Raw genomic sequence first — 54,803 nt, forward strand, 5'->3', positions numbered from 1 at the left:
GCTTTTCGCCCTTGGCAAAGGCCGCGATCAACTGGTTGCGGCTTTCGATGACGGGATCTTCACCCGCTGAGTCGGTTCTGGTGCTCATGCCCCGCCCTTAATGCTTCCCCTCGGCCGGTCAAACAGTGACCGGCGATGATCAGATAGGCTCTGTCTATAAACGGTTCAATCCAATGGCGAAATGAAACTTAGTGCCAGTCGCCGTTGAGGGTCATCCACGCCGCCGTCGCGGCGATGGCGGCGGTTTCGGCGCGCAGGATGCGGGGGCCGAGCGAAACCGGCACGGCGCGCGGATGGGCGCGGATCGTTTCGCGTTCGGCAGGGTCGAATCCGCCCTCCGGCCCGATCAGGAAAGCGGCGCCGCCGGGGTGGGCGGCAAAGGCGGTGGTCAGCGGCGCACCGCCGGTTTCGTCGGCGAAAAACAGGTGGCGATCCTGCGGCCAGTCTTTCAGCAGCGCGTCGAGCTTCACCATGGCAGCGAGGTCCGGCAGGGTAGTGCGGCCGCATTGTTCGGCGGCTTCGACCAAGTGAGCGTGCAACCGGTCGAGGTTGAGCTTGTCCACCACCGCGCGGCGGGTCAGGACCGGCTGAAGCTTCGCCACCCCCAATTCGCACGCTTTTTCGGCGATCAGGTCGATGCGGCCCTTCTTGATCGGGGCGCAGCATAGCCAGAAATCGGGGACGGATTCGGGCGCTTTGGTCTGGCTGACACATTCAAGGATCAGGTCGCGCTTGCGGATGTCGCGGGCGCGGGCGGCCCATTCGCCGGAGCGGCCATCGAACAACAGGACGATGTCGTCGGGCTTCACCCGCATGACGCTGATCAGATAATGGGCCGGATTGCCATCAACCGGCACCGACACGCCGTCCCCCAACTGGGTTTCGACATGCAGGCGCGGCGCGCTTTGCGGCGGCCAGGCGGGGGTTGCGGTCATCAACGTCACTCCATGCACGGTCAGGACGACTTGTCGAGTGCGCCTTTATCCTCTTTATAGCGCTATGTGCTCCCGCGAAAGCGGGAGTCCAGTCCAGACGGCGGAACTGGGCTCCCGCTTTCGCGGGAGCACGCATGTCCGGATTGGAGCATAGGGTTGAACCAGACGATCGTCCCCGACAGCCAGGCACGTGGGCTGCTGGCGCGGCTGCCGGACGCGCCGCGCGCGCTGGTGCAGATGGCGCGGTTCGACCGGCCGATCGGCTGGTGGCTGCTCTTCTGGCCCGGTGCCTGGGCGGTGGCGCTGGCGGGAGGCGGCTTTGCGCGCTGGTCGTTGATCTTGTGGCTGCTGCTGGGCAGCATCGTCATGCGCGGGGCTGGGTGCGTGTTCAACGATATTGTCGACCGCGATCTGGACCGCAAAGTGGCGCGCACGGCCGCGCGGCCGCTGGCGAGCGGGGCGATGCGGGTGCGCACGGCATGGCTGTGGCTCGTGGCGCTGTCTCTGGTCGGACTGATCGTGCTGCTGCAATTACGCCTCTATGCGCAGATCGTGGCGCTGGGCTCGCTGGCGCTGGTGGCGGCTTACCCCTTCATGAAGCGGATCACCGGCTGGCCGCAAATCTGGCTCGGCCTCGTCTTTTCCTGGGCGGCTTTGGTGGGGTGGAGCGAGGTGATGGGGGCGCTGACCCTGGCGGGAATTTCGCTCTACGTCGGAACCATTTTCTGGGTTGTGGGCTATGACACCATCTACGCGCTGCAGGATCGGGAGGACGACGCGCTGATCGGCATTGGTTCCAGCGCGCTCTCCATGGGGCGGCACGTCCGGGCGGGCGTGGCGTTTTGCTATCTGTGCGCGCTTGGCCTGTGGGCCGGGGCAATCTGGCAGGTGCGACCGCAAGCGCTGGCGCTGGCCGCGCTGCTGCCGGTGGCGGCGCATTTGCTGTGGCAGATTGCGACGCTGCGCGAGGATGGCGTTGATCCGCTGGCCAAATTCCGCTCCAACCGTTTTGCCGGATTGCTGATGTTCCTGGGATGCCTAGTGGTCGGCAGCGCATGAGCGCGGGACCGAAACCGGGCGAGGATTGCTGGCGGATCGCGCGGGCGACGCGGGCCAGCACGATCATCGACGCGGACGCCTATTTCCGCCATGCGCGCGCCGCGATGCTCAAGGCGACGCGGCGGATCATGCTGATCGGCTGGGATTTCGACGCCGCGATCACGCTGGTCCGTGAGGATGAGGCCGATGATGGCGCGCCAGTAGTGATCGGCGATTTCATCAGCTGGCTGGTGGAGCGGACGCCGGAGCTGGAGATATTCCTGCTGCGCTGGGACATTGGCGCGATGAAGTCGATGGTGCGACCGACCAACCTGTTCACGACGCTCAAATGGATGGCGCATCCGCGCGTGACGGTGAAGCTGGACAGCCATCATCCGCCCGCCGCGTCGCACCATCAAAAGATCGTGGTGATCGACGATTGTTTCGCCTTTTGCGGCGGCATCGACATGACGGGCGACCGGTGGGATACGCGGCATCATCGCGATGAGGAGCCGGGGCGGTTGCATCCCGACGGATCGCCTTATGGTCCCTGGCATGATGCGACCACGGCGCTGATGGGGCCGGTCGCGGCGGCGCTGGGTGAACATGCCCGCAATCGCTGGGTCGGTGCGGGTGGCGACGCGCTGCCGCCGATCGAGGGGGTGCAGGATTGTTGGCCGGACACTCTGCCGGTGCAATTTACCGATGTGGACGTGGCCATTGCCCGTACCGCGCCCAAAATGGATGATCAGGACGAACTGACCGAGATTGAGCGGCTCTATTGCCGCCAGATTGCGGCAGCCAGGCGCTGTATCTATGCCGAAAGCCAATATTTCGCGTCGCGCCGGATTGCCGAGGCGATCGCCAAACGGCTGATCGAAGCGGACGGGCCGGACATCGTCATCATCAATCCGACCCAGGCCGATGGCTGGCTGGAGCAGCAGGCGATGGACACGGCGCGCGCGCGCCTGTTCGAGGCGCTGAAGGCGCGCGACGCCCATGGCCGCCTGCGCATCTATCATCCCTTCACGATGCGCGGCGTGCCGATCTATGTCCATGCCAAGATCTTGATCGTCGATGATCGGCTGATTCGGATCGGGTCGTCCAACATGAACAACCGCTCGATGCGGCTGGACACCGAATGCGACGTGACGATCGACACGGCGCTGCCCGCCAATGCCGGGTGGGAGGACAAGATCCGCGCGATTCGCGACGATCTGATCGCCGAACATCTCGACCTGCCGGTGGAGCGGGTGGCAGCGGTGATCGCGCAGCGCGGGCTGGTCGCGGGGATCGAGGAGATGCGCCAGAAGCCGGGCCGGACGCTGCGCCCCTATGAGACGCCGGACCTGAACGATGTGCAGGCGTGGCTGGCCGATCATGAAGTGCTGGACCCCGAAGGCCCGGACGAAATGTTCGAGGCGGTCAGCGAACGCGGCCTGTTCCGCCGGATGAAGGGCTGGTTCGGGCGGGGGTGAAGGCTATTCCGCCGCCAGCAATGCCTCTGCGCTCTGGAGGTTGACCGAGACGAGGCGGCTGACGCCGCGTTCGACCATGGTGACGCCGAACAGGCGGTGCATCCGGGCCATGCTGACGGCATTGTGGGTGACGATGAGGTAGCGGGTCTGGGTCTGCGCGACCATGGCGTCGAGCAGGTCGCAGAATCGCTCGACATTGGCGTCGTCGAGCGGCGCATCGACCTCGTCCAGCACGCAGATCGGCGCGGGGTTGGTCAGGAACAGGCCGAAGATCAGCGCTACGGCGGTCAGCGCCTGTTCGCCGCCCGACAGGAGCGTGAGCGCCGCGAGTTTCTTGCCCGGCGGCTGGGCCATGATCTCCAGCCCCGCCTCCAGCGGATCGTCGCTGTCGATCAGCTCCAGATGCGCCTGCCCGCCGTTGAACAAGGTGGTGAAGAGGCGGCGGAAATGGCCGTCGACCGCCTCGAACGCGGCGAGGAGGCGTTGGCGCCCTTCGCGGTTCAGGCTGCCGATCGATCCGCGCAGACGGTGGATCGCCTGGGTCAGTTCCTCGCTTTCGGCGCGGCTGGTCGCCTGCACCTGTTCCAGTTCCTCCAGTTCCTGCGCCGCGACGAGATTGACCGGGCCAATCCGCTCACGATCGACACTGAAACGGTCATGATCGGCCTGTTCGGTCTGGGCGAGCCGGATCTCGGCGCTGGCGAAGCCCAGTTTTTCGGGCAGCAAGGGCGGCGGACATTCAAAGCGTTCGCCCGACAGTCGATTGGTTTCGATCCGCCGTTCGTCGGCGGATTCAGCGCGGGCAATAGCGGTGGCGCGGGCTTCGCGGGCGGCGGCAAAAGTTTCGCCAGCATGTGCGGCTCGCTGTTCGGCTTGGCGCAAGGCGGCTTCGGCCTCCTGCTCGGCGCGGCGGGCGGCATCGGCGGCGGCGATGAGGGTTGCGCCCTGATCGTCCAGCGATGCGATGGCCTGCGCCAGCGCGTCGGGCTGGCCTTCGATCGTCGCACGTTCGGTTGCGATCTCTTCGCCGCGCGCGACCATGGCGGCGATACGCCTGGCCGCTTCACCCGCGCGGGCGCGCCAGCCCTTGATCTCCACGTCGGCGGCACCCTGTCGTTCGCGGTCGCTCGACAAGGCGCGGTCGGCCAAGGCCTGATCGGCCTGCAACTGGCTGACGGCGGCGCGGGCCTTTTCGCTCGCCTGTGCCAGCGTGGTGACGAGGGTGCGCGTTTCGGCCCCGTCGGGCATGGCGGCGCGGGCGGATTGGGCACTGTCATGATCGGCGCGGGCAGCGTCAGCGTCGCGCCGCGCCTCTACCAGTCGTTCCTCTATTCCTTCGCGCCGCCCGGCCAGCCGTTCGAGCGCGGTGGTCGCCTCGTCGGCGGTGCGCAGCGCGGTGCGCAGGCTCTGGTCTGCCTGGGCGAGCTGGGTGCGGCCGTTGGCGAGGGCTTCGCTGGCAGCCTGCTCGCGGGCCTTGGCGTCCTGCTGCGCGGCGTTGGCAGCATCGACCTGCGCCTGGGCGGCTGGACGGGCGGCGGCGATCGCTTCCAGCCGGTTGAGCCGGATCAGCCGCTCCGCCGCTGCCGCGCCGCCTTCGATCGCCACATAGCCGTCCCATCGGCGCAACTGGCCATCGCGGGTGACGAGCCGCTGGCCGACGGCAAGGGGCTGGCCCTCGTCGCTGTCGGCGACAGCGATCTGAGCCAGACGGCGGACGAGTTCGGGCGGGGCGGTGACATGGGCGGCGAGCGGTGCGCAGCCATCGGGGAGCGCGGGATCGCTGGCCAGCGAGGGCGCGCCGGCCCAGCGGCGCTTGCCGTCCTGTGCGATCGGCGCTTCCAGATCGTCGCCCAGTGCTGCGGCCAGAGCGCGTTCATAGCCGGGCGCGGCCTTAAGCATGTCGAGCGCGCGGGTGCGGCCGCCGGGGCCGCTATCGACCGCGCGCTTGAGCGCGGCGGCTTCGCTGTCGAGCGCGGCCAGTGCAGCACGGGCGGCGGAGAGCGCGCCTTCGGCGGCGGCGCGCTGTTCGCTGGCGGACTGGCGCGCGGCTTCGGCGGCGTTGATTGTGGCTTCGGCAGTGTCGCGGGCGGCGCTGGCCTGTTCTTGCGCGGTGATGGCAGCGGAGCGCTGGGTTTCGAGCGGGCCGGGATCAGGAAGAGCGGCGGCTTCGTTCGTCAGCCGCTGAACCTCGCGTTCGCTGCGCTCCAGACGGCTGCGGGCGGCAACCAGTGCGGCCTCAGCGACCCGCAATTCGGCCTGTTCGCCCGCCTGCTTGGCCATTGCCTTGGCCAGATCCAGCTCGGCGTCGCGCGCGCCATCCTCGGCACTGGCGATGCGGCTGGCAAAATCGGGGCGCAGCTTTTCGGTGTCGGCGATCCGGGCTTTCAATGTCGCGATTTCGGCGGTGAGGCGCGCAATGGCGTCAGCGGCGTCATTGGCGAGCGTGCCTTCGCGGGCGCGATCCTCCTCCAGCCGGGCGGCCTGCTGGGCGAGGTCATGCAGCCGCCGGACCACGCCGTCGCGCTCTGTGCGCAGGGTGGCGAGGCGGTGGCCAGCCTCGCTCGCGTCATCGCGGGCGCGCTGGGCGGCGGCGCGGCGGTCGGCCAATGTGGCGAGAGCGGCCTGCGCATGGGCGGCGGCGGCGAGTTGCGCTTCTTGCGCGGCGGCGACGGCGGCGTCGGCGTCTTTCGCCTGCGCGCGGGCGGCTTCGGCGCTGGCATGGGCTTCGCGCCAGCGGGCAAAGAGGGTGCGGGCCTCGGCGATGCGAATCTGGTCGGACAGGCGGATATAGCGTTCGGCGGCGCGGGCCTGACGGCGCAGCGCATTGGCGCGGGCGTCCATGTCGAGCAGGATTTCAGCCAGCCGGGCGAGATTGGCTTCGGCGGCGCGGAGCTTCTGTTCGGCGTCCTTGCGCCGGACGTGCAGCCCGGCGATGCCCGCCGCTTCCTCCAGCATGGCGCGCCGTTCCTGCGGTCGGGCGGCGATGACGGCGGCAATGCGGCCCTGACTGACCAGCGCCGGGCTGTGCGGGCCGGTGGCGGCGTCGGCGAAGATCAGCGACACGTCCTTGGCGCGGACGTCGCGGCCATTGGCTCTGTAGGCGCTGCCCGCGCCCCGCTCTATCCGGCGGGTGACCTCCAGTTCGCCGTCCGCGCCGACATCCACGGCGGAGAAAAGCTCGCCCTGCTCCTGCACGGTGAGCAGCGAGACTTCGGCAAAGTCGCGCTGGGGCCGGGTGGCGGTGCCTGCAAAGATCACATCCTCCATGCCGCCGCCGCGCATGGATTTGGCGCTCGATTCGCCCATGACCCAGCGGATCGCTTCCAGCAGGTTGGATTTGCCGCAGCCATTGGGGCCGACGATGCCGGTCAAGCCGGGTTCGATGCGTAATTCGGTCGCATCGACGAAGCTTTTGAAGCCGGAAAGCTTGAGCCGCTTTATTTGCATTTTTGTTGGCTGCGCCAGGACCGCACCGGCCCACACCCCCACCCGGCCGCCCAATCAGGATACACTGTGGGAGGCCGGGTGGGGGTGTGGGCCGGTGCGGCGCAGCACAAAGACGCGCCGGGGTAGCGCATTGCCGCCCCGGCCTTCTCGCATTTATGCGCTGATGTTCGCCCCCCGACGCCCAATCAGATCCCTGCTTCCTTGAGCTTGGGCTGGAGCGTCGCCCAGTTGGCGACATTGTCGACCAGCACGCCGTTGATAAGGAAGCTGGGGGTGCCGGTGATCTGATACTGGCTGTTGGCCGCCTCGACGCCCTTGGCCAGCTTTTCCGCCGATGCGGTGTCGGCGAGGCATTGTTTCGCCTGATCTTCGGCAATGCCGCGCTGCTTGGCGAAATCGACCAAGCCCAGCGCGCCCGCCAGCTTGCCGAAACGCTCTGCCGGGGGGGCGCTCATCAGTGCCTGATAGGGCTGGTCGCCCAGTGCCTGCGCTTTCTCGAACATCGCATTCTGGTTGGCGAAAAACTGTTCGGACAGGGGATAGAAAATATCCTTGCCGCCGCAACGGGCCAGCAGCGCGGTCGAAATGTCGATCGGGTCGCGGACATAGGTGCGGAATTCAAAGCTCATCTTGCCGGTGTCGACCAGCTTCTTGATTTCCTCCGAGGCTTCGGCGGAAAAATCCTTGCAATGGCTGCAGGTGTAGGAACCGAACTCGACCAGCTTGAGCTTGGCCGCCGGATTGCCCATCAGATAATAGCCGTCGGCCGTTTCCGCGACGGTTTCCGACCAGGTGGCTCCCGCTGGCGGGGCGACGGCGGCGATGGCTTCGCCTTTGGGCGTGGCCCCCTCTTCGCTCTTGCCACAGGCAGCGAGGGTCAGGGACAGGGCGATAAGGGCAACACCGGACAAGGCTTTCACGACGGGCAAGGCTCCGATTATGGGCGGGTTGGCAGGTTTATTAGATCAGCTTAGATCAGCGTGCGGCAGGGGGCAATGCGGCCTGAAGCTTGCCCCAGTCCGATCCGGCGACCAGCGTGCCGTTGACGGTGAAGCCGGGGGTGCCGCTGATCTTCACCTTGTTCCACGCCTCGTCGGTCATCGCCATGATCTGCTTCATCGCCATGGGGCTGGCGATGCAGGCGTTAAGCTGGGCGGGGGTGTAACCGCGCTTGGCCATCAGCGTGTAGAGACCGGTTTTCTGGCCGATGTCGCGCAGCGCGGCGATCTGGTCGGTTGGCTTGGTGGCGTCGCGGTCATAGGCCTGGAGCTGTTCCATCCACGCATCCTGATTGGCGAACAAGGCCTCATGATTGCCCATGAAGCGCGCCGGGCCGCCGCAGCGGGCGAGCAGCGCGGCGGTCAGGTCATATTTGTCGCGCACGGCGTTGCGTACTTCGACGCTGACCTTGCCGCCCTTGACGTAGTTGGCCTTGAGCGGGGCGCTCGCCTCGCCAACGAAATGGGCGCAGTGGCTACAGGTGTAGCTGACATATTCGATCAGCTTGGTGGGCGCGGCGGGATTGCCCATGGCATGGCCGCCGATGGCCGAGATGGTGACGCGGCTGACCCAGTTGGCGGCAGGCGCGGCCAGGACGGCGACGGGAAGGGCGAAGAGAGCGAGGGGGAGCAGCTTTTTCATGAGTCACGTCCATTGAACGACTGGCCATGAACGCCAGCCGAATATTCAGCCGATTTTGGGCAGGCCGCTGCTGTTGGCAAGCCCCTGCGCCAGCGATTCCAGCACCGTGCGCAATTCCGGGTCGCCAATGTCGCGCAGCGAATCGCCCAGTTCCACCGGAATGGGTTTAAGGTTGCGCGGCGGCGGGCGGCGTTCGGCGGGGGTGGGCATGATCTCCCCCTGCCGCATCGCGACTTTCGCCACGGCGGCATAGCCGAAAAAGCGGTTCACCCTTTCGATGAGGTCAGGCAGCATATGCTGCACCATCGGCGCATGGCCGCTCATCACCGTCAGTTGCAGCGTACCGCCCGCCTTTTGCCCCACCGGGAAGCGGATCGATTCGGGGGCGGAAATGCTGGCATAATGGCTGCCGACGATTTCCGACCAGCGGGTGACGATGCTCGACTGGACGAAGCCGAATTTGCGGAAGGCGGCGCGGCCAATGTCGGGCATCAGGTCGGCGATTCGCCGCGATCCGCCGATGCGCGGGCGTTCTGCCGCAGGAATGGCGCGGCTTTTCACTTTAGGCGTCGGGGGGCGTTCCGTCATGGGCTGCACCATGGCATAGCGCCGCCATGCGCGTCGAGGGTGACATGACAAAGGACGGGGTAAAAATAGCAGCGGACCTGCTGGCCCATTATGATGTCCACGCCCGGCGCTTGGCTTGGCGCGCGCTGCCCGGTGCCAATGCCGCCGATCCCTACCGGGTGTGGCTGTCCGAAGTCATGCTGCAACAGACGACGGTGGCGGCAGTCGGCCCCTATTTCGCAAAGTTCACCGCGCGCTGGCCAAGCGTCGAGGCGCTGGCGGCGGCGGATGATGCAGACCTGATGGCGGCGTGGGCGGGGCTTGGCTATTATGCCCGCGCCCGCAATCTGCTCGCCTGCGCGCGCGCGGTGGTGCGCGACCATGGCGGGCTGTTCCCCGACACAGAGGAAGGGTTGCGCGCTTTGCCGGGGGTGGGAGCCTATACCGCCGCTGCGGTGGCCGCGATCGCCTTTGGCCGGCGCGCGGTGGTGGTGGACGCCAATGTCGAGCGGGTGGTGGCGCGGCTGTTTGCTATCGATACGCCGCTGCCTGCGGCCCGCCCGGCGATCCGCGCGGCGGCGGATGCGATCACGCCTGATGCGCGCGCGGGCGATTTTGCCCAGGCGATGATGGATCTGGGCGCGACCATCTGCACGTCGCGCAATCCGGCCTGCGGCATCTGCCCGCTGCGGAGCGATTGCGCGGCGGTGCGGACGGCTGATCCTGCGGCCTATCCGGTCAAGGCGGCGAAGAAGGTGCGGCCCCACCGGACTGGCCATGGCTGGTGGATCGAACGGGCGGACGGCCATGTCTGGCTGGTGCGCCGCTCGGACAAGGGGCTGCTGGGTGGGATGCGGGCGCTGCCCAGTTCCGACTGGAGCGCTGACCCTGATTCGACGCCGCCCTTTGCCGCTGACTGGCGGACGCTGGCCGAGCCGGTCGATCATGTTTTCACCCATTTCTCTCTGGCGCTGGCCGTCCACACGACCCATGTGGGGCAGGATCATGTTCCGCCCGATGCGGGCGAATGGTGGCCGGTCGCGCGCATTGCCGATGCGGGGCTGCCCACTTTATTTGCCCGCGCGGCGCAGGCGGTGTTGAAGGAGAAGGATGCGGATGCACGGCACTGACCCCCGGCTCGACGACCCGCCCGGCTTTGTCGGTGGCACGCTCGACCGCGTCGATCAAATCCGCACCAACCCTGTGCTGCTGGCCGAGACTTTCGCCGATCCGGCGGCGCGGCGGCTGGTGCTCGACGGGCTGGAGCCGGTGGAGGTTGATGGCGCGCTGGTGCTGGAGCCGATCGAGGCTGACGCGTGGGTCGAGGATCATGTGCTGTTGGGCGTTGATCCGACAGGGCGGCCTATATTTGCTGAACTGCTGGTCGAGTTGACAGGTGGTTCCGGTGCGACACCGCGTAGCCGGGGTTTGGCGGGTCAGGTGTCGGCGCAGGAACTGGCGCTCTATGGCACAGCGCGCAGTCTGCTGCATTGGCATGTGCGCCACCGTTTCTGTGCGGTGTGCGGAGGGAGGACTGCTCCGGTCAAGGCCGGCTGGGCGCGCAAGTGCGGGGCATGTCAGGCGGAACATTTCCCGCGGGTGGACCCGGTGTCGATCATGCTGGCGGAATATGAGGGCAAGGTGCTGCTGGGCCGCCAGCACGCCTGGCCACCGGGTCGCTATTCGGCGCTGGCGGGCTTTATCGAGCCGGGCGAGACGATCGAGGAAGCGGTCGCGCGCGAATTGTTCGAGGAAGCGGGCATCCGCGTCCATGATGTGCGCTATGTCATGAGCCAGCCCTGGCCTTTCCCATCCTCGCTGATGATCGCCTGCATAGCGCAGGCGACCGGCGATGCGCTGACGCTGGACGCGACCGAGATTGAGGACGCTTTCTGGTGCGATGCCGATGGCGTGCGCGCGGCGATGGCCGGGGAGCCGGAAGCGCCCTTCATCGCGCCGCCGCGCATGGCAGTGGCCTGGCACCTGCTCGACCGCTGGCTGGCGGGCGTTGCCCCGCGCGAACCAAGCGCGTAAGGCCGATCACTCCATTTGTCGTTTCGGGAATAGCTTGCCTCCATGCTCAGCCTAGAAGAAGCCCAGTCGCGCGCGCAGGATCTGGTGAGCGCCGCGCGCAAGGCGGGAGCGGATGCAGCCGACGCCATTTATGCCTGCAACGCCTCCACCAACGTATCGGTGCGGCTGGGGGCGCTGGAAGATGTGGAACGGTCCGAGGGCGAGGAAATCGGCCTGCGCGTGTTCATCGGCAACCGGTCGGCCAGCATTTCCGCGTCGGACATGAATCCCGCGACGCTCGGCACGCTGGTAGATCGTGCCGTGGCGATGGCGCGCGAGGCACCCGAAGACCCCTATGCCGGCCTCGCCCCGCAGGACCGGCTGATGAAGAAACGCCCGCCAGCGCTCGATCTGACCGATAGTGAGGAACCCGAACCCGCCGCGCTGCGCGAACGCGCGCTGGTGGCGGAGGAGGCGGCGCGCGCCGTGCCGGGCATCACCAACAGCGAAGGCGGCGGCGCGTCAAGCGGACGTAGCCAGGTGGCGCTGGCGACCAGCCATGGCTTTGCCGGTGCCTATGGCGCGACCAGCCATTCGACCTGGGCCAGCGTATTGGCTGGCGCGGGGTCCGACATGCAGCGCGACCATGCGAGCCACAGCGTGCGCCATCTGGAGGATCTGGACGATGCCGAGGCGATCGGCGTGCGGGCGGGCCAGCGGGCGGTGGCACGGCTGAACCCGGTCAAGGTCGATAGCGGCGTCATGCCGGTGATTTTCGATCCTCGCATCGGCTCCAGCCTGCTGGGGCATCTGATCGGTGGCATGGTTGGACCGGCGATTGCGCGGCGGTCGAGCTTTTTGCTCGAATCGCTGGGCGAGGCGCTGTTCGACGCGGGTGTCACCATCATAGACGATCCGCTGCTGGTGCGCGGCCTGAGATCGCGCCCGTTCGATGGCGAGGGGCTGCCGGTCGAGCGGCGCGCGCTGATCGACAAGGGGGTGCTGACCGGATGGCTGATGGACAGCGCGTCGGCGCGGCAATTGGGGCAGGAGCCGACCGGTCATGCCAGCCGGGGCGGCAGCGGCGCGCCGGGCGTCAGCATCACCAACGTCCATATGGAAGCGGGCAGCATATCGCCGGGCGACCTGATGGCGGACGTGAAGCGCGGCATCTATGTCACCGAACTGATCGGCATGGGCGTCAATGGCGTTACCGGCGATTATAGCCGGGGCGCGGCGGGCTTCCTGATCGAAAATGGCGCGGTCGCCCATGCCGTGTCGGAAATCACCATCGCCAGCAATCTGAAGGCGATGTTCAAATCGCTTGTCCCCGCCAATGACCTGCATTTCCGCTATGCGATGAACGTGCCGACGCTGCGCGTTGACGGGATGACCGTTGCCGGGGGCTGAACTGGATCTGCGCGCGATCGTGGCAGCCGTGTCGGACGCGGCTGATCATGCGCTGGCGCTATGGGCGGGCGGCGAGACGCGCGTGCGCCAGTGGGAAAAGGTGCCCGGCCACCCGGTGTGCGAGGCTGATCTGGAAGTGGACGGTCTGCTGCGCGCATCGCTGGGCGCGATTGATCCGGGCGCGGGATGGCTGTCGGAGGAGACCGCCGATACCGTGCATCGGCTGGGCGTATCGCGGGTTTGGGTGGTCGATCCGATCGACGGCACGCGCGATTATCTGCGCGGGCGACCCGGATGGGCAGTGTCGGTCGCTTTGGTCGAGGATGGCGCGGTGCGGTTGGGGATTCTCGCCGCGCCCGCTCGCAACGAATATTGGATCGCGCAGGCCGGGCAGGGGGCGACGCGCAACGGGCGGACTCTGCGTGCGGGATCGCGCGATGCTCTGGCAGGCGCGCGGGTGCCGGCCGAGCAATTGCCGCGCATCGACCGCGATCTGGTGACGGTGGCAAAGCCCAACAGCATCGCGCTGCGCATGGCGATGGTTGCCGCGGACGAGGCCGATCTGGTTGCCACGGTGCGCTGGGGCAATGAGTGGGACATCGCCGCCGCCGCGATCATCTGTCAGGAAGCGGGGGCGACGGTGACCGATGCGCTGGGCGATCCATTGCTGTTCAACCGGCCCCGGCCGACAGCCTTTGGCCTGCTCTGCGCAGCGCCAGGCATCCATGCCGCCGCCACGGAGCGACTGGCACCCCGCGCGCGGGAGATATTGGGCGGGGGCTAAATCGCCTTACAGCTTGCCATATTTGGCTTCGAACCCGGCAACATCGCCTGCCGCGAGATATTTGGCCTGGTCGATCCACTGGTCGCGGACCGGGCGGCCCTTGAAATTGCCGAGTTTCGCGTCGATCGCGGCGAGGTCCGTGTCGGTCCAGGCGGCGATCTGGGTGAAGCGGGTGACGCCGAGTTCGATCAGCAATGTCCTGAGTTTTGGACCCACGCCCTTCAGGCGGAGCAGGTCGTCCTCGCCATCCGGGGCAGCCGTGACGGCGGGGGACACAGGCACGGGTTCGGGTGCCGGTGTCGGTTCAACTGCGACGGGGGCAATCGGCGCGGCGATAGGCTCGACCGGCACGACGACGGGCGCAGCGGGCACCGGCTCCACAAAGGAAACAGGCGGGGTTTCGGCGGGCGGGGTTGGCGCGATGTCCTGCACAACGTCCTGCGCCTTGCCCCTGCCGGACAACAGAAAGACGAGGCCGATGATGACCAGCAGCCCGATCAGCAGCCACAGGCCATAGTCCATGAAAAATTCCTGCATCGCGCGTCGCCTTTCGTGAATATGCCGTGCCTATTTAGGGCTGTGTCGCCCCGCTCGGCAAGGCTTCATGCCTGTTCGCGGGCGACTTCGCGCCAGCCAATGTCGCGGCGGCAGAAGCCGGTGGGGAAGTCGATCGCATCGACCGCGGCATAGGCTGCCGCCTGCGCCGCGCCGACCGTATCGCCGGTCGCGGTCACATTGAGGACGCGGCCGCCATTGGCGACCAGCGTGCCGTCCTGATCGGCGGTTCCGGCATGGAACACCAGCGCGCCACCGGCCTGCGCCGCGTCGATGCCGCTGATCGCGCCGCCCTTGTCCGGGGTGCCGGGATAGCCATTGGCGGCCATGACGATGGTGAGCGCGGTGCGATCGGCCAATGTGACCGGACCTTGGGTTTCCAGCGTTCCCTGCGCAACGCTGAGCAGCAGGTCGACCAGATCGCCGTCGAAGCGCATCATCAGCACCTGACATTCCGGGTCGCCGAAGCGGGCATTATATTCGATCAGCTTGGGCCCCTGATCGGTCAGCATCAGCCCGGCATAGAGGACACCCGAATAGGGCATTCCTTCGGCGGCCATGGTGGCGACGGTTGGCTTGATGATCGTTTCGATCACCTGCGCTTCCAGCTCAGGGGTCAGCACGCGGGCCGGGCTGTAAGCGCCCATGCCGCCGGTGTTGGGCCCGGTATCGCCGTCGCCGACGCGCTTGTGATCCTGCGCCGATCCGAAGGGCAGGATGGCGGTGCCGTCGGTCAGCGCGAAGAAACTGGCTTCCTCGCCGGTCATGAACTCTTCCAGCACCACTTCCTCTCCCGCTGCGCCGAAAGCGCCGGAGAACATGGTGTCGAGGGCTTCGAGTGCCTCGTCACGGGTTTCGGCGATGATCACGCCCTTGCCCGCGGCCAGACCATCGGCCTTGATCACGACCGGGAGCGTGAAATCGTCGAGCGCGGCAATCGCGCCATCCTTGGACGTGACGCGGACATAGGCGGCGGTCGGGATGTTGGCGCGCTGGCACAGATCCTTGGTGAAGCCCTTGGACCCTTCAAGCTGGGCGGCTTTCTTGTTCGGGCCGAATACCGGCACGCCCATGGTGCGCAGATTGTCGGCGAGGCCATCGACCAGCGGCGCTTCCGGGCCGATGACGACAAGGCCGATCGAGTGGCGGGTGCAGAAATCGAGGACCGCGCGATGATCGGTCGCGGCAAGGTCGACCAATGTCGCGTGCTGGGCTATGCCGGGGTTGCCCCGCGCGGCGTAGAGCGTATCGAGCCGGGGCGATTGCGCCAGCTTCCACGCCAGCGCATGTTCGCGGCCACCGCCGCCAAGCAAAAGGATGTTCATGTCGCCCATGTCCCCGGATTTCGATGCCTATGACAATTCGGGCCGCCTGTTAGCGGAGGAACGCGCGGGCGACAACGCGCCGCCGCTGTCGGTCAGCGAATTGTCGGGGATGCTCAAGCGCACGGTCGAGGATCGCTTCGGCCATGTCCGGCTGCGCGGCGAGATTTCCGGGTTCAAGCGGGCGGCGTCCGGGCATCTCTATCTGGCGCTGAAGGACGATAATGCCGTGCTGGACGGGGTGATGTGGAAGGGTGGGGCGCAGCGGCTGGCCTTTGCGCCGCAGGACGGGGTGGAGGTGATCGCCACCGGCAAGCTGACCACCTATCCGGGGCGATCGAAATATCAGATCGTGATCGAGCGGATGGAGCTGGCGGGCGAAGGCGCGCTGATGGCATTGCTGGAGAAGCTGAAAGCGAAACTGGCTGGCGAAGGACTGTTTGCGGCGGAGCGCAAGCAGCGGCTGCCCTTCCTGCCGCGCACCATCGGCGTCGTGACGTCGCCCACGGGCGCGGTGATTCGCGACATTTTGCACCGGCTGGCGGATCGCTGCCCGACCAATGTGCTGGTCTGGCCGGTGCTGGTGCAGGGACAGGGGGCTGCCGAGCAGATTGCGCGGGCGGTGCGTGGTTTCAGTGCGATGGAAGCCGGCGGGCCGCTGCCCCGGCCCGATCTGGTGATCGTGGCGCGGGGTGGCGGGTCGATCGAGGATCTGTGGAGCTTCAACGAGGAAATCGTCGTGCGGGCGGTGGCCGACTGTTCGATCCCGATCATTTCGGCGGTCGGGCATGAGACGGACACGACGCTGTGCGACTATGCCGCCGACATGCGCGCGCCAACCCCAACGGCGGCGGCGGAAATGGCGGTGCCGGTGCGGGCGGAGTTGCTGGCGGGCTTGAGCGAGATGGGCCTGCGCGCCGGGCGCGCGGTGCGGCGCGGGGCGGGGCAGGCGAGGGAAAGGCTGGAGATGCAGGCGCGGCTTATGCCGACGCCCGATATGTTGCTGGCCCCGCAGCGGCAGCGGCTCGACCAACTGTCCGATGCGCTGGGCAGCGGGTTGCGTCACCGAATCGCGGATGCGCGCGCCCGTCTGGGAGAAACTGGCGGCGCATTGCGGCGTCCGCTGCTTGAGCAATATCTTAAGCGCGCGACCGAGCGGCTGGACAGGTTGCGCCCCCGCCCGGACTATCTGGCGCGAGTGTATCGCGATCGTGCGACGGCGCTCGACCGGGTGTCGCGCCATTTCGCCTCGCTAGACCCCGACCTGCCGCTGGCGCGCGGCTATGCGCGGGTGATGGCGGGCGGACGACTGGTCCAGTCGGTCGCGGCGGCGCAGGCGGCAGGTGCGGTGACGCTGCATTTCCGGGACGGGACGGTCGATGCGACGGTCGGGCAAGGCGGGGCATCGCTTGAGAAGCCCGGCCCAGCCGCTATATCTGCCCCACCACGCCCGGCACGCAAAGCGCGCGGCCCGGATGACGTGCCGCAGCAGGATTTGTTTTCGTGAAGCGCCAGACAGGCCGACCCCAGAAAGGCTGACCCATGTTGATGTCCAACAGCGACCGTGCCGCCCGGCTCCATTATATGGCCTATAGTTTCCGCGTGTTGCAGGCGGGCGACCATGTGCTGTGCGCGGTGACGGGCCAGAAAATCGCGCTGGAGGATCTGCGCTACTGGAGCATCGCGCGGCAGGAACCCTATGCCAATGCCGAAGCCTCCGCGCGGGCCGAGATCAAGGCGACCGGCGGGCGATGAGGCGCTGGGCGGCGGCGCTGCTGATCGCGCTGGCCGGGGCATCGACGGCTGCCGCGCCCGTGCAGACGGGGGCGGATTTCGCGATCGCCGGACCAGTGACGCAGGGCGGGGCGCTGCTCGGCACCGCGCCGACTGGGACCGTTGCGCTGACGCTGGATGGCAAGCTGGTCCCGGTCGATGGTGACGGCCGGTTCCTGATCGCCTTCGATCGCGATGCCGGGCCGACCGCGCGGCTGGTCGCGCGGCTGGCCGATGGGCGAGCGGTGGAGCGCCCGATCGCCATTGCCCCCCGCGCCTGGCGGATCGAACGGATCAATGCGCCAATGCGCCCGACCAAAAGCACCGAGGCATTTCTGGCGCTGCGCAAGCCGGAACTGGAGCGGATCGCGGCTGCGCGGGCGGTGGTGACGGACGCCAAAGGCTGGCGGCAGCACTTCATCTGGCCCCGCATCGGCCGCCTGTCCGGCTTGTTCGGATCGCAGCGTGTCTATCAGGGGACGCCGGGTGCCTATCATGGCGGGGTCGATATTGCAGGCGCGACCGGCGCGCCGGTGGTGGCGCCGGCTGACGGGGTGGTAGTGCTGGCGGCGGCGGACAAGCCCTTCACGCTGGAGGGGCATTTGCTGATGATCGACCATGGCCATGGCCTGGGCAGCGCCTTCCTCCATCTGTCGCGGATCGACGTGAAGCCGGGCGATCATGTGGCGCAGGGGCAACGTATCGGCGCGGTCGGCGCGACCGGGCGCGCGACCGGGCCGCACCTTCATTGGGGAATGAAGTGGAATGACGCGCGGATCGACCCGCTGCTGCTTGCGGGACCGATGCCGAACGGGTTGTAAGCGCCCTAGCTGATCCGTTTCATCCGCACCGCGCGGCCGCCATCGACCTTGCCCATGAAACTGCCCATGGCGGCGCGTTTCAGTTCGATCGGCTGGCCCACCTTGGGATCACGCGCGGTCATCGCTTCGGTCGTCACCCACTGCGCGCCGTCCTCCAGCCCGATCTGCCATTTGCCATAGCCAAGGCTGCGGACCGACGCGATCACCGCCTGGATATGGGTGACGCCTTCTTCGGCTTGGCCCTCTTCCTTGTCATCACCGCCGCCCAGGAAGGGCAATTTGGGGAAGGAGAAGCCGAACAAGGTCTTGCGCGTCTTGTTCAGTTCGCCCTTGTCCAGCACCACCACTTCATCGCGTTGCGCCGCAGCATCCATCGCGCCGACCTGCCGGTCGAAACAGGCGAGCCGTTCGGCATCGACGGGAATCGTGCGGCACTGGAGCAGGTTGGTGAAGATCTCCGGCCGGGGCTGCTGCCGCTGCGGCGCGGCGGAGGATGGGGCCGCGATGCATAGCGGGACCAGCAAAAACAGTGCGCGCAAGCCCGTCATAAATCGTCTCTCCATCGCGTCGGACATACTATGTCCCTACCATGCACCCGCCAGAGGCAAGGTCAATATGTGTCCGCTGACCCCGCCTGAACTCCCGCGATGTCACAATAGGCCTGCCCTGCCGGATCGCACGATATGATTGCTGCATCCTGTTGCACACTCATGTAATTATCTTGCTAATCACCTGTAAAACAGTCATGCCACGTTCATGTTGCAATAATGATACAGGGGCATCCAAAAGCGGTGAATGCCCTTTTCCCCGGCTTTACAGCGCCCTTAACCCCGCGCAGTTTCCCGCCATCCATATGGGGGGATCGCTGTCGGGCACCATGTCCCCCCATAGGTAAACATTAGTGGCAGGCCATCTGCCAGCCTCCAGAGCAAGGGACTGGACCGTGAAGACATTTTCCAAGAGGGCACTTTTGCGTGCCAGCGTCGCACCGGCGATTCTGGGCGCGTCGCTGATCGCGACCGCCGCTATCGCACAGGATGCGCCGCAGGCGGCCGAAGCCGATGCGGGCGACACCATCATCGTCACCGGATCGCTGATCAAGAACCCCAATCTGGCGCGTTCGACCCCGGTTACGGCGACCACCGCCGACCAGATCGAACTGAAGCAGAACAACACTGCCGAAGAAATTCTGCGTGAAATTCCTGGCATCGTTCCCAGCATCGGTTCGGCCGTCAACAACGGCAATGGCGGCGCTTCGTTCGTCGATCTTCGCGGCCTGGGTTCCAACCGCAACATCGTCCTGATCGACGGCAACCGTCTGGTTCCTGCCGAACTGAACGGCCGTTTCGACCTTAATAACATCCCGCTGGCACTAATCGACCGGGTTGACGTGCTGACCGGTGGTGCGTCGACCACCTATGGTGCAGACGCCATTTCGGGTGTCGTCAACTTCGTCACCAAGTCCGACTTTGCCGGCCTGGAAGCGAATATCGCCAACCAGCTGACCGAAGAAGCCGACGGCCATTATGTCCGCGCCGACCTGACGCTGGGCGCCAATTTCGACGACGGCCGCGGCAACGTGGTATTCTCGGTTGGCTATCAGCAGTCCGACCCGGTCTATCAGGGCGATCGCAGCTTCTCTGAATTTGCGATCGATTCCTTCTCTGGCGCGAGCGGCGGTTCGGGCACTTCGACCCCATCGCGTTTCGGCGGTGTCAGCACGACCGGCCTGGATTCGATCACCACGCAGTGCGGCGCAACCGGACAGCCAGCCTGTAATTCGGTGCAGGGCAATCGTCAGGTAACGGCAGCAGGCGGTGATTTCCGTTCGACCTCTGCGTTCGACGCCTATAACTTCAACCCCTTCAATATCTTCCAGACGCCGTTCGAGCGCTTCAACATGTACGGCGCAGGCCGTTACGAAGTCAGCGACGCGGTGGAAGTCTATTCGCGCGGCATCTTCTCGAAGAATACCGTTAGCACGATCATTGCACCGTCGGGTTCGTTCGGTATCACTGCACCGATCTCGCTGGCCAACCCCTATATGTCGGCAGCCCAGCGCAGCGCATTCTGCGCGTTCGACGTTGACCCTCGCGCAGGTTATCGTGCGCGCTTCAGCGCAGCGGATTGCGCTGCTGGCACCGGCACCATCGGTACTGCATTGGCGAGTGAGTTCGTCGCTGCCGACATGAACGGCGATGGCGTGGTCGGTGCAGGCGAAGGGTTTAACTCCAATCCTGCCGTTACTGTCAGCCGCCGTGCAACTGAACTCGGCCCGCGTATCTCCGACTTCACCACCACCTTCTTCGATTATCGTATCGGCGCGCGCGGCGGTATCACAGACTCGATCGACTGGGATCTGTCGGGTAGCTATGGCGAGTCCGAGAACGTCCAGACCCAGCAGGGCTACTGGCTGAACTCGCGCATCCGCCAGGCGTTGCTGGCGACGAACACGACGAGCTGCATCGATGAATCCAACGGTTGCGTCCCGCTCAACCTGTTCGGCCCTGATGGTTCGATCACGGCAGAGCAGAATGCGTTCCTGACCGCCAACAGCCAGGTCATCACCAAGACCTCGCTGGCACAGGTCAAGGGCACCGTCAGCGGCGACTTCGGCGTTGCATCGCCCTTTGGCACCGACAGCCTGGCCTTCGCGCTGGGTGGCGAATATCGCAAATATGGCGCCAGCCAGGAATCCGATCTGCTCTCGCAGTCGGGCGATCTGGGCGGTGCCGGCGGTGCGGCCCCGAACATCAATGGCGGCTATGACGTCTATGAAGCCTATGGCGAGCTCATCCTGCCGCTGGTGCAGGACAAGCCTTTCTTCCAGGATCTGACGCTGGAAGCGGGTATCCGCTATTCCGACTATTCGGTCGATGGCGGTTCGGGCTATAACACGACCACCTGGAAGGTCGCCGGTAACTGGACGCCCGTCGATGGCATCAAGTTCCGCGGCAACTATTCGCGCGCCGTCCGTGCACCGAACATCGCCGAACTGTTCGCCCCGCAGAACACCACGTTGACCAACCTCGACAGTGATCCTTGCGCTGGTGCGGCACCGACGACCAACGCCAATCTGGCTGCCGTCTGTATCGCTCAGGGTGCTCCTGCCGGTTCCATCGGCTCGATCACCAACGATCCGGCTGGCCAGGTGAACTCCACCGGTGGCGGTAACCTCGCCCTCGGCCCGGAAAAGTCGAACAGCTGGGGTCTGGGCGTGTCGCTTCAGCCAGCAGCCCTGCCGGGCTTCAGCCTGACGGTCGATTATTACAACATCAAGATTACGGGTGCGATCACCTTCCCGACGCCTGATGACGTGATTTCGGCCTGCTTCGACAACATTACCGCCGCCAGTGCGTCGGATCCAGCTTGTACGTCGATCCGTCGCAGCGCCAGCACCGGTGAACTGTTCGGCGAAGCCGCCGCTGTGCCTGGTCTGCCGCAGGCTCTGTCAAACCTGGGCAAGTTGGCCACCGACGGTATCGACGTTCAGCTGAACTATCAGAAGGATGTCGGTTTCGCGAAGTGGGCGCTCAGCGCCAACGGCAACTGGACCAACAGCTCGACGTTCCAGGCAACCCCGACGTCGCTCAACCGCGAATGCGTTGGCCTCTACAGCGTCAACTGCGCCTCGATCCAGCCCAAGCTGTCCTGGTCGGTGCGTAACACCCTCTCGTTCAAGTCGGTCGATCTGTCGCTGCTGTGGCGCTATATCGACAGCGTGAAATATGAGGATGGCGATGCGTTCGTCGGCACGCTGAACGGCAAGGAAGTCGATTTCAACCGTATCCCGGCTGAACATTATTTCGATCTGACCAGCCGCTTCCACGTTTCGGATGAGGTCACGCTGACCATGACCGTGCAGAACCTGCTGGACAACCAGCCCAAGGTGGTCGGCAACAGCATCGGTTCGACGACCTACAACAGCGGTAACGTCTATCCGTCGACCTACGACGCGCTGGGCCGCCGCTACACGGTCGCTGCCAAGCTGCGCTTCTGATCCTTCGATCAGGCAAGACAAAGAAAGGGGGCCGGTGGCGACACCGGCCCCCTTTTTCTATGGTTGAGAATGGTGGGCGCGCTATAGCGCCAAAAAATGGGGCATTTTAACAGGAACCTTTCGCCCTGAACCTGTCGAAGCCCTGTCCCTCTTTAGCAGTGCAGTCCTTCGACAGGCTCAGGGCGAACGGGTTAAGGGGGCTACGCCTTGCTTCTACCCGTGGATCAACGACCGGGGCAGATGCAGCGTAATTCCCGCATTGTCGGCCAGCACCGTTGCCCAATGGGCCACCTTGGCGACCTCGTCGGCATGGACTTCCAGCCCGCGCTGCGCCGCCTCCGCGCGTTGGCCAGGCGTAAAGGTCGCGCCATTTTTGGCGTCGCGGGCAAAGACCGGGCCGTTGGCAATTGCGGTGACCGCTGCATCGTCCAGCGCCAGTCCGAACAGGCGGGCCAGCGCGGCCAGAGTCTCTGTCGGCCTCGCCACCAGTGCTTCACTGTCCAGGGTGGCGACACGCGCACCCAATTGATCGCACAGCGTCTGGAACTGGCGCTGTTGCGCCAGCCAGCCGACTGCTGCGACCTGAATGTCGGTCAGCCCCAGATAGTCGGAGGGTGCGATGCCCAGCGGCTCGATCATCCCTTCGCGCAATAGCTTCTGGAACAGGTCGCGTACCCAGAGCCGCCCCCACATCCCCTTGCGCGCGATCGAGGCGAGATAGGGTTCGAGCGGTGCATGGAGCAGCAGCGCACGGGCATCGGGCCGCAAGCCCATGATTGCGGGGATCAGCGGATTGATGAGGTTGGAGGGTTTAAGCACCACCGCCTCACCTGGGCCGAACGGGCGGGCGAGCAGATGCAGGCTGGCGTCCAGCACGCGCGCAACTTCCGGCCCCTTCGCGCCGCGATGCCGCCAGCCGATCAGGTCGTTGAGCAGCACGGGTTCCTTGAGGCCCATCGAAACGCCGGGAATATCCATCGCGGCGGCCAGCAGGGTCGAGCAGCAATAGGCCGAATGGAACAGGAAATGGATTGGCGCGCGGGGCGGCGCATGGGCCGTGGCATCTGCCAGTCGCAACACCAGCGGCGCGTCCGTCTCGCCCAGATGCTCGTCCGTCAGGAAGGGGATGTCGCCATGCCGCGCGCGCGGAACCAACCGCATATGGACCGCGTCATGCCCCGGATCATAGCGATGGGCCAGCCATTGGGCATTGCGCATGATATCGCGGATCGCAGGATCGGGAGAGGTCATGGCGACCAGCCTTCGCATGGCTTTTCGGGTCATTCAAGCCGCCGGGCTTTCCCCTACTTGCCAGCGCCCCGGCTTGTGGTAGCGATGCGAGGCAAGAAGCTGGGGGGCTTTATGGAATTGGCGGTTGGTCGGTTGGTGCAGCAGGCGGTGGAAGCGCGGCGGCAGGGACGTGTCGCGGCGGCCGAGCAATTGCTGAACGATGCGCTCGCGCGGCAGCCCGGCGAACCGCAGGCGCTCAACCTGCTGGGGATGATTGCGCTCGACCGGCGGGATTTTGCAGTGGCCAGCACGCATTTTCGTGGTGCGGCGGCGGCCGATCCCGGGGAAGCGGCGCTGTGGATGAATGTCGCATCGGCGGAGCGCGGGCTGGGCGCGGCGGAAGCGGAGCGGGCGGCGTTGCAGGCGGCGATCGACATCGACCAGCGCAATTTGATGGCGCAAATCCGCATGGCGCAGCTCCAGCAACGGCTGGATGAACGGCAGGGTGCGGCGGACAGTTGGGGCAAGGCATTGGCGCTGTCGGCAGGCTTGCCCGACCTGCCGCCCGCACTGGTAGAAACTTTGGTGCAGGCACGCGACTTCGTCACCGCGCATCAGGTCGAGTTTGCCGCCTTTGTCGAGACGGGCGTGGCGGCGCAATTGACGGCGGCGGACGCGGTGACGCAGCGGCGCTTTCAGGCCTGTCTTGATCGGGAATTTGGCCGTCGGACGATCTACCAGAATCAGTGTTCGGGCCTGCATTACCCCTTCCTGCCCGCCGACGAATATTTCGACCGGCAACATTTCCCCTGGATGGACGCGCTGGAGGCGCAGACCCAGGCGATCCGCGCGGAATTTCTGGCCATGATCGGGCAGAATGACGGAGCGATCCGGCCCTATGTGCGGCAGGATGCTGGCACGCCGCAGAATAAGTGGACTGCGTTGGACGGGTCGCTCGATTGGGGGGCGGCCTTTCTGTGGGAATATGGCATGCGGAACGAGGCGGTGTGCGCCGCCTGTCCGCAGACAGTCGCGGCGCTGGAGGCGTTGCCGCGTGCCGACATTCCGGGGCGAGCGCCATCGGCCTTCTTCTCCTTGCTCAAACCGCACAGCCGGATTCCGGCGCATACTGGCGTTACCAACACACGCGCGATCGTCCATCTGCCGCTGGTCGTGCCGCCGGGTTGCTTTTTTCGTGTCGGAGGTGAAACGAGGGCGTGGCAAGAAGGGGTCGCCTTTGCCTTTGACGACACGATCGAACATGAGGCGTGGAATGACAGCGATCATTTGCGGGTGGTGCTGATTTTCGACGTGTGGAACCCGCATTTGTCGCTTGCGGAGCAGGCGTTATTAAAGCAATTCTACGCCACGGCCGATGCAAGCAAGACGAAGGACGTCCTGCCGCGCATCTGATCGACGGCATGGAGTCTGGCCCGTTGCGAGAGACGAGGCCAGCGCTGCCGCCTATCCAGGAGAATGAGAGTGCGAATGTTCAAGGCAGTGATTGCGTCCAGCCTGATCGTCATGGCCATGCCGGTGCTGGCGCAGGACAAGGCTCCGCTGGACAAGAATGATCCCAATGCAGTGCGGTGCAAGCGGTTCCAGGTCACCGGGTCGCTGGTGAAGAAGGAACGGGTCTGCAAGACCAACGCAGAATGGCGGACGATCACCGAACAGCAGAATCGCGATGCCGACGACATCATCACCCGCAGCCGTGCGGGGATGAACCCCAACGGGTGAGGTGCGGGAGGGGCGTGGCCCCTCCCGCCTTTCGCGTCAGGCGACGCTGAGCGTCAGCGCGCCATCCCCATCCTCCACCCGCACCTGCGATCCGTCGGGGACGTCCCCGCGCAGGATCAGGTCGGCCAGCGGGTCTTGCAGGTAGCGCTGGACCGCGCGCTTCAATGGCCGTGCGCCATAGACCGGGTCATAGCCGACCCGCCCCAGCCATGCGCGCGCGCCGTCGGTCAGGTCGAGCGCGATCTTGCGATCCTTGAGCAGTTTCTGCACGCGGGCGACCTGGATATCGACGATCGGCGCCATATGGGTGACGCCCAGGCGGTGGAACAGGATGATCTCGTCCAGGCGATTGAGGAACTCGGGGCGGAAATGGCCGCGGACGACCTCCATCACCTGATCCTCGACCTTTTCGACCGGATCATCATCGCCCAGCGCCGCGATATATTGGCTGCCCAGGTTCGATGTCAGCACGATGATCGTATTGGTGAAATCGACCGTGCGACCCTGCCCGTCGGTCAGGCGGCCATCGTCCAGCACCTGGAGCAGGATGTTGAACACGTCGCCATGGGCTTTTTCCACCTCGTCGAAGAGCACGACCTGATAGGGGCGGCGGCGCACGGCTTCGGTCAGGACGCCGCCTTCCTCATAGCCGACATAGCCCGGCGGCGCGCCGATCAACCGGGCGACGCTGTGCTTTTCCATGAATTCGCTCATGTCGATGCGGACCATGGCATTTTCATCGTCGAACAGGAAACCGGCCAGCGCCTTGGTCAACTCGGTCTTGCCGACGCCCGTGGGGCCAAGGAAGAGGAAAGAGCCAAGCGGGCGATTGGGGTCCTGTAGCCCGGCGCGGGCGCGGCGGACGGCGGTGGACACGGCCTTGACCGCATGGGCCTGCCCGATGACGCGCTTGCCCAGCGTGTCTTCCATCGCCAGTAGCTTCTCGCGCTCGCCGGTCAGCATCCGCTCGACCGGGATTCCCGTCCAGCGGGCGACGACCCCGGCGATGTCCTCGGCAGTCACTTCTTCGCGCAGCATCGCGCCTTCGGACGCGGTTTCCGCTTCGGCTAGGCGTTTTTCGAGGCCAGGGATCGTGCCGTAGGACAACTCGCTCATCTTGGCGAGGTCGCCGGCGCGCTGCGCCTGTTCCAGTTCGAGCCGGGCGACGTCGAGCTGTTCCTTGATCTTCGCTTCGCCCGCAATCTTGTCCTTTTCCGCCTGCCAGCGGGTGGTGAGCGAGGCGGACTGCTCCTCCAGATTGGCGAGATCGGTTTCCAGCGTCGTCAGCCGGTCGGCGGAGGCCTTGTCGGTTTCCTTCCTGAGCGCCTCCCGCTCAATCTTGAGCTGGATGATGCGGCGGTCGAGATTCTCGATTTCCTCCGGCTTGGATTCCACCTCCATCCGCAGGCGCGACGCGGCCTCGTCCATCAGGTCGATCGCCTTGTCGGGCAGGAAGCGGTCGGTAATGTAGCGGTTGGAGAGGGTCGCGGCCGAGACCAAAGCACTGTCGGTGATCCGCACACCATGGTGCAGCTCATATTTTTCCTTCAGGCCGCGCAGGATGCTGATCGTATCCTCGACCGTGGGTTCGCCGACGAACACCGGCTGGAAGCGGCGCTGGAGGGCGGGGTCTTTTTCGACATATTTGCGATATTCGTCGAGCGTGGTCGCGCCGATGCAGTGGAGTTCGCCGCGCGCCAGAGCGGGCTTGAGCAGGTTGCCCGCGTCCATCGCGCCTTCGGATTTGCCCGCGCCAATCAGCATGTGCATTTCGTCTATGAACAGGACGACCTGGCCTTCCGCCGCCTTCACCTCGTCCAGCACGCCTTTCAGGCGCTCCTCAAATTCGCCGCGATATTTGGCGCCCGCGATCAGGCTGCCCATGTCGAGCGCCATCAATGTGCGGTCTTTCAGCGTATCGGGCACGTCGCCATTGGCGATGCGCAGCGCGAGGCCCTCGGCGATGGCGGTCTTGCCGACGCCGGGGTCGCCGATCAGGACGGGGTTATTCTTGGTGCGGCGCGCGAGGATCTGGATAGTGCGGCGGATTTCCTCGTCCCGGCCAATGACCGGATCGAGCTTGCCTGCGCGCGCAGCTTCGGTGAGATCACGGGCGAATTTCTTGAGCGCGTCGTAGCGATCCTCCGCGCCCGCGGTGTCGGCGCTGCGGCCCTGACGCAGATGATTGATCGCGGCGTTGAGGGCTTCGGCCTTGACGCCAGCGGCGGCCAGCGCCTTGCCAGCCGTCGTTGTGGTGGCCAGCGTCAGCGCGAGGAGCAGCCGTTCGACGGTGACGAAGCTGTCGCCCGCCTTGGCCGCGACCTGTTCGGCGGAGTCCAGCACGCGCACCGCGTCATTGTCGAGACCCGGCGTCTGCTGCGCGCCGCTGCCGGAGACGGACGGCACCTTGGCGAGCGCCGCATCGGTGTCGCGCAGCGCAACTTCGGGCGCGCCGCTTGCCGCCTTGATCAGGCCCGACGCCATGCCTTGCTCATCCTCCAGCAGCGCTTTGAGCAGATGTTCGGGGCTGATCCGCTGATGGCTCATGCGGATCGCGACGGTTTGCGCCGACTGGAGGAAGCCCTTGGCGCGGTCGGTGAATTTTTCGAGGTTCATGACTTACCTTTGTGAAGCCCTTGGCTCTGTATGAAACTGCGGCTGATGTGGTGTTGCCAAAAGGCCACACAAGAGGCACTACGCAATTTCCACCAAAGAGCGGTTCATTTTGGCGTGCTGGCCTTGGGCTGATCGGGCGCGAAGGCGTCGCCGAAAAAGTCGCCCTGATACCAAAGCGGCGCTTGCGGCGCGTCGGCGATGTCGCGGGCGATGGCGTAATTGACGCGGGCGAATTTGGCCGCGGCCTGCCAGTTGAAGGGCAGGCTGATCTGGTCGGATGGCTGGTGATAGTCGGTCTTGAGGAAATGTTCGAATGCGGCTTTGCCGGGGCCAGCGAAGCCGGTCATCAGGAATACCGACGGTACGCCTTCCTGCACGAAGCGATAATGGTCGGAGCGGGTGAAGAGGCCTTCAGCCGGGAGCGGATCGGGCGAGAGGGTGACGCCTGCGGATTTGGCCGCGCGATCGACGATCGGGCCGAGGGTGGAATGTTCCGCCCCGAAAGCGACGACATCGGCGAAATCATAGGTCAGGATCGGCATGTCGAGATTGACCACGCCCACCAGCTTGCCCCCTGTGGGCAGGACGGGGTTGCGGGCGAGATATTGGGAGCCTAGCAGGCCGTCCTCCTCCGCCGTGACCGCCGCGAACAGGATGGAGCGTTTGGGGCGGGTGCCGCTGTCGGCAAAGGCCTTGGCGACGGCCAGCATCGTCGCGGTGCCCGACGCATTGTCCATCGCGCCATTATAGATTTTGTCCGGTCCCTTGGCGCTTTCGCGCACGCCATTATGGTCGAGATGCGCCATCAGCAGGACATATTCATGCTCCAGTGACGGGTCCGATCCGGGCAGGATGGCGATGACGTTGGATGAGGCGGCGGTGCGGACCGTGCTGGTGCGGTCGAGCCGGATAAGGGGTTTGAGGGCAAAGCCTTTGGGGCGGCCACCCTTCTTGCCTGCGAGTTGCATGATCGCGGCGATCTTGCGGCCTGACCCGGCGAACAGGGCGTCGGTCGCGGCACCGTTGACCGATGCGCTGCCGCGAATGGCGGGAGTGCGGGTGAAGGGCTTGGCCTGTGCGTCGAGCCAGCTGACGGTCGGTTCGCTGGCGCGGTCGCGCAGCTTTTCCCAGGGGGTGCGGGCCAGCAGGCTGGGGCTGGGAATGGTGATGAGGCCGATGGCACCGGCCTTTTGCGCGGCCAGCGCCTTTTCCGCCGCAAGATGGGCGCCGACTTCGCTGGGCATCCCGACCGGCGAACCGGAAAGCGCCACGGCGAATTTGCCGCGCAGGTCGAGGCCTGCATAATCGTCGATCTTCTCGCGGTCCGATTGCAGGCCATAGCCCACGAATACCGCGCCAGCCTCGATGCTCTGGACCGGTTCGCGACCGAACGCACCAATCGCGACATCGCCGCCCGTGTCGAAGCGGGTGCCGCCGATGGTGAGCGCGGGTTTCACCTTGGCGTCAAGTTCAGCGACCGCCAGCATGACTGGCTGATACCAGCTGTCCTTGACCGCCTGTTGCAGGCCGAGCGCGGCGAAGCGGGCGGCGACGTAGCGGGCGGCAATGTCATAACCGCGCGTCCCGGCGTCGCGTCCTTCGAGCAGGTCGTCGGCCAGGAAGCTGACATCGGCGCGGATCGCGTCGGGGGAGAAGGTCGGTCCCTGCGCGAGGGCGGGCGCGGAGAGAGCGAGCAGCGAGACGAGGAGGGGCAGGCGGCGGAACATGGGAGAGCCTTTGCAGTCGGTGATGTCCCGGAACCTATCGCGGTCAGCCGCGCTGTCCAGCCTGATGCGTATTGCGCTGCTAAAACGCCCCGCTATTCTAGCGTCCTCCGCGGGTGACCAACCCGACTGCATTTTCCTAGAGGTTGTTCATGACCCTTTCCCCCCTGTCGCGTCGCCTGTCCCTGCTGATCGGCCTGTCGGCGATTGCCCTGTCCCCCATGACGCAGGCAGTGGCGCAGACGGCGGCGACCAGTGCTGCGCCCGCGCCCTTGTCCAGCCTCGTGTCGGCGGTGGACATTCCGTATGAAGAGTTCACACTGAAAAACGGGCTGCGGGTGATCGTCCATACCGACCGCAAGGCGCCGGTGGTGGCGGTGTCGATCTGGTACCATGTGGGATCGCGCTTTGAACCGGCGGGCAAGACGGGCTTTGCCCATCTGTTCGAGCATCTGATGTTCTATGGCTCTGAAAATGCCGATGGGCCGTTTTTCGGGCGGCTGGAGGATATTGGCGCGACCGACTGGAACGGGACGACCTGGTTCGACCGCACCAATTATTTCGAGACGGTGCCGACCGGGGCGCTCGACCGGGCGCTGTTCCTGGAGTCGGACCGGATGGGGCATCTGCTGGGCGCGGTGACGCAGCAGAAGCTGGATACCCAGCGCGGGGTCGTCCAGAATGAAAAGCGGATGGGGGAGAATGAACCCTATGGGCTGGTCGAATATGCGCAACTGGCCGCTTTGCTGCCCGAAGGTCATCCCTATCGCCACTCGACCATCGGATCGATGGCCGACCTCAACAGCGCGAGCCTGAGCGACGTGCAGGGCTGGTTCAAGACTCATTATGGCCCCAACAACGCCGTGCTGGTGCTGGCGGGGGATATTGACGCGGCGACCGCGAAGAAGAAGGTCGAGCGCTGGTTCGGCAATATCGCCGCTGGCCCAGCGCCGCAGGATGTGGATGCGACCGTCCCGACGCTCGACAAGGATGTCGAGAAGCAGATGCATGATAATGTTGCGGCGACGCGCCTCTATCGCAACTGGGTGGTGCCCGGCGTCAACGGCGCGGATCTGCCCGCGCTCGATCTGGCGCTGTCGGTCTTTGGCGGCCTCTCCTCCTCGCGCCTCTACAATATACTGGTGCGGGACGAGAAGGTGGCGGTGGGGGTCAAGGCCAGCGTCCAGCCGTTCGAGAAATTGAGCTTTGCCGAGATTACGGTCGATGTGAAACCGGGGACCGACGCGGTCGCGGTGGGCAAACGGCTCGACGCGCTGCTGGCCGACTATCTGGCCAAGGGACCGAGCGCCGACGAGGTGCAGCGCGCCGCGACCCGGCAGCTGGCAGGGACGATATCGGGGCTGGAGCAGGTGGGCGGCTTTTCGGGCAAGGCGGTGACGCTGGCCGAGGGGGCGGTCTATTCCAACGACCCGGAGAAATATCGCAAGGATCTGGCCGCCTATGCCAGCGCGACCCCGGCCCAGGTGGGCGAGGCCGCGCGCAAATGGCTGGGGCGGCCGGTGTTCCGCCTGACCGTGGCGCCGGGCGAACGGTCGGCGGCGGACAATGCGCTGGCGGGGAATGCCACCCACAAGCCGGCCTATTTCCGTGATCCCGCCGCGCCTGCGCCAGCCGCCGCGACGCCGCCCGCGCCCACGAAGGTTGCCGAACCGCCGATCGAGCCGGTGGCTGATCTGGATTTCCCGACGGTCGAACATGCGAAGCTGAAGAACGGCATCGCCGTGCAGTTTGCGCGCCGGGCGACGGTGCCGACGGTGCGGGTGTCGGTGGCGTTCGACGCGGGCAATGCGGCGGACGACCGGGCCAAGCTGGGGACGGCGGCGCTGGCGACGGCTTTGCTGGACGAGGGGACCAAGACCCGCAGCGCGCTGGACATTGCGCAGGAGCAGGAGCGGCTGGGCGCGTCGGTGAGTGCGGGCAACAGCATGGACCGGACAACGGTGGGGCTGTTCGCCCTGAAGCCCAATCTGGATGCGTCGCTGGGGCTGCTGGCCGATGTGGTGCGCAATCCTGCTTTCGCGCCGGGCGAGGTGGAACGGCTGCGCGGGCAGATGCTGACCCGGATCGCGGCGGAAAAGACCGAGCCGACCGCGATCGCCCAGCGCATGTTGCCGCCGCTGCTTTATGGCAAGGCGCATCCCTATGGCATCCCCTTCACCGGGTCTGGCACGGAAAGCGGGGTCAAGGCGGTGACGCGGGCGGATCTGACTGCTTTCCATGATCGCTGGCTGCGGCCCGACAATGCGACGATCTTCGTGACGGGCGATACGAGTCTCGCCGAATTGCTGCCGCTGCTGGAAAAGCGCTTTGGCGACTGGAAGGCGCCCGCGACACCAAAAGGGGCCAAGCTGTTCCGGATGGACCGGATGGCGCGTCCGCCGCGGATCATCCTGATCGACAAGCCGCAAAGCCCGCAGTCGATGATCCTGGCAGGCGTGCTGACGAGCAAGAAGGGGACGGACAATCCGGTAACGCTCCAGTCGGCCAATGAAGTGCTGGGCGGCAGCACGACGTCGCGGCTGACCATGGACCTGCGCGAGACCAAGGGCTGGGCCTATGGCGCGGGGACGTCGCTGCCCGGCGTCAAGGACACGATCCCGCTGCTGGTCTATGCCCCGGTGCAGACCGACAAGACCGGCGAATCGATCATCGCGGCGCGGCAGGACATCAAGGATTTCCTGACGACCAAGGGGACGACCGAGGCCGAGCGCAACCAGACGATCAACGGGCAGATATTGTCGCTGCCGGGCAGTTTCGAGACATCGTCCGACCTGCTGGGCGCGATGATGCGCAACAGCCTGATCGGGCGGGCGGATGATTTCTACGAGACGCTGCCCAATATCTACCGCGCGATGACCGCGGCCGATTTCGACAAGGCGGCGCGCGAGGCGATCAATGCCGACGGGCTGATCTGGGTCGTGGTCGGGGACGCAAAACTGGTGCGGCCGCAGCTTGACGCGGTGGGCTTGCCAGTCGAAACCGGCACCCTGGCTGACTGACAATTTCCAAAGGAGTGAATGAGATGGCAAGTGTCGATGGCGCCTATGATTGCGTGGCCAAGACCCCGATGGGCGACCAGAAGGGCGTGTTCACCGTGATCAGCAATGGCGACCGGTTCAACGGCACCTTTGCGGGCATGATGGGGTCGCTCGACGTGGTCGATGGCAAGGTTGCGGGCAACAGCCTGAGCTGGAAGATGGAAATGACCATGCCGATGCCGATGACGCTGGAGTGCGAAGCCGAGGTGGCGGGCGATGCTGTCACCGGGACGATGCAGCTGGGGGCGTTCGGGGCTTCGGCCTTTACCGGCACGCGGCGGGCCTGAGTTGGGAGGGTCCGGGTGATGCCTGGACCCTGCTAACCCGACACTGAGCTGGACAATAACAACGCCCTTGCCTGTTTGTGATTAGTTAGCTAACTAATAGATATGAAAGAGCGGGAATCCGGGCGGGCTTTATTGCATGTGCTGGGGCCGGTGGCGCGGGGATGGCGGCAGGCGGCGGATGGGGCGCTGGCCGGCCTCGGCGTGTCCGGGAGCGCGGGCTGGTGTCTGGTGCATCTGGCCAGCGTGGGGGCGGTGTCGCGACAGGCGGAGCTGGCGCAATGGCTGGAGGTCAGCGCGCCGTCGCTGGTGCGGACGCTGGACCAGTTGCAGCGGGCAGGTTGGATCGAGCGGACGACCGATCCAGAGGATGGGCGGTCCAACCGGGTGACGCTGACCCCGGCAGGCAAGACCATGGCGGGGCAGATACAGGCGCGGCTGGACGTGCTGGCTGGCGAATTGCTGGGTGGGCTGCCCGACGGGGCGGTGGAAATCGGGGTGGAGTTGCTGGGATTGCTCCGGCTGCGGATTGCCGAACAGAAGCTGGCGCAGCTGCTGGCCGAGAGCGGCCATGATCCTGCGGGGGACGCGGCGTAGTGAGCCGTGGCGCGCCGGCGGGATGGTCAGGCGGCCCGGCGGCCACAAATTCTATCAGTCCGCCATGTGAGGCAATTCGCCGCGCAGCAGGATGACGTGGAGGAAGCGCGGGCCATGGGCGCCGCGGACATAGGTGCCTTCAATGTCGGTGGTGCCGGAGACGCCGGTGATCCAATAATGGGCGCGCGGTTGCGGGCCGGGGAGGGGGGCGTCCTCCAGATGGGCGGCGATGGCCGATACCGGCAGCAGAACGATATGGTGGAGCGTCAGGAAATTGGGGAGCATCGGCGCGGTCGGGCTGGTTTCGAAGATTAGCGATCCGGTTTCGGCGATGGCGGTGCGGGCGATGGCAAGGGTGGCGGTTTCGTCCGGCGCGGCGGTGGCATGGAGGGCGAAGGCCGACCAGTCGCAGACGTCAAGGCGCGGGTCGGGCGGGCAGCAGAGGGTGAGGGGTTCGTTCTGGTCGGCGAGATAGCGGGCGATCGCTGCGGGGAGATCGGTGAGGCTGGCGACGACGTCATGGCTGGCGTTGACGCTGGGGAGGGCCAGCCGGGCGAGAAATTCGGATTCTAGGTTGGTGACGTCCACGGCTGGGCGTTCGGGGGCGCGGAGGAGGGCGGCGGCTTCCGACGCGATGGGAGCGGGGCATTTCAGCCGGGCGAGGATAGCGGCACGGGCGCTCATTTGCGCTGTTCCTGATGATATTGGGCCATGAAGCTTTGCGCGGCGGGTTTGGGGAGGTCGCGATATTGGGTCCAGCCGCCCGCCAGCGGCAGGCGGGCGATCCAGCCCTTGCGCCCCAGCAGGCGGATGGCGCGGATCGCGATGGCGGTGCCGAGCCGGTAGAGCGCCGGGCGGGTGGCGACCCAGGCCCAGAGGCCAAGGCCAGCGCGCATGGAGGTCGGCTCCAGCCCTTCGCGCCAGCTTTTCTCACGCCAGCCCCGAAGCAAGGTGGGGAGGGGGATTTTGACCGGGCAAACCTGCTGACACATGCCGTTCAAGGTACAGGCATGGGCGAGGTCACGGGTCGCGGCGAGGCCGTCGAGCGTGGGGGTGAGGACGGCACCCATCGGGCCGGGATAGGTGCCGCCATAGGCGTGGCCGCCGATCTGGCGGAACACGACGCAATGGTTCATGCACGCCCCGCAGCGGATGCAGCGGAGCATCTCCGCCAGCCCTTCCTCACGCATCTTGGTGCGGCCATTGTCGACCAGGACGATGTGCATTTCCTCCGGCCCATCGCGATCGCCGGGGCGCCTGGGACCGGTGTAGAAGGTCGTATATTGGGTCAGCGCCGCGCCGGTGGCCGAGCGGGCCAGCATCCGCAGCATGTGGATGGCGTGTGGCATGGACGGCACGATCTTTTCGATCCCCGCGGTCACGATATGGACGCGCGGGGGGACGAGCGAGAGTTCGGCATTGCCTTCATTGGTGACGGTGCAGACCGCGCCGCTGTCCGCGATCAGGAAGTTCGCGCCCGATATGCCCACGTCCGCGCCGAGCATGGCGCCGCGCAGTTCGCGGCGGGCGCTCTGGGCCATGGCGGCGATGGTTTCTTCCTGATGCGGGGTGCGATGCTTCGCCTTGAACAAGGCGGAGACCTGCTCGCTGGTCTTGTGCATGGCGGGCCAGATGATGTGCGAGGGGCGCTCGTCGGCCAATTGGATGATATGTTCGGCCAGGTCGGTTTCGACCCGGCCGATGCCGGCTTCCTCCAGCGCGTGGGGCAGGCCGATTTCCTCGCCCAGCATGGATTTGGAGCGGGCGACGGTCTTGGCACCTGCGGCTTTGCAGATGGCGATGACGATGCGGCAGGCTTCGTCGGCGGTTTGCGCCCAATAGACCTGCGCGCCCGCCGCGATGGCGCTGGCCTCGAACTGCTCCAGATAGGGGCCGAGATGGGCGATCACATGATCCTTGATCGCGGCGGCGCGGGTGCGGGCAGCCTCGAAATCGGGGAAGGCGTCGATGGCGATGGCGCGCTTGGCCTGCGCGGTGCCGGCGGTGCGTTCGACCGCGATTTTGAGGATCGGGTCGGCCAGTGCGGCGTCCGCGCGGGTGGTGAAGCTGCTCATGCTTCTTCGCCGATGGCGGGGCCGTCGCCCATGCCGGCGATCAGTTCGATGGCGTGGAAGGCGCGGACCTTGCTGCCGTCGCGGTGGAGCTTGCCCGCCATGTTCATGAGGCAACCGAGGTCGCCCGCCAGCAGCAGATCTGCGCCGGTCGCGTCGATCGCTGCGGCTTTCTCCCCCACGATGGCGTTGGAGATGGCAGGATATTTGACGCAGAAAGTGCCGCCGAAGCCGCAGCAGGTTTCCGCGCCCGCCAGCGGTGTCAGCGACAGGCCGTCGATCGCGTCCAGCAGGCGGCGGGGCTGGGCCTTGATGCCCAGTTCGCGCAGGCCGGAACAGCTGTCATGATAGGTGGCGGTGGCGGGGAGGGTGACGCCGTCGGGCTGCCAGCCGCAGACTTCGTCGAGATAGGCCATGACCTCGAAGGTCTTGGCGACGACCGCCTGCGCGCGGGGGAGCCAGGCCGCGTCATGCTCGAACAGTTCGGGATAGTGGCATCGGATCGTCCCGGCACAGGAGCCGGAGGGGACGATGATGGCTTCATAAGGTTCGAGCGCGGCGGTGGTCTGTTTCGCCAGTGCCACGGCATGGTCGCGGTCGCCGCTGTTGAGGGCGGGCTGGCCGCAGCAGGTCTGGCCCTGCGGCACGACCACGTCGCATCCGGCGGATTCGAGCGCGCGGATCGCGGCGAAGCCGATGCGGGGGCGCATGATGTCGACCAGGCAGGTGACGAACAGGGCGACGTTTTTGGTCATAGGCCGTGGCGCTTCGCGAAATGGAGGAACAGGTCGGGCCAGGGTGCGGGCGCGGCAGGCGGGGCGATAAGGCCAAAGCCATGGCCGCCACTTTCGAACAGATGGGCTTCGGTCGGTATGCCCGTTGCGCGCAGGGATGCGAGCATGGCGAGGCTATTTTCGGGCGGCACGACCTTGTCATCCAGCGCATGGGCCATGAACACTGGCGGGGTTTGCGCGCTGACATTCTGGTCGAGCGAATAAGCGCGCATCATTTCGGGCGACGGGGTGGGGCCGAGCAGCTGGGTGCGCGATCCCTGATGGACGAACGCGCCCTCCATCTGGATCACCGGATACATATAGGCGGCGATGGCTGCCTTGACCGGTTCGCGGTCGCTGGCGTCGATGGGCATGTAGGTCTGTTCGGGCGTGCGGCTGGTCAGCCAGGCAGCGAGGTGACCGCCTGCCGAAAAGCCGATGACGCCGACGCGGTTGGCGTCATAATGTTCGCGCGGCGCGAGCGCGCGGACGAGGCGCAGGGCGCGCTGGGCGTCCTGCAACGGGGCTTGCGGGCCAGCCGCCCAGCCATCGGCGGGCAGGCGGTAGAGCAGGCTATAGCAGGCATAGCCAGCGTCGGCGAAACGGCGCGCGACGGTATAGCCTTCATGGCCGAGTGCGACCCGGCTGTAACCGCCGCCGGGGATGAGCAGGATGGCCGCGCCGTTGGGCTGGGCGCCTACAGATTCTGGGCGCACCAGCGTCAGCGTCGGCGTGGTGACATGGGTGAAGAGGCTGTCATGCGGGCCACCATCGGGGCGGCGCAGGGTTTCGGCCTCCGTCACGGTGACATGATCGCCGCCCGGTGCCTTGCCCGGCCAGATCGGGAAACGGACAAAGCCCGGTGGCAGCGGGACGGCCTGTGCTTGGGCAAGGGTCGGGGCAAGGGTCGGGGCGAGGGCGGCACCCGCCAGTGCGCCGGAAATCAGGGTGCGGCGGTCGATGGCTGTCATTGGCAATCCGTCCTTCCAAGCGGGGTGGTGCGGGTGAACGCCGGGCGAGGGTCGGCTATTTTGGCGGATATGGGAAGGGCCAGCGATTTGAGGCCGTCGGCGACCAGATCGGCCACCTGCCGCGCGCCCAGCTCGCTGAAATGGGTGTCGTCGCTGACGCCCTTGGGGAAGGCGGGGATAGAGTCCTGCGCGCTGTAGTGGAGGTAGAGGGATTTGGAGGCATCCGGTCCGGCGCGGTCGAGCCAGGCGCGTGAGCGGGCTTCCAGGTCGATGAGCGGGGTGGCGGTTTTGGCGGCGAGATCGCGCACGACGGCGGACCATTCAGGGTAATCGGCGATGGCGCGCTTGTCCGGCCCGAAGTTGCGCCGCGCGACCGGGGTGAGGAGGACGGGGACGCCGCCCGCAATCCGCACGTCGCGGATGAAGCGGAGCAGATTGTCGCGATAGTCGGTCTGCGCGGGTGCCCAGCGTTCGGGCTTGGCGCGGGTCTGGTCGTTGTGGCCGAACTGGATCAGCACTGTGTCGCCGGGCATGATGTCGGCGCGCAGCGCGTCCCAGCGCCCCTCGGCCAGGAAGCTGCGGGTGGAGCGGCCCCCGCGGGCATGGTTGAGGATACGCACGTCGGGCGAGACGGCGCAGCGCAGCATCGTGCCCCAGCCCGTCTGTGGGTAACGGGCGGGCGCATAATCGGCAGCGGTGGAATCGCCCGCGATCAGGATGGTGTTGCCGGGGCGGGTGGCGTGGGCCGGGGTGGTGAGGAGGAGGGCGGCGAGGGGGACCAGGAGGGAGCGTTTCATTTTCTGGCCTCTACGTCGTCGTCATCGCTGCGCAGGTGGCGACCCATTATGCGCCCTAAAGGAAGGCGCAAGGCGGTGATATGGGTCCCCGCCTTCGCGGGGATGACGGGGGGAGGTGGGGGTGTCACTGGAGATTTACATACATGCCGCCGTCGACCAGCAGGGCGGCACCGGTGACATAGGCGGCCATGTCCGACGCAAGAAAGACGATGGGTCCGGCGAGATCCTCCGGCGCGCCGAGACGGCCCAAGGGGGTGCGCTGTTCCATGTAGCGGCGCTTTTCATCGTCGGCGAGATCATCCTTGTTGATCTCCGTCAGGATCGTGCCGGGCAGGACGCTGTTGCAGCGGATATTATGTTTGCCCAGCGCAATGGCGGTGGACTGCATCAGCGAATGAACGCCCGCCTTGGTCGGGGTGTAATGGGTCTGATATTCGCCGCCGACCAGCGCGGAGATGGAAGAGACGGCGACGATCGAACCGCCATGGCCCTGTTTGACCATCTGCTGGGCTGCGGCCTGGACCATGAAATAGGCGCCGTGGAGGTTCACTTTGAAGGTGCGTTCCACCACATCGACCGGCATGTCGAGAAAGGCGTGGAAGGGGCAGATGCCCGCATTGCTGACCATGACGTCGACCTTGCCGAAGGCGTCCACGGCTTTGGCCACGAAATCCTGCGCGGTCTGGGGGTCGGCGACGTCGCCCTTTACCGCGATGGCGCGCTGGCCGAGCGCCTCGATCGCCTCGACGCAGCTTTGGGCAGGGCTGTCGCTATTGGCATAGTTGATCGCGACATTGGCGCCATGTTGCGCTGCGCCGATCGCGGCGGCGCGGCCAATGCCGGTCGATGCGCCGGTGACGAGGACGGTCTTGCCTTCAAGCAGTTTCATGGGGCGGGGCTTTCTTGTTGGATTATCGCCGCACGGCGCGGCGGGGTTTGAGGCCGGGGGTCCAGCCGAGGTCGGCGCTGACCCGGTTGGCGGTGGCGCGGACGTCGTCGCTGAGCGCGGCCATGCGATCATCGTCCATATATTGGGCGGCGCTCGACAGGCTGATGGCGGCGACGATCGTGCCGGATGCATCGCGGATCGGCGCGGCGACGCAGCGTATCTGGTCCTCATTCTCCTCCAGATCATAGGCGCGGCCCGCGGTCGCATAGGCGCGCATCCGGTCGAGCCAGAGCCTATAGTCGGCGGTGTGGATGCCCGCTTCGCGTTCGGCGTCGAAGGCGCGCTGCCAGCGCGCTTCGGCTTCATCGAGCAGCAGCGCCTTGCCAAGGCCAGTCGAGGTCAGCGGATGGCGATCGCCGATGCGGCTGGAGATTTCGACGCGACGGCGGCCGGGAATCTTGTCGAGATACAGCGCCTGATCGCCGTCGAGACGGCCCAGGTGGACGACATCCTCACTGGCGGCGGCGAGCGATTCGATATGGGGGCGGGCGATCTGGACGATGTCGGCCTGAGACTGGGCGAGAAAGCCGAGTTGCAGCAGTTTCGGCCCCAGCTGATAGCCCTCGCGCGGCAGGAAGGTCAGGAAACCGCGTTCCACCATCGCATTGGCGAGGCGGTGGGTGGTCGATCGGGTGAGGCCCATGCGGACGGACAGGTCAGCCAGCTTGATCGGCCCGTCGATCACCTGGTCGAGCAGGTCCAGCCCGCGATGCAGGGTCTGCGAACCAGCCGCCTTCGATTTTTCCTCAACCTCAACGAATTTCGTTTCGCCCGATTCTGGATTTGACGTGTTTTGTCTCATTTAATAATACTCTATCCCACAAAATGAGAAAAACAAGGGTGAAGGCGAGGACGGGCTGATAGTTTCGATCAACCCACCTCCTCCGATGTCCGGCCGTTATCGGCGTTTTGATCATATGATGACAGTTTTTGCTGCTGGTTCCCACATATTGGGCGGCGGCTGCGTTCAGGGAGTGGGTGTGTGCCGATCGTGAACTTGCCGAAAATCAAGCATGTCCGTGCCTTCACGGTGCGCGGAGGCGGTGCCGATTATCATGACCAGGGCGAAGGCCATTGGATCGACGACCATATTGCCACGCCCATGTCGCGTTACCCCGAATATCGCCAGTCGCGGCAGAGCTTCGGCATCAATGTGCTGGGCACGTTGGTGGTGGAGATTGAGGCCGAGGACGGCACGATCGGCTTCGCAGTGACGACCGGGGGCGAACCGGCGGCGTTCATCGTGGAAAAGCATCTGGCGCGGTTTCTGGAAGGGCGTTCGCCCACCGATTATGAAAAAATCTGGGACCAGATGTATTTTTCGACCCAATATTATGGGCGCAAGGGTCTGGTGGTGAACGCGATTTCCGGGGTCGACCTGGCGCTGTGGGACTTGCTGGGCAAGTTGCGGCAGGAGCCGGTCTATCACATGCTGGGCGGGGCGGTGCGCGACGAGCTGCAATTTTACGCCACCGGCGCGCGGCCTGATGTGGCCAGGGAACTGGGCTTTATCGGCGGCAAGATGCCGCTGCACCATGGCCCGGCCGAGGGTGTGGAAGGCCTGAAGAAGAATATCGCCGAACTGGCGGACATGCGCGCGAAATGCGGTCCCGATTTCTGGCTGATGTGGGACTGCTGGATGGCGCTGGACGTGGATTATGCCACGCGGCTGGCGATTGCGGCGCATGAATATGGCCTCAAATGGATCGAGGAAGCGATCAGCCCCGACGATTATTGGGGGTATCAGCAATTGAAGCGCAATGTCCCCAAGGGGATGCTGGTGACGACCGGCGAGCATGAGGCGACCCGCTGGGGCTTCCGCATGTTGCTGGAGATGGACTGTTGCGACATCATCCAGCCCGATGTCGGCTGGTGCGGCGGCGTGACGGAATTGCTCAAGATCAGCGCGCTGGCCGATGCCCATGGCAAGATGGTCGTGCCGCATGGATCATCGGTCTATAGCTACCATTTCGTCATCACCCGCCACAATTCGCCCTTCGCCGAGTTCCTGATGATGCATCCGGGGCCGACCGAGGTGGTGCCGATGTTCCATCCGCAGCTGATCGGCGAGCCGGTGCCGGAAAATGGCCGGTTGAAGGCCAGCGCGCTGGATGCGCCCGGCTTCGGCGTCGAGCTGAACCGCGAGATCGCGATGCACCGCCCCTATAGTCATTGATTGCCAAAGAGAGACTGATCCCATGAAATTCTGCCGTTTTGGGCCGCGTGGCCAGGAAAAGCCCGGTATCGTCGATGCCGAGGGTAACATTCGCGACCTGTCGGGCGTGGTGACCGAGCTGACGATCGAGACGCTGGCTGCGGCCAAGGCCGCCGATGTCGCGTCGCTGCCGATTGTCGAGGGGACGCCGCGTTATGGCGTGCCGTTGAAGGGCGTGGGCAAGATCGTCGCCATTGGCCTGAATTATGAGGACCATGCGATCGAATCCAACCTGCCGATCCCGACCGAGCCGATGATGTTCATGAAGGCTCTATCGGCGCTCAATGGTCCCAATGACGAAGTGATGCTGCCCAAGGGGTCGACCCATGGCGACTGGGAAGTCGAACTGGGCGTCATCATCGGCGAGACCTGCCGCTTTGTGAGCGAGCAAGAGGCGCTGTCGAAGGTTGCGGGCTATACTTTGGTCAACGACGTGTCCGAACGCTTCAACCAGAAGCAGCGCGGCACCCAGTGGAGCAAGGGCAAGGGGCATGACACATTCTGCCCGACCGGTCCCTGGCTGGTGACGCCCGATGAAGTGGGCGACCCGCAGGATCTGGACATGTATCTGGACGTCAATGGCGCGCGGATGCAGACTGGCAATAGCAAGACGATGATCTTCAATGTCGCGCAGCTCATCTCTTATGTCAGCGAATATATCACCCTCTATCCCGGCGACCTGATGATCACCGGCACCCCGCCGGGCGTGGGCGAGGGCAAGAAGCCGACCGCCATCTATCTGAAGGCCGGCGACGTCATGGAAGTGGGCATCGCGAAGCTGGGCGTGCAGACGCAGAATGTCGTGGAATGGCGCCATCTGGGCGACGAGGTGCTGGGATGAGCATTTTTGCCGGACGCTATGCGGGGCGCTGCGCCATCATCACCGGTGGCGCTTCGGGACTGGGCAAACAGGTCGCCGCGCGGATCGTCGCGGAAGGTGGCAAGGTGGTGCTGTGGGACGTGAACCCTGATGCACTGGCTGCCGCGGGCGATGAGGTCGGCGCGAGCGCCGTTGCTGCGCTCGACGTGTCCGATCAGGCGGCGGTGGAAGAAGCGGCCAAGGCGAGCGCCGATGCGCTGGGCAAGATCGACATCCTCGTCTGTTCGGCGGGCATCACCGGCGCGACCGCGAGCGTGTGGGACTATCCGCTCGACAGCTGGCAGCGGGTGATCGACATCAACCTCAACGGCTTGTTCTACTGCAACCGGGCGGTGGTGCCGTTCATGCTGGAAAATGGCTATGGGCGGATCGTCAATCTCGCCTCGGTCGCGGGCAAGGAGGGCAATCCCAATGCGTCCGCTTACTCCGCGAGCAAGGCGGGGGTGATCGGCCTGACCAAGAGCCTGGGCAAGGAACTGGCGGGCAAGGGTGTGATCGCCAATGCGCTGACGCCTGCGACCTTCGAAAGTCCGATCCTGGCGCAGCTGCCGCAGAGCCAGGTCGATTATATGCGGTCCAGGATTCCCATGGGCCGTCTGGGCGAGGTCAGCGAATCCGCCGCGATGGTGTGTTTCATGGCGAGCGAGGAGTGCAGCTTCACCACGGCGTCGACCTTCGACACGTCGGGCGGACGGACCACTTTCTAAGCCTATGTTTTGCGCGATTTCCGAGTCATCAGATGCAAGCATCTGACTAGAAATCGCTCCTGAAGTTGCGCGGCGCGACTGGACGGAAAGAGCCGGTGGGCCACGATCAATAATAAACTAACTTCCGTTCGGGCTGAGCGAAGTCGAAGCCCACGCCTGAGCATAGCGAAGGCTTCGACTTCGCTCAGCCTTGCCCTTCGACAGGCTCAGGGCGAACGGGGTGTGATTGGGAGAGGACGGGCATGATTCCCTTTGTCGATGCGCATATCCATCTGTGGGATCTGGCGCATATCCGTTATGACTGGCTCAGCCCGCCTTTCTCTGACGAGGGGCCGAATGGCAGCGTCGAGGCCATTGCGCATAATTATGGCGTGGCGGCGTATCGCGCGGACCTGGCCCGGTGGAACGTCGTCGGTGCCGTCCATATCGATGCCGGGGCGGCGGCGGAGAGTGCGCTGCGGGAGACGCAGTGGCTGGACGGGCTGGCCGCGATCGAAGGGTTGCCGACCGGGATCGTCGCCTTTGCCGCGCTCAACGACCCGCAAGTCGATGCGCTGCTGGCGGCGCAGGCGGCGCATGGCCGGGTGAAGGGCATCCGCCATATCGTCAACTGGCATCCCGATCCCACGCGGACCTATGGTCCGGTCGACCTGACGCGCGATCCGGCGTGGCAGGCGGGCTATGGGTTGCTGGCCAAACATGGTCTGTCCTTCGACCTGCAATGCTATCCGGGGCAGATGCCGGGGCTTGTTGCCCTGATCGAGCGGCATCCCGCCATCCCCGTCATCATCAACCATATGGGGATGCCGGTGCTGACCGATGCGGACGGGATCGGCGACTGGCGGCGGGGCATGGCGGCGCTGGCGGCGCTGCCGCATGTCGCGGTCAAGCTGTCGGGCATGGGCTTCATCCGCCGCGACTGGACCAAAGAGAATATCGCCTCCTTCATCCGCGAGACGATCGACCTGTTCGGGGTGGAGCGCTGCATGTTCGCCAGCGACACGCCGACCGACAAGCTGTTCGGCAGCATCGACCGTTACATGGAAGCCTATCACGCCATCGTCGCCGATCTGCCGGAAGCAGAACGGCGCGCCCTGTTCGGCGGCAACGCCAATCGCCTCTATCGTCTGGGACTTGAACTATGACACCCAATCCACTGCTCGGCGTGCTGTTCCACTGGCTGGGCGGTCTCGCCTCGGCCAGTTTCTATGTTCCCTATCGCGGGGTGAAGCGGTGGAACTGGGAGATTTTCTGGCTGACCGGCGGGATATTTTCCTGGGTCATCGCGCCCTGGTTCTTTGCCTCGGTCCAGACCAACGACCTGATGGGGGTGATGGCCCAGGTGCCCGGCAGCGTTGTGGGCTGGTGCATGGTCTTCGGTTTTCTCTGGGGCTTTGGCGGGCTGACCTATGGGTTGACGATGCGCTATCTGGGGCTGTCGCTGGGGATGGCGGTGGTGCTGGGGCTATGCACCGTGTTCGGCACGCTGATCCCGCCGATCGTGCAAGGCACGTTCATGCGCGAGATTGCCGGCACCCTGTCCGGGCAGATCGTGCTGTTGGGGCTGGCGGTGACCGTGCTGGGCATCATCGTCGTTGCCATGGCGGGGGCGCGCAAGGATGCGGCGCTTTCGCCAGAGCAGAAAGCGGCGGTGGTCGCCGAATTTGATTTCAGGAAGGGCATTGCGGTCGCCATCTTCTCCGGCATCATGTCGTCCTGCTTCGCCTTTGGCCTGGCGGCGGGCCAGCCGGTCAACGACCTCAGCCGGGCGGCGGGAACCGGGCCGCTATGGGTTGGCCTGCCGACCCTGTGCATCGTCATGTTCGGCGGGCTTGTGACCAATGCCCTGTGGTGCGCCTGGCTGATCGCCAAGAACAAGTCGGCGGGCCAATGGCTTGGCGCGGCGGATGCGCAGGGACAGCGGCCGGCGCTGCTGCCCAATTTCCTGCTCTGCGCGCTGGCGGGGACGGCCTGGTATTTCCAATTCTTCTTCTACACGATGGGCGAAAGCCAGATGGGCCGGTTCGGCTTTTCCAGCTGGACGCTGCATATGGCGTCGATCATCATCTTTGGCACCTGCTGGGGCTTTGCCTTTCGCGAGTGGAAGGATGCCGCGCCCGCGGTGCGGCGGATGGTGTGGAGTGGGGTCGGGCTGCTGATCCTGGCGACGATCATCATCGGCTATGGCAACCGGCTGGCGGCTTGAGCAGTTCCAGGGCTGGATGCTTGTATCGCCCATAATGAAAAGGCCCGCCGGTCTGTGACGGGCGGGCCTTTCGATCATGTCGGGCGAGTGATCAATATTGGATCGTCACCGTCACGGCGCGGCGATTCTGCGCCCAGGAAGCTTCGTCCGAACCCAGCGCGGCCGGGCGTTCCTTGCCATAGCTGACCGTGGTGATGCGGCCTGAGTCGATGCCAAGCGAGGCGAGATAGTTTTTCGCCGCATTGGCACGGCGTTCGCCGAGCGCGATATTATAGTCGCGGGTGCCGCGTTCGTCGGCATGACCCTCTATAGTCACGCGCACGGCTGGATTTTGTTGCAGCCAGGCGGCCTGGCTTTGCAGGGTCGCCTGATCCTCCGCATCGATATCATATTGATCGAGGCCGAAGAAAATACGGTCGGAGGAGACCGAGGCAACGAAATCCTCCTGGCTGCCCTTGATCGGGCCGCTGGGTCCGGTCGATCCGACCGGGGCGGTGGTGGCGGGGCCGGGGGCGGGAGGCAGTTCGGCGGGCGGCTTTTTCGAGCAGGCGGCCAGGGCGATGATGGCGGTGGCCATGACCAGCGTTCGGGACATCTTCATCGGGGGTCTCCTTTGATTGATCCGGGCACCGCCCGCTCAGGACGGTGTCAGGGTCCGTTAAGTTCGTTACGCTGTCAAGACGATTGGGTTCCATGCCGACCGCCAATATGCGCGATTTTCAGGGCAGCAGCGGTCCCCAGGCGGGGTCGGACCCGCTCAAGGGGGTGGGGATACGGCGTTCGTTCACGCCGGTCAGGTCGACCTGCCACACCTGGCTCGACCCCTGCTTGCCTGGCGAGGTGCGGAAGAATTGGAGGACACGACCATTGGGCGACCAGGTTGGCTGTTCGTCCTGCCAGCCATTGGTCAGGATCCGCTCATTGTCGCCACCCGGCGTCATCACCGCGATCTTGAAATCGCCCGACAGCTTGGTGAAGGCAATGAGGTCGCCACGGGGCGACCATTCGGGCGTGGCATAGCGGCCGCCACCATGGCTGATGCGGCGCTGGTTGGAGCCGTCGGCGTTCATGACATAGAGTTGCTGCCCGCCCGACCGGTCGCTTTCGAACACGATCTGGCTGCCGTCGGGCGAATAGCTGCCGCCCACGTCAATGCCCGGCGAATTGGTGAGGCGCACCGGGGTGCCGCCGCTGGCGGGAACGCGATAAATGTCGGTATTGCCCGCAATCGCCATCGAAAACAGGATGTTGCGCCCGTCAGGTGACCAGCGCGGGGCGAAGGTCGGGTTGTTGCTTTCGGTCACCAGCCGCTGCTGGCCTGCGCCAATGTCATAGATATAGAGGCGCACCCGGCTGCCCAGATAGCTGACATAGAGAATGGATTTATAGTCGGGCGAAAAGCGCGGGGTGAGCGCCATCGACTGGCCATTGGTGATGAAGCGATGGTTCGCGCCGTCGCTGTCCATGATGGCGAGGCGCTTGACGCGCGCACCCTTCGGCCCGCTTTCAGCGATATAGGCGATGCGGCTGTCGAAGAAGGGGCTTTCGCCCGACAGGCGGGCATAGATGGCGTCGGCGCATTTATGCGCGGCCCGCCGCCAGTCGCGCGGGGCGACGACATAGCCCTGACGGGTCAATTCCTGTTTCAGCGCCACATCATAAAGGTAGCAGCCAACGGTGATGTCGGCCTCCCCCCCGGTGGTGCGGACGAAACCCTGCACCAGCGCCTGATAGGCACCCCATTTGTCGAACTGCGGAAAAGTGACTTCGGCAAAGGGGATTTGCGGCAGGCCGGCGGGACCGGAGGGATCGAACAGGCCGGAGCCTTTAAGGTCCGATGCGATGACTTCGGCGATCTTTCGGCCGAGGTCCGTGGCGGACCCGGCCGGGGTATCAACCTCCTGCTGCGCGGGCATGGGGGGGACGGCGACCTTGACATTGCTGTCAATCTCGCCGGTCACATCGACTGATAGCTGGGCCAGCGCAGGCAGGGCGGTGAAGGCGAGCAGGGCGGCGGTGGCCACGCTCAAACGGCGCAAAAGGGTTGGTTTCATCGGTTCAGCCTCGCGTCAAAGCGGAGTGGCCGGAGCCATTTCCATTGGTCGTAAAATTCGGGCGGCATGTTGCGGAAGGGGGAGGCAAGCTTGACCGCCTGGATCGCCCGTTCGGCATGGAGTTTGGCCTGTGGCCGGTTGCTGGCGGTGACACCGAGCTGGTCGATGATTTCGGGCGTGCCGATCACCGCGCCGCTCTTGTCGAGCCGTACTTCGAGCAGGGTGACAAGCTGGTCGGCGTCCGCGCCAGAAGGGGGACGCCAATGCGGTTTCAACTGGCGGCGCAGTTCGGCGTCGAGCGCGGATTTCTGCGCCGGACCCATGGCAGCGGCGGGTGCGGGGGTGGGCGGTTTGCGCGGGGCGTCGGCATTGGTGTCGATGCCTTTGAGGAAATCATTGCCGAGCAGCGATCCCTTGGGCTTGTCCGCCTTGCCCTGACCTGATGCGCGGGCGGGCGTCTTGGTTGCGGGCTTGGCCGATGCCTTGGCGGCTGGCTTTGCTGGCGCGGCGGCGGCCTTGGGCTTGTCGGGCGCAGGTTTCGCTTTGGGCGCTGGTTTTTCGGGCGCGGGCTTGGGTTTGGGCGCGACCTTGGCGACGTCCTTCTTGGGCGGCGTGGGCTTGGGTTTTTCCGGCGCAGGCTTCGCAACCGGCTTGGGCGGCGCGGGCTTGGGTTGCGGCTTGGGCGGGACCGGCACCGGTTCCGGCGCGGGTTCGGGTTCCGGCGCGGGGGCGGCATCCTCCGTTGGTCCCTGTTCGGGCGCGACGCTGGGCGGGGGCGGTTCGGCCGACAGCTTGGGCGCGGTCGATTGCAGCGCGACCTCATCCACCATGGACACTTCCATCGGGGGCGTCTTGAGCTTCAACGGGTTGGGGGTCGCCAAAAAGCCAGCCGACAGCAGCCCGAACAGCAGGACATGCCCCGCGGTCGCGACGCCAAGGCCGATTTTCTCCGTGCGCTCCATCGTCGGTCTATTCCGCCGTATCGTCAGGCGAGGAGACGAGCGACACCTTGTTCAGGCCTGCGCGGTTGAGTTCGGCCATCACCCGCATCACCCGGCCATAGTCCAGCCCCTTGTCGGCGCGCAGGAAGATTTGCGGGGCGTCCGCTTTGCCCGCATTGGCAGCGACGATTTCGGCGAGGCGTGCCGGCAGGTCGGCGTCGGCCACGGCATCTTCATCGACATAGGTTGCGCCGTCGCGGTCGATCGACACGACGGTGGGCTTGGCGTCCTGGTCCAGTCCCTTGGCACGGGTTTCGGGCAGGTTGACTGGCACGCCGGTCACCAGCAGCGGCGCTGTGACCATGAAGATGATCAGCAGCACCAGCATGACGTCGACCAAAGGCGTGACGTTGATGTCGGCCATCGGCGCGCGGCCACGGCCACGACGACCGGAGGGAGGACCGGACATGGCCATTAGTCTCTCCGTCCCATGCTTGTCATCCCAGCGAAAGCTGGGATCCCGCTTCTTTCTTCACGCGACCGCCAAAGAAGTGAGATGCCAGCGTTCGCTGGCATGACGGAAGAGAAATATCTCACCGCTGCGCCTCCAGTTCGCGGCTGAGGGTCGAATAAAAGCCGTCGGCAAAGCGGGTCAGGCGCGATTCCATGCGGTTGATGCCGTGGCTGAAGCGGTTGTAGGCGATGACCGCCGGGATCGCGGCGAACAGGCCGATGGCGGTCGCGAACAAGGCTTCGGCAATGCCCGGCGCGACGACGGCGAGCGAGCTATTCTGTTCCGCGGCGATCGCAGTGAAGGCGCGCATGATGCCCCAGACGGTGCCGAACAGGCCGACGAAGGGCGCGACCGACCCGACCGTCGCCAATATGTTGAGCCGGTCCGACAGCCGATCGATTTCCGCCGCGATCGTGCTGGACATGGTCGTTGCCAGCCGGTCGCGCGTGCCGTCGCGGTCGATCACCTTCTGCGCGGTCGATCGCCGCCATTCGGTGACGCCGGCTGCCATCACCTTGGCAGCGGGCTGGTCCGCCTTGCCGCGCGCTTCGTAGAAACGGTCGATATCCTCCGCCTTCCAGAAATCCTGCTCGAAGCTTTTGCTATGCTTGCTGGCGCGGCGGAGCGTGACGGAAAAGCCGATGATGATCGCCCAGGTCCAGATGCTGGCCAGCAACAGGCCCAGCATCACGCCCTTCACGACGATGTCGGCCTGAAGGAACAAAGCGAGCGGGGAAATGGTCGCGGCGTCGGCCACCGCGGCGACGTCTGGCAGGTTGAGGGTCATGGGTGGAAATCTTCCCCTTGGCAAAGGCGGCTGAAAATATCGGTCCAGGCTTTGGGTTGCCGTTGCGGGCGACCCTGCGGCGTCAGCCAGGCGACCGATATGGTAGCATCGGTCAACTGTTCGTCGGCGCGCATGACTGATTGATGAATGGCGCATGTCGCTGCGCCCACCTGCACCACGCGGCTGACGACCATCAGGTCATCGTCGAGGCGGGCGGGGCGGCGGTAGCGGATGTGCAGGTCGGTGACGGCATAGACGCCGGTGCCGCTGTCATGCGCGGCGCGCTGGTCGATCCCGGCAGCACGCAGCATGTCGGACCGGGCGCGCTCCATATAGCGCAGATAATTGGCGTGATAGACCAGCCCCGACAGATCGGTATCCTCAAAATAGATACGTAGCGGGAAATGATGCACGGCAGCGACAAAGCGTCCGGTCGCCGCCACGGGCATCAGGTCTGAAACGGGCATGAGCGGCTTTTAACCATGGCGCACCGTTCAGGCAAAGGCGGAAACGTCGGTTTCTCGCGCAACAGGCGCATTTTGTCGCCTGTGCTATTTCGCATGGTTGCCCCTCTGGTCCCCGGACGGCGCGAAGGCTAGGGAGTTGACCACGAGTCAGCATGTAGGAGAAGGCCAGGATGACGGATATTCGGACGGTGGGTGTGATCGGCGCGGGGCAGATGGGCGCAGGTATCGCGCAGGTCGCGGCGCAGGCGGGCTATGATGTGATCCTGTCGGACGTCGATCTGCCGCGCGCGCAAAAGGGCCGCGACGGCATCATCCGCCTGCTGGCCAAGGGCGTGGAAAAGGGCAAGATCGCCCAGATTGACGCGGACGAGGCGATTGCGCGGATCACCCCGGTGGGCGAGATTGCGCCGCTGGCGGGTGCGCAGCTGGTGATCGAGGCCGCGACCGAGCGCGAGGAGGTCAAGCGCGCGATCTTCGCCAATGTCGGACCGTTGCTGGCGGCGGATGCTATATTGGCGACCAACACATCGTCCATTCCCATCACCCGGCTGGCGCAGGCTGCGCCCGATGCGGGGCGCTTTGTCGGCGTCCATTTCTTCAATCCGGTGCCGGTGATGGTGCTGGTCGAGGTCATTCGCGGCCTTGCCACCACGCCGGAGACGGTTGCGGCGGTCGAGGGTTTTGCGGGGCGGATCGGCAAGACGGTAGTGCAGGCGTTCGATGCGCCGGGCTTCGTCGTCAACCGCATATTGCTGCCGATGCTGAACGAGGCGGTGTTCGTGCTGGGTGAGGGCGTGGGCAGCGTGGTCGATATCGACACGGGTTGCAAGCTGGGCCTCAATCATCCCATGGGGCCGCTGACGCTGCTGGATTTCGTTGGCCTCGATACGGCGCTCGAAATCCTCAACATATTCCTGAGCACGACGGGCGATCCGAAGTACCGCCCGGCGCCGCTGCTGGTCAAATATGTCGAAGCCGGCTGGTATGGCCGCAAAACCGGTCGGGGTTTCTACGATTATTCGGGTGCGGAGCCTGTGCCCACGCGGTGATGGGGCGCATCGCTTTCCATTTCTCCGTCATCCTGACGAAAGTCAGGATCCATTCGGCGCTCCGTCTGCGTGACGATCCGGCCTAGCGTCGAATGGATCCCAGCTTTCGCTGGGATGACGGCGGTGGGGGGGATCGGACCTGCTTACCCCGCGCTCAGTCCATGTTTCTTCATGCAATGGCGGAGCTGGTCGTAGGTCAGGCCCAGCCCTTTGGCGGTGGCGCGCTGGTTGTAGCGGTGGCGGTCGAGCGCGGCGCGGATGATAGCGGCTTCGTGCGCGTCGACGGCGGCCTTCAGGTCGCTGATGGTTTCGGTGGCGATCGTGGGTGCGGGCGATGGCGGGCTGTCGCTTGAGGCGGCGGCGCTCGGCATCAGCGGTCTGGGTTTCCAGGGGGAGGCGAAGGGGTCGAAGGTCAGGCGGTCGATTGGCTTGCCCGGCTCGTCCCAGCGATAGACGGCCCGTTCGACCACGTTGCGCAGTTCGCGGACATTGCCGGGCCAGCTATGCGCCTCCAGCTGCGCGGCGCAAACGGCGGAGAAGCCGGGCCATTGCGGCCAGTTGAGTTCGGCGGCCATGCGCCGCCCGAAATGATCCGCCAGCACCGGAATATCGCCTTCGCGCGCGCGCAGGGGTGGTAGGGTGATGACCTCGAAACTCAGGCGATCGAGCAGGTCGGGGCGGAAGCGTCCGGCCTCGGCGGCGGCGGGCAGATCGTCATTGGTGGCTGCGACGATCCGCACGTCCACCCGCAGCGGCTTGGACGCGCCGATGCGGGTGACTTCGCCATATTCGACCACGCGCAGCAGCCGTTCCTGCGCCGCCATCGACAACGTGCCCAGTTCATCGAGGAACAATGTGCCGCCATCGGCCTCCTCGAACCGGCCGGGCCGGGCGCGGTTGGCGCCGGTGAACGCGCCCTGTTCATGGCCGAACAGTTCGGCTTCGATCAGGGTTTCGGGCAGGGCCGCGCAGTTCATGACGATCAGCGGCTCGCCCCAGCGCGGGGAGAGGTGATGGAGCCGCTCGGCGATCAGCTCCTTGCCGGTCCCGCGCTCGCCGATCACCAGCACCGGGCGGTTGAGTTCGGCAGCGCGGCCCGCCAGCTCGACCGCGTCGAGAAAGGCAAAGGACTGGCCGACAAATTGGGTGTTTTTCTCCATACCCCAACTTATGGTGAAATTTCCCACCTTTCGGCAAGAGATATTCTGGCACAGGCTTGGGAAAACCCGCAAAAATGGCGCAAATTGGCGCTTTTCCAAAATTGGCACGGCCCCTGCAAAGCTTGGGGCAATCCGCACACACACAAGCGGAACGTCACGAAGGCCAAGGTTCAGGGAGTTATCATAATGGAAGAGAACAACAACAGCGTTCGCGAAATCGGCCAGCTGATGTCGGTTGCTTTGGCTGCCCTGCTGCTGGGATCGACCCTGATCCTGTCAGCAGTCGGCCCGGCCCGCGCCAGCGAAGCCCCGATGCTCGCCAGTCAGACGACGCCTGTGGCCCTGCGCTATCTGGCATAAGGTCGCCGCCCCCAAAGAATAAGAATAAGGAGTGAAGTTCAGATGGGTATTTTCTCCCGCACCCGCGACATCATCGCCGCCAATGTCACCGACTTGCTCGACAAGGCCGAGGACCCGGCGAAGATGATCCGCATGATCATCCTGGAAATGGAGGAAACCCTGGTCGAGGTGCGCGCGTCCGCCGCCCGCACGATTGCCGACCAGAAGGAAATGCGCCGCCACATCGCCAAGCTGACCGCCTTGCAGGACAGCTGGACCGAAAAGGCGCAGCTGGCTTTGTCGAAGGATCGCGAGGACCTGGCCAAGGCGGCTCTGGTCGAGCGCCAGAAGGCGACCGACATGGCCGAGCATCTGTCCCACGAGATCGAGACGCTCGACGATGCGCTGAAAGCGTCGGAAGAGGATATTGCCAAGCTCCAGGGCAAGCTGCGCGAAGCCCGCGCCCGCCAGAACAGCCTGGTCACCCGGATGCAGAGCGCGGAAAACCGCCTGCGGGTGCGCGAAGCCTATGCCGGCGAGAAGGTGAACGAGGCGTTTGCGCGCTTCGACATGCTGGAAAGCCGGGTCGATCTGGCCGAAGGTCGCGCCGACGCCATGGCGCTGGGTGGCACGCCCAAGACGCTGGAGGAAGAGATTGCCGAGCTGAAGTCCGCCGACAAGGTGGATGCTGATCTGGCCGCTCTCAAGGCCAGCATGAACGCTGATAAGACCGGGGGAGCCTGACGTCATGGAGGACATATTCCTGCCCATCATGATCTGCGGCATGTTGTTCATCGGTATGCCCTGGCTGATCTTCCACTATGTCACCAAATGGAAGCAGGCACCCAAGATCACCGACGAGGATGAGAAGCTGCTGGATGAACTCCATCTTCTCGCCCGCCGTCTGGAAGAAAGGCTTGTGACGGTCGAACGGATCGTCGCCGCCGACAACCCCGATTTCCGTCCGCGCCGCCCGGCACCCGATGCCGACCTGAGCGATGACGATTACAGCTTCGACCGGAGGAACTGAGATGACCGCCCGCCGCACCAAATTCTACCTCAACAAGGCCAATGGCAAATGGTCGGGCGTGTGCGCAGGCATCGCCGACTATAGCGGGATCGACGTCGTCTGGGTCCGTGTCGGCGCAGTGCTGATCACCCTGATGGGGGCCTTCCCCTGGACGCTGATCGCCTATTTCGCCGCCGTCTATTTCGCCGATGACAAGCCCAAGGGGCTCTATTCGGACCGGGATGACGAAAAATTCTGGCAGGGGGTACGGACCAATCCGACCCGCTCCACCCGCGACGTCCGGTCCAAATTCCGCGACATCGACCGCCGCCTGGCTGACATCGAAATCTATTATACCAGCCGCAACACGCGCCTGGCAGACGAAATCGACAGCTTGCGCTGAGCAGGTCCGGGGCAGAGTAACAGGGAGTTAAATCCATGAATTTCGGTGGACCTTTCTTCGTCCTGGCCATCATCGCCATGTCGACTTTGGGCTGGATGTTCACCACCTGGGTCCGTGCCCGCCACGGTTACCCGGTAGAAAATGAATGGACCGGCACCGTTGATCGAACCGACGGTGACGCTGGTCGAAAAATCGACCTGTTGTCCGGCGAAAACGAAAAGCTGGTGGGCCGCATCAGCCGCCTGGAGGAACGCATCGCCGTGCTGGAACGGATCGCCACCGATCCTGCCGTCCGCACTGCGCGCGCCATAGAGGAACTGCGCTGAGCGCGGTGCAAGGGAGTAGAGATGATGTTTCCATTTGCAGATTTCGCGCCGGTCGTCTTTGCCGTCGGATCGCTGGGGATTATCGGCTGGGTCGTTACCACCTGGCTGCGGGTCAAAAATGGTTATCCGCTGGAAAATAGCTGGGGCAAACCCGTCTATCCGCAGAAGAATGAGGAAATGGTCGAGCGGGTGAAGCTGCTCAGCCAGGAAAATGCCCAGCTGCGCGCCGAGATCGGATCGATGAAGGACCGCCTCGCCGTGGTCGAGCGGATCGTCACCGACGAAAGCCACCAGCTCAATCGCGAAATCGAACGGCTGCGCAGCCCGGCCAACTGAGCGCGCAGTCACGGAATGAGGGAAGAGACAGATGATCGACAATCCATTCACAATGGTCGTGCTGATCGTGGCAATCATCGCGATTTCGCGGGTTTTGCAGGCGAAATATGGTGTGGTGCGCCGCCACAAGGGCGAAGAACTCATCGCGCGCGGCCCCGACCCGGAAGCAGAGCGGCTGCGGGCCGAGGTCAAGGCGCTCAAAGACCGCGTCGCGGTGCTGGAGCGCCTGGCCACCGACGGCAGCAGCGCGCTGGAGCGCGAGTTCGAGAAATTGCGGGACCGCGATTGAACGCGGCCCATTGGGCAGGGAGGCTATCATGCAGGACCCCACTCTCTATCTGACCATCGCGCTGGCCGGGCTGGCTGGCCTCTCCATCGTCACCATGGCCACGTTGCGCGGCTGGACCGGCTGGCTGGAGCTGAAGCGCGCGGAACTTGGCCAACGCAGCGAAGCGAGCGCGCCGCCATCGGCCGCCGCGCGGATCGAGGTCGCCGACCTTAAGGAACGCATCCGCAAGCTGGAAGCGATCGCGGCGGGCGTGGATTTGTAGAATGATGTTTCGACCGTTCGCCCTGAGCGAAGTCGAAGGGTTCCACCGAGCGCAGCGAGGTGCCTTCGCCTCCGCTCAGGCAAAGGCTTCGACTTCGCTCAGCCCGAACGGGTAAGGATGAAGTCATTGCGGGCCGGGGGTTTCCCCCCGCGCAAATCCCCCTATATGGGCGGCCATGACCGATCAGAGCGTCCTTGCCGACATTTACGATGAGTATGAATTTCTCGACGCGGACGATCGTTATCGTCTGCTGATCGATCTGG

General features: G+C 65.3%; 56 protein-coding genes (2 of these 56 cut by a window edge). 30 read left to right on the forward strand and 26 right to left on the reverse strand.

Going from position 1 to position 54,803, the window contains the following annotated elements:
- Both D0Z70_RS01660 and D0Z70_RS01665 read right to left on the reverse strand, forming a co-directional pair.
- On the reverse strand, positions 1-88 hold the 5' portion of the coding sequence (locus tag D0Z70_RS01660; protein ID WP_119743656.1) for a glutamate--cysteine ligase. Its footprint begins 1,286 nt before the window's first position; 88 of the gene's 1,374 nt are visible here — the first part of the coding sequence; it begins with the start codon at positions 86-88; its stop codon lies beyond the left edge, outside the window.
- 100 nt (positions 89-188) lie between these two features.
- Positions 189-935 carry a 16S rRNA (uracil(1498)-N(3))-methyltransferase gene (locus D0Z70_RS01665; protein ID WP_119743657.1) on the reverse strand — a complete coding sequence of 249 codons (747 nt, stop codon included), beginning with the start codon at positions 933-935 and terminating at the stop codon, positions 189-191.
- A 156-nt stretch (positions 936-1,091) separates the two neighbouring features.
- Here D0Z70_RS01665 and ubiA point away from each other — a divergent pair, with 156 nt between their 5' ends.
- Both ubiA and D0Z70_RS01675 read left to right on the forward strand, forming a co-directional pair.
- Positions 1,092-1,994: a 4-hydroxybenzoate octaprenyltransferase gene (ubiA, locus tag D0Z70_RS01670; RefSeq protein WP_119743658.1), complete on the forward strand. Its 903-nt coding sequence runs from the start codon at positions 1,092-1,094 to the stop codon at positions 1,992-1,994.
- Positions 1,991-3,451 (forward strand): phospholipase D-like domain-containing protein, encoded by a 1,461-nt coding sequence (locus D0Z70_RS01675; protein WP_119743659.1) that lies wholly within the window; start codon positions 1,991-1,993, stop codon positions 3,449-3,451. Before ubiA ends, D0Z70_RS01675 begins: the two co-directional genes overlap by 4 nt.
- A gap of 3 nt (positions 3,452-3,454) precedes the next feature.
- Here the strand turns inward: D0Z70_RS01675 and D0Z70_RS01680 are convergent, their stop codons facing one another.
- From D0Z70_RS01680 to D0Z70_RS01695, 4 genes are all read right to left on the reverse strand, one after another.
- On the reverse strand, positions 3,455-6,898 hold the full coding sequence (locus D0Z70_RS01680) for a chromosome segregation SMC family protein (protein ID WP_119743749.1): 3,444 nt from the start codon (positions 6,896-6,898) through the stop codon (positions 3,455-3,457).
- A 185-nt stretch (positions 6,899-7,083) separates the two neighbouring features.
- The gene (locus D0Z70_RS01685) at positions 7,084-7,818 is read right to left on the reverse strand and encodes a thioredoxin domain-containing protein (protein WP_182913806.1); all 735 of its coding nucleotides are present in this window, start codon (positions 7,816-7,818) and stop codon (positions 7,084-7,086) included.
- A gap of 55 nt (positions 7,819-7,873) precedes the next feature.
- A complete protein-coding gene (locus D0Z70_RS01690) occupies positions 7,874-8,539 on the reverse strand; it encodes a thioredoxin domain-containing protein (protein WP_119743661.1) in 666 nt (221 codons plus the stop codon).
- Between the two features lie 45 nt (positions 8,540-8,584).
- Positions 8,585-9,127 (reverse strand): DUF721 domain-containing protein, encoded by a 543-nt coding sequence (locus tag D0Z70_RS01695; RefSeq protein WP_119743750.1) that lies wholly within the window; start codon positions 9,125-9,127, stop codon positions 8,585-8,587.
- Positions 9,128-9,153: 26 nt separating this feature from the next.
- Between D0Z70_RS01695 and D0Z70_RS01700 the strand changes: the two genes are divergently transcribed.
- Genes D0Z70_RS01700 through D0Z70_RS01715 form a run of 4 tightly spaced genes read left to right on the forward strand, consistent with a single transcriptional unit; the run spans position 9,154 to position 13,313 of the window.
- Positions 9,154-10,236, forward strand: a complete 1,083-nt coding sequence (locus D0Z70_RS01700; protein ID WP_119743662.1) for an A/G-specific adenine glycosylase — start codon at positions 9,154-9,156, stop codon at positions 10,234-10,236.
- Entirely contained in the window at positions 10,223-11,140 is a 918-nt protein-coding gene (gene nudC / locus D0Z70_RS01705) for an NAD(+) diphosphatase (protein ID WP_182913807.1), read from the forward strand. Before D0Z70_RS01700 ends, nudC begins: the two co-directional genes overlap by 14 nt.
- Positions 11,141-11,182: 42 nt before the next feature.
- The gene (locus tag D0Z70_RS01710; RefSeq protein WP_119743664.1) at positions 11,183-12,529 is read left to right on the forward strand and encodes a TldD/PmbA family protein; all 1,347 of its coding nucleotides are present in this window, start codon (positions 11,183-11,185) and stop codon (positions 12,527-12,529) included.
- Complete coding sequence (locus tag D0Z70_RS01715; RefSeq protein WP_119743665.1) at positions 12,516-13,313, forward strand: 3'(2'),5'-bisphosphate nucleotidase CysQ; 798 nt, start codon at positions 12,516-12,518, stop codon at positions 13,311-13,313. The genes D0Z70_RS01710 and D0Z70_RS01715 overlap by 14 nt, the downstream gene beginning before the upstream one ends.
- A 6-nt stretch (positions 13,314-13,319) precedes the next feature.
- Here D0Z70_RS01715 and D0Z70_RS01720 read toward each other — a convergent pair whose 3' ends face one another.
- Positions 13,320-13,850 carry a hypothetical protein gene (locus tag D0Z70_RS01720; RefSeq protein ID WP_119743666.1) on the reverse strand — a complete coding sequence of 177 codons (531 nt, stop codon included), beginning with the start codon at positions 13,848-13,850 and terminating at the stop codon, positions 13,320-13,322.
- A 65-nt stretch (positions 13,851-13,915) separates the two neighbouring features.
- A complete protein-coding gene (gene purD / locus D0Z70_RS01725; protein ID WP_119743751.1) occupies positions 13,916-15,193 on the reverse strand; it encodes a phosphoribosylamine--glycine ligase in 1,278 nt (425 codons plus the stop codon).
- A 7-nt stretch (positions 15,194-15,200) separates the two neighbouring features.
- Between purD and xseA the strand changes: the two genes are divergently transcribed.
- From xseA to D0Z70_RS01740, 3 genes are read left to right on the forward strand one after another with little or no spacing between them, the layout of a single operon-like run.
- Complete coding sequence (gene xseA, locus D0Z70_RS01730; RefSeq protein WP_119743667.1) at positions 15,201-16,697, forward strand: exodeoxyribonuclease VII large subunit; 1,497 nt, start codon at positions 15,201-15,203, stop codon at positions 16,695-16,697.
- A 35-nt stretch (positions 16,698-16,732) separates the two neighbouring features.
- Positions 16,733-16,945, forward strand: coding sequence for a DUF2093 domain-containing protein (locus D0Z70_RS01735; protein ID WP_119743668.1), 213 nt, complete (start codon positions 16,733-16,735; stop codon positions 16,943-16,945).
- Positions 16,942-17,784 (forward strand): M23 family metallopeptidase, encoded by an 843-nt coding sequence (locus tag D0Z70_RS01740; RefSeq protein WP_119743669.1) that lies wholly within the window; start codon positions 16,942-16,944, stop codon positions 17,782-17,784. Before D0Z70_RS01735 ends, D0Z70_RS01740 begins: the two co-directional genes overlap by 4 nt.
- A 5-nt stretch (positions 17,785-17,789) precedes the next feature.
- Here the strand turns inward: D0Z70_RS01740 and D0Z70_RS01745 are convergent, their stop codons facing one another.
- Positions 17,790-18,332, reverse strand: coding sequence for a hypothetical protein (locus D0Z70_RS01745; protein WP_119743670.1), 543 nt, complete (start codon positions 18,330-18,332; stop codon positions 17,790-17,792).
- A gap of 395 nt (positions 18,333-18,727) precedes the next feature.
- On the opposite strand from D0Z70_RS01745, the gene D0Z70_RS01750 reads away from it, so the two are divergent.
- Complete coding sequence (locus D0Z70_RS01750; RefSeq protein WP_119743671.1) at positions 18,728-21,784, forward strand: TonB-dependent receptor plug domain-containing protein; 3,057 nt, start codon at positions 18,728-18,730, stop codon at positions 21,782-21,784.
- Positions 21,785-21,997: 213 nt separating this feature from the next.
- Here the strand turns inward: D0Z70_RS01750 and D0Z70_RS01755 are convergent, their stop codons facing one another.
- Positions 21,998-23,035, reverse strand: coding sequence for a hypothetical protein (locus tag D0Z70_RS01755; RefSeq protein ID WP_119743752.1), 1,038 nt, complete (start codon positions 23,033-23,035; stop codon positions 21,998-22,000).
- An 84-nt stretch (positions 23,036-23,119) separates the two neighbouring features.
- Here D0Z70_RS01755 and D0Z70_RS01760 point away from each other — a divergent pair, with 84 nt between their 5' ends.
- Together D0Z70_RS01760 and D0Z70_RS01765 are read left to right on the forward strand one after the other, a co-directional pair.
- Entirely contained in the window at positions 23,120-24,427 is a 1,308-nt protein-coding gene (locus D0Z70_RS01760) for an aspartyl/asparaginyl beta-hydroxylase domain-containing protein (protein WP_239018773.1), read from the forward strand.
- 75 nt (positions 24,428-24,502) lie between these two features.
- Positions 24,503-24,754 (forward strand): hypothetical protein, encoded by a 252-nt coding sequence (locus tag D0Z70_RS01765; protein ID WP_119743672.1) that lies wholly within the window; start codon positions 24,503-24,505, stop codon positions 24,752-24,754.
- Between the two features lie 36 nt (positions 24,755-24,790).
- Here the strand turns inward: D0Z70_RS01765 and clpB are convergent, their stop codons facing one another.
- Both clpB and D0Z70_RS01775 read right to left on the reverse strand, forming a co-directional pair.
- Positions 24,791-27,370, reverse strand: a complete 2,580-nt coding sequence (clpB, locus tag D0Z70_RS01770) for an ATP-dependent chaperone ClpB (protein WP_119743673.1) — start codon at positions 27,368-27,370, stop codon at positions 24,791-24,793.
- Positions 27,371-27,474: 104 nt separating this feature from the next.
- Positions 27,475-29,097 carry a M28 family metallopeptidase gene (locus D0Z70_RS01775; protein WP_119743674.1) on the reverse strand — a complete coding sequence of 541 codons (1,623 nt, stop codon included), beginning with the start codon at positions 29,095-29,097 and terminating at the stop codon, positions 27,475-27,477.
- 149 nt (positions 29,098-29,246) lie between these two features.
- Between D0Z70_RS01775 and D0Z70_RS01780 the strand changes: the two genes are divergently transcribed.
- The 3 genes from D0Z70_RS01780 to D0Z70_RS01790 all read left to right on the forward strand — a co-directional run bounded on the left by D0Z70_RS01780 (position 29,247) and on the right by D0Z70_RS01790 (position 33,034).
- Positions 29,247-32,114, forward strand: a complete 2,868-nt coding sequence (locus D0Z70_RS01780) for a M16 family metallopeptidase (RefSeq protein ID WP_119743675.1) — start codon at positions 29,247-29,249, stop codon at positions 32,112-32,114.
- A 23-nt stretch (positions 32,115-32,137) separates the two neighbouring features.
- The gene (locus tag D0Z70_RS01785; RefSeq protein WP_119743676.1) at positions 32,138-32,440 is read left to right on the forward strand and encodes a hypothetical protein; all 303 of its coding nucleotides are present in this window, start codon (positions 32,138-32,140) and stop codon (positions 32,438-32,440) included.
- 102 nt (positions 32,441-32,542) lie between these two features.
- The gene (locus D0Z70_RS01790; RefSeq protein WP_119743677.1) at positions 32,543-33,034 is read left to right on the forward strand and encodes a MarR family winged helix-turn-helix transcriptional regulator; all 492 of its coding nucleotides are present in this window, start codon (positions 32,543-32,545) and stop codon (positions 33,032-33,034) included.
- Between the two features lie 54 nt (positions 33,035-33,088).
- Here the strand turns inward: D0Z70_RS01790 and D0Z70_RS01795 are convergent, their stop codons facing one another.
- The 7 genes from D0Z70_RS01795 to D0Z70_RS01825 all read right to left on the reverse strand — a co-directional run bounded on the left by D0Z70_RS01795 (position 33,089) and on the right by D0Z70_RS01825 (position 39,398).
- A complete protein-coding gene (locus D0Z70_RS01795) occupies positions 33,089-33,718 on the reverse strand; it encodes a LutC/YkgG family protein (RefSeq protein ID WP_119743678.1) in 630 nt (209 codons plus the stop codon).
- On the reverse strand, positions 33,715-35,109 hold the full coding sequence (locus D0Z70_RS01800) for a lactate utilization protein B (protein ID WP_119743679.1): 1,395 nt from the start codon (positions 35,107-35,109) through the stop codon (positions 33,715-33,717). The genes D0Z70_RS01795 and D0Z70_RS01800 overlap by 4 nt, the downstream gene beginning before the upstream one ends.
- Positions 35,106-35,861, reverse strand: coding sequence for a (Fe-S)-binding protein (locus D0Z70_RS01805; RefSeq protein WP_119743680.1), 756 nt, complete (start codon positions 35,859-35,861; stop codon positions 35,106-35,108). Before D0Z70_RS01805 ends, D0Z70_RS01800 begins: the two co-directional genes overlap by 4 nt.
- Positions 35,858-36,850: an alpha/beta hydrolase gene (locus tag D0Z70_RS01810; protein WP_119743681.1), complete on the reverse strand. Its 993-nt coding sequence runs from the start codon at positions 36,848-36,850 to the stop codon at positions 35,858-35,860. The genes D0Z70_RS01805 and D0Z70_RS01810 overlap by 4 nt, the downstream gene beginning before the upstream one ends.
- Entirely contained in the window at positions 36,847-37,647 is an 801-nt protein-coding gene (locus tag D0Z70_RS01815; protein ID WP_119743682.1) for a rhamnogalacturonan acetylesterase, read from the reverse strand. The genes D0Z70_RS01810 and D0Z70_RS01815 overlap by 4 nt, the downstream gene beginning before the upstream one ends.
- A gap of 124 nt (positions 37,648-37,771) precedes the next feature.
- Positions 37,772-38,536, reverse strand: coding sequence for an L-rhamnose 1-dehydrogenase Lra1 (locus D0Z70_RS01820; RefSeq protein ID WP_119743683.1), 765 nt, complete (start codon positions 38,534-38,536; stop codon positions 37,772-37,774).
- A 22-nt stretch (positions 38,537-38,558) separates the two neighbouring features.
- Positions 38,559-39,398 carry an IclR family transcriptional regulator gene (locus tag D0Z70_RS01825; RefSeq protein WP_119743684.1) on the reverse strand — a complete coding sequence of 280 codons (840 nt, stop codon included), beginning with the start codon at positions 39,396-39,398 and terminating at the stop codon, positions 38,559-38,561.
- A gap of 189 nt (positions 39,399-39,587) precedes the next feature.
- Here D0Z70_RS01825 and rhmD point away from each other — a divergent pair, with 189 nt between their 5' ends.
- The 5 genes from rhmD (at position 39,588) to rhaT (ending at position 44,604) form a co-directional block, all read left to right on the forward strand.
- Positions 39,588-40,772: an L-rhamnonate dehydratase gene (gene rhmD, locus D0Z70_RS01830; RefSeq protein ID WP_119743754.1), complete on the forward strand. Its 1,185-nt coding sequence runs from the start codon at positions 39,588-39,590 to the stop codon at positions 40,770-40,772.
- Positions 40,773-40,794: 22 nt separating this feature from the next.
- Positions 40,795-41,652 (forward strand): 2,4-didehydro-3-deoxy-L-rhamnonate hydrolase, encoded by an 858-nt coding sequence (locus D0Z70_RS01835; protein WP_119743685.1) that lies wholly within the window; start codon positions 40,795-40,797, stop codon positions 41,650-41,652.
- Positions 41,649-42,398, forward strand: a complete 750-nt coding sequence (locus D0Z70_RS01840; protein WP_119743686.1) for an SDR family NAD(P)-dependent oxidoreductase — start codon at positions 41,649-41,651, stop codon at positions 42,396-42,398. The genes D0Z70_RS01835 and D0Z70_RS01840 overlap by 4 nt, the downstream gene beginning before the upstream one ends.
- 242 nt (positions 42,399-42,640) lie before the next feature.
- A complete protein-coding gene (locus tag D0Z70_RS01845; protein WP_119743687.1) occupies positions 42,641-43,543 on the forward strand; it encodes an amidohydrolase family protein in 903 nt (300 codons plus the stop codon).
- The gene (rhaT, locus tag D0Z70_RS01850; RefSeq protein WP_119743688.1) at positions 43,540-44,604 is read left to right on the forward strand and encodes an L-rhamnose/proton symporter RhaT; all 1,065 of its coding nucleotides are present in this window, start codon (positions 43,540-43,542) and stop codon (positions 44,602-44,604) included. The genes D0Z70_RS01845 and rhaT overlap by 4 nt, the downstream gene beginning before the upstream one ends.
- A gap of 91 nt (positions 44,605-44,695) precedes the next feature.
- Here rhaT and pal read toward each other — a convergent pair whose 3' ends face one another.
- From pal to D0Z70_RS01880, 6 genes are all read right to left on the reverse strand, one after another.
- A complete protein-coding gene (gene pal / locus D0Z70_RS01855) occupies positions 44,696-45,205 on the reverse strand; it encodes a peptidoglycan-associated lipoprotein Pal (RefSeq protein WP_119743689.1) in 510 nt (169 codons plus the stop codon).
- A gap of 118 nt (positions 45,206-45,323) precedes the next feature.
- Positions 45,324-46,658 (reverse strand): Tol-Pal system beta propeller repeat protein TolB, encoded by a 1,335-nt coding sequence (gene tolB, locus D0Z70_RS01860; protein WP_119743690.1) that lies wholly within the window; start codon positions 46,656-46,658, stop codon positions 45,324-45,326.
- Positions 46,655-47,620 carry a cell envelope biogenesis protein TolA gene (locus D0Z70_RS01865; protein WP_119743691.1) on the reverse strand — a complete coding sequence of 322 codons (966 nt, stop codon included), beginning with the start codon at positions 47,618-47,620 and terminating at the stop codon, positions 46,655-46,657. The genes tolB and D0Z70_RS01865 overlap by 4 nt, the downstream gene beginning before the upstream one ends.
- A gap of 7 nt (positions 47,621-47,627) precedes the next feature.
- A complete protein-coding gene (gene tolR, locus D0Z70_RS01870; RefSeq protein ID WP_119743692.1) occupies positions 47,628-48,074 on the reverse strand; it encodes a protein TolR in 447 nt (148 codons plus the stop codon).
- 118 nt (positions 48,075-48,192) lie between these two features.
- A complete protein-coding gene (tolQ, locus tag D0Z70_RS01875) occupies positions 48,193-48,900 on the reverse strand; it encodes a protein TolQ (protein ID WP_119743693.1) in 708 nt (235 codons plus the stop codon).
- Positions 48,897-49,367 carry a YbgC/FadM family acyl-CoA thioesterase gene (locus tag D0Z70_RS01880; RefSeq protein ID WP_119743694.1) on the reverse strand — a complete coding sequence of 157 codons (471 nt, stop codon included), beginning with the start codon at positions 49,365-49,367 and terminating at the stop codon, positions 48,897-48,899. The genes tolQ and D0Z70_RS01880 overlap by 4 nt, the downstream gene beginning before the upstream one ends.
- Before the next feature lie 170 nt (positions 49,368-49,537).
- On the opposite strand from D0Z70_RS01880, the gene D0Z70_RS01885 reads away from it, so the two are divergent.
- Positions 49,538-50,416 carry a 3-hydroxyacyl-CoA dehydrogenase NAD-binding domain-containing protein gene (locus tag D0Z70_RS01885; RefSeq protein WP_119743695.1) on the forward strand — a complete coding sequence of 293 codons (879 nt, stop codon included), beginning with the start codon at positions 49,538-49,540 and terminating at the stop codon, positions 50,414-50,416.
- A gap of 143 nt (positions 50,417-50,559) precedes the next feature.
- On the opposite strand, the gene pspF is transcribed toward D0Z70_RS01885, so the two are convergent.
- Positions 50,560-51,576: a phage shock protein operon transcriptional activator gene (pspF, locus tag D0Z70_RS01890; RefSeq protein ID WP_119743696.1), complete on the reverse strand. Its 1,017-nt coding sequence runs from the start codon at positions 51,574-51,576 to the stop codon at positions 50,560-50,562.
- Here pspF and D0Z70_RS24535 point away from each other — a divergent pair.
- From D0Z70_RS24535 to D0Z70_RS01930, 9 genes are all read left to right on the forward strand, one after another.
- Positions 51,559-51,936: a hypothetical protein gene (locus D0Z70_RS24535; RefSeq protein ID WP_147418726.1), complete on the forward strand. Its 378-nt coding sequence runs from the start codon at positions 51,559-51,561 to the stop codon at positions 51,934-51,936. The two genes, pspF and D0Z70_RS24535, sit on opposite strands and share 18 nt — an antisense overlap.
- 42 nt (positions 51,937-51,978) lie before the next feature.
- On the forward strand, positions 51,979-52,659 hold the full coding sequence (gene pspA, locus D0Z70_RS01895; RefSeq protein WP_119743697.1) for a phage shock protein PspA: 681 nt from the start codon (positions 51,979-51,981) through the stop codon (positions 52,657-52,659).
- A 4-nt stretch (positions 52,660-52,663) separates the two neighbouring features.
- Positions 52,664-52,945, forward strand: coding sequence for an envelope stress response membrane protein PspB (gene pspB / locus D0Z70_RS01900; protein WP_006953511.1), 282 nt, complete (start codon positions 52,664-52,666; stop codon positions 52,943-52,945).
- Between the two features lies 1 nt (position 52,946).
- A complete protein-coding gene (gene pspC / locus D0Z70_RS01905) occupies positions 52,947-53,327 on the forward strand; it encodes an envelope stress response membrane protein PspC (protein WP_006953513.1) in 381 nt (126 codons plus the stop codon).
- A 35-nt stretch (positions 53,328-53,362) separates the two neighbouring features.
- On the forward strand, positions 53,363-53,653 hold the full coding sequence (locus D0Z70_RS01910) for a hypothetical protein (protein WP_119743698.1): 291 nt from the start codon (positions 53,363-53,365) through the stop codon (positions 53,651-53,653).
- A gap of 24 nt (positions 53,654-53,677) precedes the next feature.
- On the forward strand, positions 53,678-53,989 hold the full coding sequence (locus D0Z70_RS01915) for a hypothetical protein (protein ID WP_119743755.1): 312 nt from the start codon (positions 53,678-53,680) through the stop codon (positions 53,987-53,989).
- Between the two features lie 31 nt (positions 53,990-54,020).
- Positions 54,021-54,278, forward strand: coding sequence for a hypothetical protein (locus D0Z70_RS01920; RefSeq protein WP_119743699.1), 258 nt, complete (start codon positions 54,021-54,023; stop codon positions 54,276-54,278).
- Between the two features lie 28 nt (positions 54,279-54,306).
- The gene (locus D0Z70_RS01925; RefSeq protein WP_119743700.1) at positions 54,307-54,540 is read left to right on the forward strand and encodes a hypothetical protein; all 234 of its coding nucleotides are present in this window, start codon (positions 54,307-54,309) and stop codon (positions 54,538-54,540) included.
- 175 nt (positions 54,541-54,715) lie between these two features.
- Positions 54,716-54,803, forward strand: the 5' end (the start) of a protein-coding gene (locus tag D0Z70_RS01930; protein ID WP_119743701.1) for a SufE family protein. The gene runs 329 nt beyond the window's last position; only the first 88 of its 417 coding nucleotides appear in the window; the start codon lies at positions 54,716-54,718; the stop codon falls past the right edge of the window.

This window comes from Sphingobium terrigena (assembly GCF_003591655.1).
Lineage (GTDB): Bacteria > Pseudomonadota > Alphaproteobacteria > Sphingomonadales > Sphingomonadaceae > Sphingobium > Sphingobium terrigena.

What these genes read in the sequence shown, in the direction of transcription:
- D0Z70_RS01675 (WP_119743659.1), top strand. Translation starts at nt 1,991, where the DNA reads ATGAGCGCGGGACCGAAACCGGGCGAGGATTGCTGGCGGATCGCGCGG.
- D0Z70_RS01735 (WP_119743668.1), top strand. Translation starts at nt 16,733, where the DNA reads ATGTTGATGTCCAACAGCGACCGTGCCGCCCGGCTCCATTATATGGCC.
- xseA (WP_119743667.1), top strand. Translation starts at nt 15,201, where the DNA reads ATGTCCCCGGATTTCGATGCCTATGACAATTCGGGCCGCCTGTTAGCG.
- D0Z70_RS01880 (WP_119743694.1), bottom strand. Translation starts at nt 49,367, where the DNA reads ATGCCCGTTTCAGACCTGATGCCCGTGGCGGCGACCGGACGCTTTGTC.
- nudC (WP_182913807.1), top strand. Translation starts at nt 10,223, where the DNA reads ATGCACGGCACTGACCCCCGGCTCGACGACCCGCCCGGCTTTGTCGGT.
- D0Z70_RS01720 (WP_119743666.1), bottom strand. Translation starts at nt 13,850, where the DNA reads ATGCAGGAATTTTTCATGGACTATGGCCTGTGGCTGCTGATCGGGCTG.
- D0Z70_RS01865 (WP_119743691.1), bottom strand. Translation starts at nt 47,620, where the DNA reads ATGGAGCGCACGGAGAAAATCGGCCTTGGCGTCGCGACCGCGGGGCAT.
- clpB (WP_119743673.1), bottom strand. Translation starts at nt 27,370, where the DNA reads ATGAACCTCGAAAAATTCACCGACCGCGCCAAGGGCTTCCTCCAGTCG.
- pspF (WP_119743696.1), bottom strand. Translation starts at nt 51,576, where the DNA reads ATGGAGAAAAACACCCAATTTGTCGGCCAGTCCTTTGCCTTTCTCGAC.
- D0Z70_RS01795 (WP_119743678.1), bottom strand. Translation starts at nt 33,718, where the DNA reads ATGAGCGCCCGTGCCGCTATCCTCGCCCGGCTGAAATGCCCCGCTCCC.
- D0Z70_RS01790 (WP_119743677.1), top strand. Translation starts at nt 32,543, where the DNA reads ATGAAAGAGCGGGAATCCGGGCGGGCTTTATTGCATGTGCTGGGGCCG.
- tolQ (WP_119743693.1), bottom strand. Translation starts at nt 48,900, where the DNA reads ATGACCCTCAACCTGCCAGACGTCGCCGCGGTGGCCGACGCCGCGACC.
- D0Z70_RS01835 (WP_119743685.1), top strand. Translation starts at nt 40,795, where the DNA reads ATGAAATTCTGCCGTTTTGGGCCGCGTGGCCAGGAAAAGCCCGGTATC.
- D0Z70_RS01805 (WP_119743680.1), bottom strand. Translation starts at nt 35,861, where the DNA reads ATGACCAAAAACGTCGCCCTGTTCGTCACCTGCCTGGTCGACATCATG.
- D0Z70_RS01820 (WP_119743683.1), bottom strand. Translation starts at nt 38,536, where the DNA reads ATGAAACTGCTTGAAGGCAAGACCGTCCTCGTCACCGGCGCATCGACC.
- D0Z70_RS01840 (WP_119743686.1), top strand. Translation starts at nt 41,649, where the DNA reads ATGAGCATTTTTGCCGGACGCTATGCGGGGCGCTGCGCCATCATCACC.
- D0Z70_RS01910 (WP_119743698.1), top strand. Translation starts at nt 53,363, where the DNA reads ATGAATTTCGGTGGACCTTTCTTCGTCCTGGCCATCATCGCCATGTCG.
- D0Z70_RS01740 (WP_119743669.1), top strand. Translation starts at nt 16,942, where the DNA reads ATGAGGCGCTGGGCGGCGGCGCTGCTGATCGCGCTGGCCGGGGCATCG.
- D0Z70_RS01665 (WP_119743657.1), bottom strand. Translation starts at nt 935, where the DNA reads ATGACCGCAACCCCCGCCTGGCCGCCGCAAAGCGCGCCGCGCCTGCAT.
- D0Z70_RS01810 (WP_119743681.1), bottom strand. Translation starts at nt 36,850, where the DNA reads ATGACAGCCATCGACCGCCGCACCCTGATTTCCGGCGCACTGGCGGGT.
- D0Z70_RS01885 (WP_119743695.1), top strand. Translation starts at nt 49,538, where the DNA reads ATGACGGATATTCGGACGGTGGGTGTGATCGGCGCGGGGCAGATGGGC.
- D0Z70_RS01755 (WP_119743752.1), bottom strand. Translation starts at nt 23,035, where the DNA reads ATGACCTCTCCCGATCCTGCGATCCGCGATATCATGCGCAATGCCCAA.
- pspB (WP_006953511.1), top strand. Translation starts at nt 52,664, where the DNA reads ATGGAGGACATATTCCTGCCCATCATGATCTGCGGCATGTTGTTCATC.
- D0Z70_RS01920 (WP_119743699.1), top strand. Translation starts at nt 54,021, where the DNA reads ATGATCGACAATCCATTCACAATGGTCGTGCTGATCGTGGCAATCATC.
- D0Z70_RS01915 (WP_119743755.1), top strand. Translation starts at nt 53,678, where the DNA reads ATGTTTCCATTTGCAGATTTCGCGCCGGTCGTCTTTGCCGTCGGATCG.
- D0Z70_RS01695 (WP_119743750.1), bottom strand. Translation starts at nt 9,127, where the DNA reads ATGACGGAACGCCCCCCGACGCCTAAAGTGAAAAGCCGCGCCATTCCT.
- D0Z70_RS01760 (WP_239018773.1), top strand. Translation starts at nt 23,120, where the DNA reads ATGCGAGGCAAGAAGCTGGGGGGCTTTATGGAATTGGCGGTTGGTCGG.
- D0Z70_RS01710 (WP_119743664.1), top strand. Translation starts at nt 11,183, where the DNA reads ATGCTCAGCCTAGAAGAAGCCCAGTCGCGCGCGCAGGATCTGGTGAGC.
- rhaT (WP_119743688.1), top strand. Translation starts at nt 43,540, where the DNA reads ATGACACCCAATCCACTGCTCGGCGTGCTGTTCCACTGGCTGGGCGGT.
- D0Z70_RS01780 (WP_119743675.1), top strand. Translation starts at nt 29,247, where the DNA reads ATGACCCTTTCCCCCCTGTCGCGTCGCCTGTCCCTGCTGATCGGCCTG.
- D0Z70_RS01775 (WP_119743674.1), bottom strand. Translation starts at nt 29,097, where the DNA reads ATGTTCCGCCGCCTGCCCCTCCTCGTCTCGCTGCTCGCTCTCTCCGCG.
- D0Z70_RS01785 (WP_119743676.1), top strand. Translation starts at nt 32,138, where the DNA reads ATGGCAAGTGTCGATGGCGCCTATGATTGCGTGGCCAAGACCCCGATG.
- purD (WP_119743751.1), bottom strand. Translation starts at nt 15,193, where the DNA reads ATGAACATCCTTTTGCTTGGCGGCGGTGGCCGCGAACATGCGCTGGCG.
- D0Z70_RS01765 (WP_119743672.1), top strand. Translation starts at nt 24,503, where the DNA reads ATGTTCAAGGCAGTGATTGCGTCCAGCCTGATCGTCATGGCCATGCCG.
- D0Z70_RS01925 (WP_119743700.1), top strand. Translation starts at nt 54,307, where the DNA reads ATGCAGGACCCCACTCTCTATCTGACCATCGCGCTGGCCGGGCTGGCT.
- D0Z70_RS01690 (WP_119743661.1), bottom strand. Translation starts at nt 8,539, where the DNA reads ATGAAAAAGCTGCTCCCCCTCGCTCTCTTCGCCCTTCCCGTCGCCGTC.
- D0Z70_RS01815 (WP_119743682.1), bottom strand. Translation starts at nt 37,647, where the DNA reads ATGAAACGCTCCCTCCTGGTCCCCCTCGCCGCCCTCCTCCTCACCACC.
- D0Z70_RS01700 (WP_119743662.1), top strand. Translation starts at nt 9,154, where the DNA reads ATGCGCGTCGAGGGTGACATGACAAAGGACGGGGTAAAAATAGCAGCG.
- D0Z70_RS01800 (WP_119743679.1), bottom strand. Translation starts at nt 35,109, where the DNA reads ATGAGCAGCTTCACCACCCGCGCGGACGCCGCACTGGCCGACCCGATC.
- tolR (WP_119743692.1), bottom strand. Translation starts at nt 48,074, where the DNA reads ATGGCCATGTCCGGTCCTCCCTCCGGTCGTCGTGGCCGTGGCCGCGCG.
- D0Z70_RS01680 (WP_119743749.1), bottom strand. Translation starts at nt 6,898, where the DNA reads ATGCAAATAAAGCGGCTCAAGCTTTCCGGCTTCAAAAGCTTCGTCGAT.
- D0Z70_RS01825 (WP_119743684.1), bottom strand. Translation starts at nt 39,398, where the DNA reads ATGAGACAAAACACGTCAAATCCAGAATCGGGCGAAACGAAATTCGTT.
- tolB (WP_119743690.1), bottom strand. Translation starts at nt 46,658, where the DNA reads ATGAAACCAACCCTTTTGCGCCGTTTGAGCGTGGCCACCGCCGCCCTG.
- pal (WP_119743689.1), bottom strand. Translation starts at nt 45,205, where the DNA reads ATGAAGATGTCCCGAACGCTGGTCATGGCCACCGCCATCATCGCCCTG.
- D0Z70_RS01745 (WP_119743670.1), bottom strand. Translation starts at nt 18,332, where the DNA reads ATGACGGGCTTGCGCGCACTGTTTTTGCTGGTCCCGCTATGCATCGCG.
- D0Z70_RS01845 (WP_119743687.1), top strand. Translation starts at nt 42,641, where the DNA reads ATGATTCCCTTTGTCGATGCGCATATCCATCTGTGGGATCTGGCGCAT.
- pspC (WP_006953513.1), top strand. Translation starts at nt 52,947, where the DNA reads ATGACCGCCCGCCGCACCAAATTCTACCTCAACAAGGCCAATGGCAAA.
- pspA (WP_119743697.1), top strand. Translation starts at nt 51,979, where the DNA reads ATGGGTATTTTCTCCCGCACCCGCGACATCATCGCCGCCAATGTCACC.